This window comes from Arthrobacter sp. 2MCAF14, assembly GCF_052115645.1.
Lineage (GTDB): Bacteria > Actinomycetota > Actinomycetes > Actinomycetales > Micrococcaceae > Arthrobacter.
The window spans coordinates 1-56,559 of the sequence record NZ_JBFRHB010000029.1 but is presented as its reverse complement, the minus strand read 5'-3'; the positions used below and the strand labels follow the sequence as shown (position 1 = coordinate 56,559).

General features: G+C 64.7%; 55 protein-coding genes and 3 pseudogenes (1 of these 58 only partly in view). 37 read left to right on the top strand and 21 right to left on the bottom strand.

What is annotated here, in order from left to right; translation table 11 throughout:
- A protein-coding gene (locus AB4074_RS18220; protein ID WP_441414648.1) for a phosphatidate cytidylyltransferase crosses the window boundary here: on the top strand, window positions 1–114 show its 3' end. The gene continues 810 nt to the left of window position 1, outside the view; only the last 114 of its 924 coding nucleotides appear in the window; its start codon lies beyond the left edge, outside the window; it ends in the stop codon at window positions 112–114.
- 21 nt (window positions 115–135) lie between these two features.
- Window positions 136–720 carry a DivIVA domain-containing protein gene (locus tag AB4074_RS18215; RefSeq protein ID WP_441414647.1) on the top strand — a complete coding sequence of 195 codons (585 nt, stop codon included), beginning with the start codon at window positions 136–138 and terminating at the stop codon, window positions 718–720.
- Between the two features lie 59 nt (window positions 721–779).
- Here AB4074_RS18215 and AB4074_RS18210 read toward each other — a convergent pair whose 3' ends face one another.
- The 4 genes from AB4074_RS18210 to AB4074_RS18195 are packed head-to-tail and all read right to left on the bottom strand — an operon-like array spanning window position 780 to window position 4,509.
- Window positions 780–2,252 carry a sodium/solute symporter gene (locus tag AB4074_RS18210; RefSeq protein WP_441414646.1) on the bottom strand — a complete coding sequence of 491 codons (1,473 nt, stop codon included), beginning with the start codon at window positions 2,250–2,252 and terminating at the stop codon, window positions 780–782.
- Window positions 2,249–2,611, bottom strand: a complete 363-nt coding sequence (locus AB4074_RS18205; protein WP_441414645.1) for a hypothetical protein — start codon at window positions 2,609–2,611, stop codon at window positions 2,249–2,251. Before AB4074_RS18205 ends, AB4074_RS18210 begins: the two co-directional genes overlap by 4 nt.
- Window positions 2,608–3,327 carry a LytR/AlgR family response regulator transcription factor gene (locus AB4074_RS18200; RefSeq protein ID WP_236816590.1) on the bottom strand — a complete coding sequence of 240 codons (720 nt, stop codon included), beginning with the start codon at window positions 3,325–3,327 and terminating at the stop codon, window positions 2,608–2,610. Before AB4074_RS18200 ends, AB4074_RS18205 begins: the two co-directional genes overlap by 4 nt.
- Before the next feature lie 15 nt (window positions 3,328–3,342).
- Window positions 3,343–4,509: a histidine kinase gene (locus tag AB4074_RS18195; protein ID WP_236816591.1), complete on the bottom strand. Its 1,167-nt coding sequence runs from the start codon at window positions 4,507–4,509 to the stop codon at window positions 3,343–3,345.
- Window positions 4,510–4,673: 164 nt separating this feature from the next.
- Between AB4074_RS18195 and AB4074_RS18190 the strand changes: the two genes are divergently transcribed.
- Window positions 4,674–5,051 (top strand): DUF485 domain-containing protein, encoded by a 378-nt coding sequence (locus tag AB4074_RS18190; RefSeq protein WP_059387841.1) that lies wholly within the window; start codon window positions 4,674–4,676, stop codon window positions 5,049–5,051.
- Window positions 5,048–6,664, top strand: coding sequence for a solute symporter family protein (locus AB4074_RS18185; protein WP_441414644.1), 1,617 nt, complete (start codon window positions 5,048–5,050; stop codon window positions 6,662–6,664). The genes AB4074_RS18190 and AB4074_RS18185 overlap by 4 nt, the downstream gene beginning before the upstream one ends.
- A gap of 75 nt (window positions 6,665–6,739) precedes the next feature.
- On the opposite strand, the gene AB4074_RS18180 is transcribed toward AB4074_RS18185, so the two are convergent.
- The 3 genes from AB4074_RS18180 to AB4074_RS18170 form a co-directional block, all read right to left on the bottom strand.
- Window positions 6,740–7,303 (bottom strand): hypothetical protein, encoded by a 564-nt coding sequence (locus tag AB4074_RS18180; protein WP_441414643.1) that lies wholly within the window; start codon window positions 7,301–7,303, stop codon window positions 6,740–6,742.
- A gap of 29 nt (window positions 7,304–7,332) precedes the next feature.
- Complete coding sequence (locus AB4074_RS18175) at window positions 7,333–7,746, bottom strand: DUF4383 domain-containing protein (RefSeq protein WP_441414642.1); 414 nt, start codon at window positions 7,744–7,746, stop codon at window positions 7,333–7,335.
- A gap of 139 nt (window positions 7,747–7,885) precedes the next feature.
- Window positions 7,886–8,371 carry an Lrp/AsnC family transcriptional regulator gene (locus tag AB4074_RS18170; RefSeq protein ID WP_078105724.1) on the bottom strand — a complete coding sequence of 162 codons (486 nt, stop codon included), beginning with the start codon at window positions 8,369–8,371 and terminating at the stop codon, window positions 7,886–7,888.
- A 195-nt stretch (window positions 8,372–8,566) separates the two neighbouring features.
- Here AB4074_RS18170 and pdhA point away from each other — a divergent pair, with 195 nt between their 5' ends.
- The 3 genes from pdhA to AB4074_RS18155 are packed head-to-tail and all read left to right on the top strand — an operon-like array spanning window position 8,567 to window position 12,149.
- Window positions 8,567–9,733, top strand: a complete 1,167-nt coding sequence (pdhA, locus tag AB4074_RS18165) for a pyruvate dehydrogenase (acetyl-transferring) E1 component subunit alpha (protein ID WP_441414641.1) — start codon at window positions 8,567–8,569, stop codon at window positions 9,731–9,733.
- Window positions 9,733–10,743, top strand: coding sequence for an alpha-ketoacid dehydrogenase subunit beta (locus tag AB4074_RS18160; protein WP_441414640.1), 1,011 nt, complete (start codon window positions 9,733–9,735; stop codon window positions 10,741–10,743). The genes pdhA and AB4074_RS18160 overlap by 1 nt, the downstream gene beginning before the upstream one ends.
- Window positions 10,740–12,149, top strand: a complete 1,410-nt coding sequence (locus AB4074_RS18155; RefSeq protein ID WP_441414639.1) for a dihydrolipoamide acetyltransferase family protein — start codon at window positions 10,740–10,742, stop codon at window positions 12,147–12,149. The genes AB4074_RS18160 and AB4074_RS18155 overlap by 4 nt, the downstream gene beginning before the upstream one ends.
- 374 nt (window positions 12,150–12,523) lie before the next feature.
- Here the strand turns inward: AB4074_RS18155 and AB4074_RS18150 are convergent, their stop codons facing one another.
- Entirely contained in the window at window positions 12,524–13,153 is a 630-nt protein-coding gene (locus tag AB4074_RS18150) for an SACE_7040 family transcriptional regulator (protein ID WP_441414638.1), read from the bottom strand.
- Window positions 13,154–13,303: 150 nt separating this feature from the next.
- Between AB4074_RS18150 and AB4074_RS18145 the strand changes: the two genes are divergently transcribed.
- Genes AB4074_RS18145 through AB4074_RS18115 form a run of 7 tightly spaced genes read left to right on the top strand, consistent with a single transcriptional unit; the run spans window position 13,304 to window position 21,140 of the window.
- A complete protein-coding gene (locus AB4074_RS18145; protein WP_441414637.1) occupies window positions 13,304–14,911 on the top strand; it encodes a carboxyl transferase domain-containing protein in 1,608 nt (535 codons plus the stop codon).
- A 4-nt stretch (window positions 14,912–14,915) separates the two neighbouring features.
- On the top strand, window positions 14,916–17,054 hold the full coding sequence (locus AB4074_RS18140) for an acetyl/propionyl/methylcrotonyl-CoA carboxylase subunit alpha (RefSeq protein ID WP_441414636.1): 2,139 nt from the start codon (window positions 14,916–14,918) through the stop codon (window positions 17,052–17,054).
- A gap of 2 nt (window positions 17,055–17,056) precedes the next feature.
- Entirely contained in the window at window positions 17,057–18,220 is a 1,164-nt protein-coding gene (locus AB4074_RS18135) for an acyl-CoA dehydrogenase family protein (protein WP_441414635.1), read from the top strand.
- Window positions 18,221–18,239: 19 nt separating this feature from the next.
- Window positions 18,240–19,007, top strand: coding sequence for a CoA transferase subunit A (locus AB4074_RS18130; protein ID WP_441414634.1), 768 nt, complete (start codon window positions 18,240–18,242; stop codon window positions 19,005–19,007).
- Between the two features lie 2 nt (window positions 19,008–19,009).
- Window positions 19,010–19,762, top strand: a complete 753-nt coding sequence (locus AB4074_RS18125; protein WP_441414633.1) for a CoA transferase subunit B — start codon at window positions 19,010–19,012, stop codon at window positions 19,760–19,762.
- Window positions 19,759–20,307: a MaoC family dehydratase gene (locus AB4074_RS18120; RefSeq protein WP_441414632.1), complete on the top strand. Its 549-nt coding sequence runs from the start codon at window positions 19,759–19,761 to the stop codon at window positions 20,305–20,307. Before AB4074_RS18125 ends, AB4074_RS18120 begins: the two co-directional genes overlap by 4 nt.
- Window positions 20,304–21,140 (top strand): HpcH/HpaI aldolase/citrate lyase family protein, encoded by an 837-nt coding sequence (locus AB4074_RS18115; protein ID WP_441414631.1) that lies wholly within the window; start codon window positions 20,304–20,306, stop codon window positions 21,138–21,140. The genes AB4074_RS18120 and AB4074_RS18115 overlap by 4 nt, the downstream gene beginning before the upstream one ends.
- An 18-nt stretch (window positions 21,141–21,158) precedes the next feature.
- Here AB4074_RS18115 and AB4074_RS18110 read toward each other — a convergent pair whose 3' ends face one another.
- Complete coding sequence (locus tag AB4074_RS18110) at window positions 21,159–22,625, bottom strand: lipase maturation factor family protein (protein WP_441414630.1); 1,467 nt, start codon at window positions 22,623–22,625, stop codon at window positions 21,159–21,161.
- A 38-nt stretch (window positions 22,626–22,663) separates the two neighbouring features.
- On the opposite strand from AB4074_RS18110, the gene dxr reads away from it, so the two are divergent.
- The 5 genes from dxr to AB4074_RS18085 all read left to right on the top strand — a co-directional run bounded on the left by dxr (window position 22,664) and on the right by AB4074_RS18085 (window position 27,606).
- Window positions 22,664–23,848, top strand: coding sequence for a 1-deoxy-D-xylulose-5-phosphate reductoisomerase (gene dxr / locus AB4074_RS18105; protein ID WP_441414629.1), 1,185 nt, complete (start codon window positions 22,664–22,666; stop codon window positions 23,846–23,848).
- A 17-nt stretch (window positions 23,849–23,865) separates the two neighbouring features.
- Window positions 23,866–25,197 carry a M50 family metallopeptidase gene (locus tag AB4074_RS18100; protein ID WP_441414628.1) on the top strand — a complete coding sequence of 444 codons (1,332 nt, stop codon included), beginning with the start codon at window positions 23,866–23,868 and terminating at the stop codon, window positions 25,195–25,197.
- Between the two features lie 32 nt (window positions 25,198–25,229).
- Window positions 25,230–25,523: a YciI family protein gene (locus AB4074_RS18095; RefSeq protein WP_234753085.1), complete on the top strand. Its 294-nt coding sequence runs from the start codon at window positions 25,230–25,232 to the stop codon at window positions 25,521–25,523.
- Between the two features lie 66 nt (window positions 25,524–25,589).
- A complete protein-coding gene (gene ispG / locus AB4074_RS18090) occupies window positions 25,590–26,756 on the top strand; it encodes a flavodoxin-dependent (E)-4-hydroxy-3-methylbut-2-enyl-diphosphate synthase (RefSeq protein WP_236816619.1) in 1,167 nt (388 codons plus the stop codon).
- The gene (locus tag AB4074_RS18085) at window positions 26,719–27,606 is read left to right on the top strand and encodes a GNAT family N-acetyltransferase (RefSeq protein WP_441414657.1); all 888 of its coding nucleotides are present in this window, start codon (window positions 26,719–26,721) and stop codon (window positions 27,604–27,606) included. Before ispG ends, AB4074_RS18085 begins: the two co-directional genes overlap by 38 nt.
- Window positions 27,607–27,645: 39 nt before the next feature.
- Here the strand turns inward: AB4074_RS18085 and AB4074_RS18080 are convergent, their stop codons facing one another.
- The 5 genes and pseudogenes from AB4074_RS18080 to AB4074_RS18060 form a co-directional block, all read right to left on the bottom strand.
- On the bottom strand, window positions 27,646–28,284 hold the full coding sequence (locus AB4074_RS18080; protein WP_441414627.1) for a TetR/AcrR family transcriptional regulator: 639 nt from the start codon (window positions 28,282–28,284) through the stop codon (window positions 27,646–27,648).
- Window positions 28,281–29,024: an ABC transporter permease gene (locus AB4074_RS18075; RefSeq protein WP_441414656.1), complete on the bottom strand. Its 744-nt coding sequence runs from the start codon at window positions 29,022–29,024 to the stop codon at window positions 28,281–28,283. The genes AB4074_RS18080 and AB4074_RS18075 overlap by 4 nt, the downstream gene beginning before the upstream one ends.
- An 8-nt stretch (window positions 29,025–29,032) precedes the next feature.
- A complete protein-coding gene (locus AB4074_RS18070) occupies window positions 29,033–29,824 on the bottom strand; it encodes an ABC transporter ATP-binding protein (protein WP_441414655.1) in 792 nt (263 codons plus the stop codon).
- Window positions 29,825–29,890: 66 nt separating this feature from the next.
- Window positions 29,891–30,364, bottom strand: coding sequence for a DUF222 domain-containing protein (locus tag AB4074_RS18065; protein ID WP_441414654.1), 474 nt, complete (start codon window positions 30,362–30,364; stop codon window positions 29,891–29,893).
- A 79-nt stretch (window positions 30,365–30,443) separates the two neighbouring features.
- Window positions 30,444–31,214: pseudogene (locus AB4074_RS18060) on the bottom strand (DUF222 domain-containing protein); the annotation flags it as partial.
- A gap of 659 nt (window positions 31,215–31,873) precedes the next feature.
- Here AB4074_RS18060 and AB4074_RS18055 point away from each other — a divergent pair.
- Genes AB4074_RS18055 through AB4074_RS18045 form a run of 3 tightly spaced genes read left to right on the top strand, consistent with a single transcriptional unit; the run spans window position 31,874 to window position 35,921 of the window.
- Window positions 31,874–33,685, top strand: coding sequence for a proline--tRNA ligase (locus tag AB4074_RS18055; RefSeq protein ID WP_441414626.1), 1,812 nt, complete (start codon window positions 31,874–31,876; stop codon window positions 33,683–33,685).
- A complete protein-coding gene (locus tag AB4074_RS18050) occupies window positions 33,682–34,479 on the top strand; it encodes a sulfite exporter TauE/SafE family protein (RefSeq protein ID WP_441414625.1) in 798 nt (265 codons plus the stop codon). Before AB4074_RS18055 ends, AB4074_RS18050 begins: the two co-directional genes overlap by 4 nt.
- Window positions 34,480–34,535: 56 nt before the next feature.
- Window positions 34,536–35,921: a pyridoxal phosphate-dependent decarboxylase family protein gene (locus AB4074_RS18045; protein ID WP_441414624.1), complete on the top strand. Its 1,386-nt coding sequence runs from the start codon at window positions 34,536–34,538 to the stop codon at window positions 35,919–35,921.
- A gap of 32 nt (window positions 35,922–35,953) precedes the next feature.
- Here the strand turns inward: AB4074_RS18045 and AB4074_RS18040 are convergent, their stop codons facing one another.
- Genes AB4074_RS18040 through AB4074_RS18030 form a run of 3 tightly spaced genes read right to left on the bottom strand, consistent with a single transcriptional unit; the run spans window position 35,954 to window position 38,793 of the window.
- Window positions 35,954–36,976 carry an aminoglycoside phosphotransferase family protein gene (locus AB4074_RS18040; RefSeq protein WP_441414623.1) on the bottom strand — a complete coding sequence of 341 codons (1,023 nt, stop codon included), beginning with the start codon at window positions 36,974–36,976 and terminating at the stop codon, window positions 35,954–35,956.
- Window positions 36,977–37,011: 35 nt separating this feature from the next.
- A complete protein-coding gene (locus tag AB4074_RS18035) occupies window positions 37,012–37,740 on the bottom strand; it encodes a VIT1/CCC1 transporter family protein (RefSeq protein WP_441414622.1) in 729 nt (242 codons plus the stop codon).
- A gap of 51 nt (window positions 37,741–37,791) precedes the next feature.
- Window positions 37,792–38,793 (bottom strand): DUF4439 domain-containing protein, encoded by a 1,002-nt coding sequence (locus AB4074_RS18030; RefSeq protein WP_441414621.1) that lies wholly within the window; start codon window positions 38,791–38,793, stop codon window positions 37,792–37,794.
- Between the two features lie 166 nt (window positions 38,794–38,959).
- Here AB4074_RS18030 and rimP point away from each other — a divergent pair, with 166 nt between their 5' ends.
- From rimP to AB4074_RS18000, 6 genes are all read left to right on the top strand, one after another.
- Complete coding sequence (gene rimP / locus AB4074_RS18025; RefSeq protein WP_441414620.1) at window positions 38,960–39,583, top strand: ribosome maturation factor RimP; 624 nt, start codon at window positions 38,960–38,962, stop codon at window positions 39,581–39,583.
- Window positions 39,583–40,563, top strand: coding sequence for a transcription termination factor NusA (gene nusA, locus AB4074_RS18020; protein WP_236816636.1), 981 nt, complete (start codon window positions 39,583–39,585; stop codon window positions 40,561–40,563). Before rimP ends, nusA begins: the two co-directional genes overlap by 1 nt.
- Before the next feature lie 222 nt (window positions 40,564–40,785).
- Window positions 40,786–41,154: a YlxR family protein gene (locus AB4074_RS18015; protein WP_441414619.1), complete on the top strand. Its 369-nt coding sequence runs from the start codon at window positions 40,786–40,788 to the stop codon at window positions 41,152–41,154.
- Between the two features lie 124 nt (window positions 41,155–41,278).
- On the top strand, window positions 41,279–44,119 hold the full coding sequence (infB, locus tag AB4074_RS18010) for a translation initiation factor IF-2 (protein ID WP_441414618.1): 2,841 nt from the start codon (window positions 41,279–41,281) through the stop codon (window positions 44,117–44,119).
- 227 nt (window positions 44,120–44,346) lie between these two features.
- Window positions 44,347–44,856 carry a 30S ribosome-binding factor RbfA gene (gene rbfA, locus AB4074_RS18005; protein ID WP_236816645.1) on the top strand — a complete coding sequence of 170 codons (510 nt, stop codon included), beginning with the start codon at window positions 44,347–44,349 and terminating at the stop codon, window positions 44,854–44,856.
- Window positions 44,857–44,971: 115 nt separating this feature from the next.
- On the top strand, window positions 44,972–45,457 hold the full coding sequence (locus tag AB4074_RS18000) for a nucleoside deaminase (protein WP_441414617.1): 486 nt from the start codon (window positions 44,972–44,974) through the stop codon (window positions 45,455–45,457).
- 3 nt (window positions 45,458–45,460) lie between these two features.
- Here the strand turns inward: AB4074_RS18000 and AB4074_RS17995 are convergent.
- Window positions 45,461–46,448, bottom strand: a pseudogene (locus AB4074_RS17995) (pyridoxal phosphate-dependent aminotransferase).
- An 86-nt stretch (window positions 46,449–46,534) separates the two neighbouring features.
- On the opposite strand from AB4074_RS17995, the gene truB reads away from it, so the two are divergent.
- The 9 genes from truB to AB4074_RS17950 all read left to right on the top strand — a co-directional run bounded on the left by truB (window position 46,535) and on the right by AB4074_RS17950 (window position 55,325).
- Window positions 46,535–47,455 carry a tRNA pseudouridine(55) synthase TruB gene (gene truB, locus AB4074_RS17990; protein ID WP_441414616.1) on the top strand — a complete coding sequence of 307 codons (921 nt, stop codon included), beginning with the start codon at window positions 46,535–46,537 and terminating at the stop codon, window positions 47,453–47,455.
- A 2-nt stretch (window positions 47,456–47,457) separates the two neighbouring features.
- On the top strand, window positions 47,458–47,811 hold the full coding sequence (locus tag AB4074_RS17985) for a hypothetical protein (protein WP_234753100.1): 354 nt from the start codon (window positions 47,458–47,460) through the stop codon (window positions 47,809–47,811).
- A gap of 2 nt (window positions 47,812–47,813) precedes the next feature.
- A complete protein-coding gene (locus AB4074_RS17980; RefSeq protein ID WP_441414615.1) occupies window positions 47,814–48,263 on the top strand; it encodes a hypothetical protein in 450 nt (149 codons plus the stop codon).
- A 116-nt stretch (window positions 48,264–48,379) separates the two neighbouring features.
- Window positions 48,380–49,363, top strand: a complete 984-nt coding sequence (locus AB4074_RS17975; RefSeq protein ID WP_441414614.1) for a bifunctional riboflavin kinase/FAD synthetase — start codon at window positions 48,380–48,382, stop codon at window positions 49,361–49,363.
- A gap of 9 nt (window positions 49,364–49,372) precedes the next feature.
- Window positions 49,373–50,227: a tryptophan 2,3-dioxygenase gene (kynA, locus tag AB4074_RS17970; protein WP_441414613.1), complete on the top strand. Its 855-nt coding sequence runs from the start codon at window positions 49,373–49,375 to the stop codon at window positions 50,225–50,227.
- A gap of 188 nt (window positions 50,228–50,415) precedes the next feature.
- On the top strand, window positions 50,416–50,685 hold the full coding sequence (gene rpsO, locus AB4074_RS17965) for a 30S ribosomal protein S15 (RefSeq protein ID WP_028266602.1): 270 nt from the start codon (window positions 50,416–50,418) through the stop codon (window positions 50,683–50,685).
- 254 nt (window positions 50,686–50,939) lie between these two features.
- A complete protein-coding gene (locus AB4074_RS17960) occupies window positions 50,940–53,192 on the top strand; it encodes a polyribonucleotide nucleotidyltransferase (protein ID WP_441414612.1) in 2,253 nt (750 codons plus the stop codon).
- 154 nt (window positions 53,193–53,346) lie between these two features.
- Window positions 53,347–54,690, top strand: a complete 1,344-nt coding sequence (locus AB4074_RS17955; protein ID WP_441414611.1) for a M16 family metallopeptidase — start codon at window positions 53,347–53,349, stop codon at window positions 54,688–54,690.
- Window positions 54,691–54,863: 173 nt separating this feature from the next.
- A complete protein-coding gene (locus AB4074_RS17950) occupies window positions 54,864–55,325 on the top strand; it encodes a DUF1579 family protein (protein ID WP_345449793.1) in 462 nt (153 codons plus the stop codon).
- 25 nt (window positions 55,326–55,350) lie between these two features.
- Here AB4074_RS17950 and AB4074_RS17945 read toward each other — a convergent pair whose 3' ends face one another.
- From AB4074_RS17945 to AB4074_RS17935, 3 genes and pseudogenes are all read right to left on the bottom strand, one after another.
- Window positions 55,351–55,644 carry a hypothetical protein gene (locus tag AB4074_RS17945; RefSeq protein WP_441414610.1) on the bottom strand — a complete coding sequence of 98 codons (294 nt, stop codon included), beginning with the start codon at window positions 55,642–55,644 and terminating at the stop codon, window positions 55,351–55,353.
- An 80-nt stretch (window positions 55,645–55,724) separates the two neighbouring features.
- Window positions 55,725–55,991: a MoaD/ThiS family protein gene (locus AB4074_RS17940; protein WP_345449795.1), complete on the bottom strand. Its 267-nt coding sequence runs from the start codon at window positions 55,989–55,991 to the stop codon at window positions 55,725–55,727.
- Window positions 55,992–55,995: 4 nt separating this feature from the next.
- Window positions 55,996–56,559, bottom strand: a pseudogene (locus AB4074_RS17935) (GTP 3',8-cyclase MoaA); the annotation flags it as partial.

The following is a 56,559-nucleotide window of genomic DNA, read 5'->3' as shown; positions in this document are numbered from 1 at the left end:
AAGGACATGAGCAGCATCCTGCCCGGTCACGGCGGGGTCATGGACCGCCTCGACTCGATCGTCTTCGCGGCACCGGCAGCATATATTCTTTTCGCGCTGTTGAGCGGCGCCTGACAACCACCCAGAAGGAAAGCAGTGGCAGTGGACATTCGTCGCCAGATCCCCGCAGCATTTGAGCGCGTGGCGCACAGCAAGTACGGCTACAACGCAAGGCAAGTGGACCAGTTTTTCCAGCGCGCCCGGTTGTCGTTTGAAAACAGGGCCGAGGTAGCGGAGAAAATCGGCAGCAGCGATGTGCGCGCGGTTTCGTTTGATCCTGTCAAGGGCGGCTACGACGCCACCGCTGTGGACGCCGCATTGGACCGCCTCGAAGATGCCTTCGCCCGGCGTGAACGCGACGAGCTGATAGCGGCCGAAGGCGAGGAAGCCTGGTTGCTGAAGATCGGCAAACTCTCCGGAGTGTTGCGCGGCCGTTTGCACCGGCCTGATGGCGAACGTTTCCGCCGGCCCGACAAGAAGCGTGCGCGCAGCTACAACATCGCCGAGGTCGATGCCTTGTGCGTCTCCCTGATCGGTTACCTGGAGAACGACAAACCGCTGAGCGTCGACAACGTCCGCCGAGCCGCTTTCTCCGAGGCCCGCGGGCGCGACGGTTACGAAGAGTCGCAGGTTGATGCCTTCCTCGACCGGGTTGTCGAACTCATGGCGGCGATCGACTAGCTAAACCCAGGCGGACGCCCGTCACCTTCGGCGCCCGCGCGCCTCAGCTCCGCGCACCCTCAACGGAGCTGGCGCTCCGTGGCCACCGGTCGTTCCGGGACATGAAGCCTGGTCATCAGCCGGGTCACGGTCCCCGGGATGCGGTGTTTCGTGGCCCGCGAGACGAGCACCATCACGGCAAACGCGGCCGGCACCGTCCACGCCGCGGGCTGGGCAATCCATCCGGGCGCGGCGGAACCGATGATCGTGCTCGATACGAGCGCACCCCCGCACAGGACGGCTCCCGTCAGCATGCCGACAATCGCGCCTGCGTCGCTCAGGCCCCGCCACCAAATGCCCAGGACCAGGACCGGACAAATGGTGGACGCCGTGAAAGCGAACACCAGCCCTACACTGCCGGCCAGGGCCATCGAATCCGTGGTGAACGCAAAAGCCAAGGGGACAGCGACCGCCAGGAGGGTGGCCACCCGGAATCCGTGCACGCTCCCGCCAAGAAGGTCCTGGCTGATAACGCCGGCCAGCGAAACCACCAATCCCGACGTCGTCGAGAGGAATGCGGCAAATGCGCCGGCGACCACCAATGCGGACAGCAGATCGCCGGGCACGCCACCCAGCAGCTTTCCAGGCAGCAGCAGGACCATGGCGTCGGGCCGTCCGTTGCGTGCAAGCTCAGGTGCGAAGACCCGCCCGAGCAGGCCGGACGCCGTCGGGAACAAATAGAAGACCGACAACAGGCCCAGCACGATAAGGGTGGTCCGGCGGGCCGATTGGCCGTCCGGGTTGGTGTAGAAGCGCACAAGGACGTGGGGGAGTCCCAGCGTTCCGAAAAGCAGTGCCACCAGGAGCGAGACAGTCTGGTAGAGCCCGGCTGCGGGGAGGCCCGTGGGATTGCTGGATGCCTCCGCAAGGACCGGTGAGCCGCCGCCGGTCTGGTTCAGCAGCAGGAACACGACAGGAACGGCCAACGCCGTTAACTTGAGCCAGTATTGGAAAGCCTGGACGAAGGTGATGGAACGCATGCCACCAGCCACTACCGTCACGCAGACCACGGCGACGACGGCGATGGAGCCCACCCAGGAAGGCAATCCTGTGCTGATCCGGATGGTGAGCCCGGCGCCTTGAAGCTGCGGCACGATATAGAGCCATCCGACAGCCACGACGATAAGGCTCGTCACGCGTCGGACGGCTTTCGACTCGAGCCTGGCCTCCGTGAAATCCGGAATCGTGTAGGCGCCCGATCGGCGCAAGGGGGCGGCCACGAACAGCAGCAGCATCAGGTAGCCGGCCGTGTAGCCCACGGGGAACCACAGAGCATCCGTTCCGGTCAGCAGGATCAGTCCTGCGACGCCCAGGAAACTCGCGGCCGACAGGTATTCGCCGCCGATCGCCGAGGCATTCCACCATGGCCGGACAGTGCGGGATGCCACGTAAAAGTCGCCCGTGGTGCGCGAAATGCGCAGGCCGTAGAAGCCGATCGCCGCCGTCGCGAGCGCCACACCCAGAAAAGCGGCGAGCCCGACGGCGGGATTCACTTCTCCTCCACAAGATCGCGGTAGCGGGCTTCGTTCCTTGCCGCGGAGCGGTTATACGACCAGGCGCTCAGGCCGATCACCGGATAAAATGCCGCTCCAAGAATGATCCAATTGACCGGGATGCCCAGAATCCGCATTTGCGCGAGCTGGGGGATCAGCGCCACCATGGAGCCGTAGGCGGCCAGGACCAGCAGGAATCCGGAAGCCACAACCACAGCCAGGCGCAACTGCGAACGGATGAGTGACCGGACGAAGACCTGCCCGACGTCCGAGTCCTCGGCGGCCTCGCGCGAATGGTATGGACGCTTCGGGGCTATCCGGGCAGCTGACTGCGGGGCCGTGACCCTGACGCGGGTCATCCTTGTGGCCGGATCCGGGTGGCCTCGAGTTTGTCCCGCACGGCCGGAAGATGCCTGCGGCTGATCGGCAGTTCGGCTCCGGCCACGGTGACACTTGGCCGTGCCGCGGCCAGTTTCATATGCCCCACGTGGTTGAGGGACATCAGATAGGAGCGGTGGATGCGGATGAATCCGGCTTCCGCCCACTGCTGTTCAAGGTCGCTCAGGGGTACCCGGATCAGGTAGCTCGCCTCTGCGGTGTGCAGCCGGGCGTAGTCTCCCTGGGCCTGGACGTAGCTGACGTCGTCCCTCCGGATCATGCGGGTGGTTCCGCCTTGGTCAACGGTGATCATCTCGGGCACCTTGCTGCCGTCCTTGATGAGCTCGCTGATGCGGCTGATGGACCTCGCCAGGCGCTCGGCACGCACCGGTTTGAGCAGATAGTCGACGGCGGCCAGTTCGAACGCCTCAAGCGCACAGTCCTCGTCGGCGGTGACGAAGACGACGGCGGGAGGGCGGGGGCTGCGCGAGATGGCGCGGGCGATGTCCAAGCCGGAAAGCGCGGGCATGTGGATGTCCAGGAAGACAGCGTCCACGGATTCCGTTTCGAGGGCGCTGAGGGCTTCGGCGCCTGAGACTGCGCGGTGGATGGCACCGATGCGCTCGTCCCGACCCAGCAGGTAGGCGAGCTCTTCAACGGCGGGGAGCTCGTCGTCGGCGACGAGTACGTTGATCATGGTTATAGATTAGCCTCAGGCATCATGGCTCGGCTGGGACTTTGGCACGCGGATGGTGATCAAGGTGCCCTCGCCCGGTGCGGTTTCGATGACGAGGCCGTGTTCGTCCCCGTAGACCTGCCGAAGTCGGGCATCGACGTTCCGCAGTCCAACGTGGTCGCCGTCGGCGTGCCCCGCCAGGACAGAGCGCAGGTGTTCCGGATCAATGCCCACGCCGTCGTCCTCGATGGTGACCTCCGCGAACGCCCCGGAGTCGTTGGCGCAGATGGTGATGTGCCCCGGTCCTTCCTTCGCTTCCAGCCCATGGCGCACGGCGTTTTCCACGAGCGGTTGCAGGCTCAGGAAGGGAATCACCGTGCTCAGGACTTCGGGCGCGATCCTGAGGCTCACTTGTACCCGGTCTCCAAAGCGTGCCTTCTCCAACAGTAAGTAGCGGTCAATGCTCCGAAGTTCCTCCGCCAGGGTGGTGAAATCGCCGTGGCGGCGGAAGGAATACCGGGTGAAATCGGCGAACTCGACCACCAACTCCCTCGCCCTGGCGGGGTCAGTGTTGATGAACGAGGCAATGGCGTTGAGCGAGTTGTAGATGAAGTGGGGGCTGATTTGTGCGCGCAGGGCCCTGACTTCGGCCTCCATGAGCAAGGTGCGTGAAGCATCGAGCTCGGCCAATTCGACTTGCACGGCCACCCAGTCGGCCAGCTCGCTTGTCGCCCGGACCAACCCCGCACCGGTTTGCGGGGCGAAGGCCGCGACGGCTCCCACCACGCGGTTTCCGGCCCTGATCGGCGCGACGACGGCGTTCAGTGCGTGCGAAGCCGGGACAACCACGGTCCGCCCGTCGGAGAGCACTCCCGAGGCGAGCTCCATCAGTACCGCTTTGAGTTCTTCCGCCGCGCCATCCCACGCCAGGACTGACTCGGTGTCGGTGATCGCCAGGGCGTCGCAGCCAAGCAGGGAACGCAATTGCTTGCTTGCCTTGGCCGCTCCCGCCGCGTGGAGCCCCGTGCGCAGGTGCTGTCCCGCGCGCGACGCCGCGTGCAGGGTCTGGTAGGTGGCCCTCTCGGCGTCGGTTCCCAGCTCGCGGAAGGAACGGATCACCTTGAGGCCGACCCCGACGACGATCGCCACGGCGAGCACGATGACCGCAATGGCGGCGGCGGTGACGAGCGGGGAATCCGGCATGGAGCAAGACTAGCGAACCCGCCGTTCGGCGCAGCAACGTGCCCGCTGGGCGACGCCTGTGCCGGTGAATCTGGAAGTGGCGCCGCCGCCGGGCGGATAGTGATTCCAGTCACATCGGCCAGGAGTGTGTGGTCGATGTAGACGTCCACAACCAGGAGGAAGCCATGGGTAACGAGGCCCAGACACCGGACGCAGCAGCGTCCGTTGATTTCCAGGAAGTCCAGCAAACGGGGCAGTTTCAGGAGCTTCGCAAGCGCCACCGCAGTTTTGTCTTTCCAATGGCCATCGCATTCCTGCTTTGGTACTTCGCTTACGTCCTGCTGGCTGACTACGCGGTGGGCTTCATGTCCACCAAGCTGTGGGGCAACATCAACGTCGGCTTGGTCTTGGGCCTGCTGCAGTTCGTCTCAACTTTCGGAATTACGGGCTGGTACGTTCACTACTCCAACAGGAAACTGGACCCGATAGCCACGGAAATCCGGAATGAGATCGAGGGCCATGAGTTCGACAAGGGCAGCACCGTGAGGGGGGCAGCGAAATGAGTGCCATGGTCCCGATGGTCAACGTTGCCGCTCTGAAGGACACCACGCTGTTGAACATGGGCATCTTCGCCCTGTTCGTCCTGGTCACCATGGTGATCGTCTTCCGGGCCAGCCGGAACAACAAAACGGCTGCCGACTACTATGCCGCCGGGCGCTCGTTCACCGGTTCGCAGAACGGCACCGCCATCGCCGGCGACTACCTCTCCGCGGCCTCCTTCCTCGGAATCACCGGGGCGATCGCGGTCAACGGCTACGACGGCTTCCTGTATTCGATCGGGTTCCTCGTCGCATGGCTTGTCGCGTTGCTGCTTGTCGCCGAACTCATGCGCAACACGGGTAAGTTCACCATGGCCGATGTGCTTTCCTTCCGGCTGCGCCAGCGCCCGGTGCGGATCGCCGCGGCCCTGACCACTTTGGTCGTCTGCTTTTTCTACCTGCTGGCGCAGATGGCCGGCGCCGGAAGCCTCATCTCCTTGCTCCTGGGCATCAGCGACTGGGGCGGACAAGCCCTGGTGATTGTCGTCGTCGGCGCCCTCATGATCATGTACGTGCTGATCGGAGGAATGAAGGGCACCACTTGGGTCCAGATCATCAAAGCCGTGCTGCTCATCTGCGGTGCGGCAGTCATGACGCTCTGGGTGCTGTCCATCTACGGCTTCAACCTGTCGAACCTGTTGGGTGCTGCCGCAGACTCTGCCAAGAACCCCAACGTGTTGAACCCCGGCTTGCAGTACGGCAAGACCGAGACCTCCAAGCTGGACTTCCTGTCCCTCGGCTTGGCACTCGTCCTCGGCACCGCCGCCCTGCCACACGTGCTGATGCGCTTCTACACTGTTCCCACGGCGAAGGAAGCCCGCAAATCGGTGGTCTGGTCCATCTGGCTGATCGGCTTGTTCTATCTGTTTACCCTGGTCCTCGGCTACGGCGCGGCAGCCCTCGTTGGAGCCGACACCATCAAATCGGCCCCGGGCGGGGTGAACTCCGCTGCGCCGCTCCTGGCGTTCCACCTGGGCGGGCCGTTGCTGCTCGGCTTCATCTCGGCCGTTGCGTTCGCCACGATCCTTGCGGTGGTGGCCGGTTTGACCATCACGGCAGCGGCGTCGTTCGCCCACGATATCTATGCGAACGTCATTTCCAAGGGCAAGGCCGGCGCCGGAACCGAGGTCAAAGTGGCCCGGCGGACCGTGGTGGTCATCGGGGTCCTTGCGATCGTTGGCGGTATTTTCGCCAATGGACAGAACGTAGCGTTCCTCGTCGCCCTCGCCTTCGCAGTGGCGGCGTCAGCGAATTTGCCGACCATCCTCTACTCCCTGTTCTGGAAGAAGTTCACCACCCAGGGCGCCACCTGGAGCATGTACGGCGGGCTGTCGGCGGCCATCATCCTGATTGCCTTGTCGCCCGTTGTTTCCGGTGCCAAGACGTCAATGATCCCGGGCGCCAACTTCGCAGTGTTCCCTCTGAGCAACCCGGGGCTCGTGTCCATTCCACTCGCCTTCCTGCTTGGCTGGCTCGGAACCGTCGTGGACAAGCGGCGCGAAGACACGTCGAAGCAGGCCGAGATGGAAGTCCGTTCCCTGACCGGCGTCGGAGCCGAGAAAGCGGTGAACCACTAGGAGTATCCGTCCAGCACAGAAATCCCTCCCGCACTCAGTGTGGGAGGGATTTCTGCTGCGGATTGGCGTGACGCCCTAGTGGTTATGGCCGCCCGGCAGCGAGTGCTCTCCGTGCGGGACGGCGTGCGCTCCGGCCACCGAGGCGGCGAGGCCCGGCGTCGCAATTGCTGCGACGACGACGGCGGCGGCGAAGGCAGCCCCCAAGAGCGCGCCGGCCCTCGGGGGACCCGAGGTGGCTCCGCCGTCGTCCTCACGGAACCTGCGGGCGAGCCAGGCAGAGGATCCCAGGGCCATCAGGACCAGGAAAAGAGCAGCCAGATGCCCGCCGTCGAGCACTCTTTCGGCCATGCCGCCAACCAGGAATCCAACATGGACAATGACGGCCGCGAGGAGGCCCATGGTTGTCGGCTTACGGAACCGGAGCCGCCCCCGCTGGAGGCTTGCAATCGAGCTGGCCAGAAGCGCCAGACCCCAGGCCCCGAAGACGCCGCCCGCCCACACCAGAGGTCCCCGGCTCGAAATGTAACTCGATGCGATGGAAAGTTCCACGAGGCCGGCCCCCATTCCCGCGAAGCAGGAAAACAGGGTGAGGGATGCCCCGGCGGTGGGTCCAACGCTCGTCGCTGCTTGAGCTGACACGGACGGCTCCTTACGGGTTTCGAGGTTTTCTAGACGTGGGCCCTGGTGGTGGTGGCCGGAACCTTGTCCTGTGAGAGACCGATGCCGAGAAGCACCACAGCGCTGGCGAGGTGCAGTACGTTGTCTGCGCCGTTGAGGGCAATGATGTTCAGGGCGGAGCCCACGAGGAACAGTCCGAGGATGCCGACAAGCAAGTAGACCGCGCCGACCGTCGTGTTGATGGTCTTGGACAGCACAGTGCTGTTCATGCCCGCGTAGAGCAGGGCGGCGCCGATGGCGAGGTGGATGATGTTGTGCAGGGGGTTTACCGCAAAGATGATCAGATTGGCACCCTCGGTGGCGAAGAATCCAATTCCCGAGGTGAGAAAGAATCCCACGACACCCACGAGCAGGTAGACGGCTCCAAAGATGGTGGCGATCAGGCGGTTGGGCGAAGTGCGCATGGTCCAAACCTTCCGGTATGGCCGGTTTTGAATCCGGCCTTGTGTTCGAAACCCCGGACGGGGCTCTCAACCAGATATTCGGACCACCCGGGGCTATGGATGGGTGGGATGGGACGAATTTTTTCGACGTTGGCCGGGCTCAGCCGGTACGGAGCGCTTTCTTGGTGTTCCGGTTCAACAACGGCTGCACCCGGAAGGGAATCAATTCGCCCATGGACATCGCAGTGTCCGTCCGTTCCACTCCGTCACACGCGAGGATCTTGCCGTTGATCCGGAACAAATCCTCGGCGTCGAGCGCTACCACCCGCAGCAGCAGGTCAGCCGAACCGGTCAGGCCGTACCCCTCCAGGATTTCCGGGATTTCCGCGAGGTCCAGGGCAAGCTGTCCAAGCTTTTGCTGCTGAACATGCACCGAGATGAACGCCATGAGGGGATAGCCCAGGGCAGCCGGGTTGATTCGCCGCTCGAAGGAGAGAAACGCGTGCTTCTTTTCCAACTGCGCCATCCGCGCCTGAACGGTATTCCGCGATAATCCCAGCTTCTGTGCCAAGGCGACAACCGTGCCGCGGGGATCCTTCGCCATGGCCGAAAGCAGGCGTGTGTCGGTGCCATCCAAAGCTTGCATAATGCGCAACGTTAGCACGGTGCTCACCCTCTAGATAGGGCAAAATGCGCAGAATTTTCAACGGTGGTTGTACCCAATGAGCATTGTGAGTAGGGTCACAATTAATCCAGGCGACGACGCCCGGATGCTGGCCAGCGGGTGGATCACAAGTCCCTCCAAAGGCCTGCGAGCACGAGCTGAAAGGTGCGATCAACTGTGTTGACGGACGAACCCGGCCAGGACGCCTACAAGGCTTCGAATCCCGGAATCAGTGCAGCAAGCCCGCGTCGGACCGGCGGGGATCTGGTCCAACTGATTTCCCCGGAGGGGGAACGCATCAGCCACCCGGAGTTCGATCTCTGGGTCAGCGATGTCACGGATGAGCAACTGTGCTCTCTGTATGAGGACATGATGGTCATCCGCCGGATCGACGCTGAGGCCACCGCCTTGCAGCGTCAGGGCGAGCTGGCCTTGTGGCCGCCGCTGCTCGGCCAGGAAGCATCACAGATCGGCTCGGGCAGAGCCCTCAGGGACGACGACTTTGTCTTCCCCAGCTACCGCGATAACGGAGTCGCCTACTGCCGAGGCGTGGAGCCAACCGACTTGGTCCGTGCGTGGCGCGGCAATGCTTCGGCCGGGTGGGACCCGTACCGCCACAACATTGCCACCCAGCAGATCATCATCGGCTCGCAATCGCTACACGCCACCGGCTACGCGATGGGTATCCAGTACGACGGAGCAGACTCCGTTGCAGTCGCCTACTTCGGCGACGGCGCCACGAGCGAAGGCGATGTCAACGAGGCAATGGTCTTCGCGGCGAGCTTCCAAGTGCCCGTGGTCTTCATCTGCCAGAACAACCACTGGGCCATCTCTGAACCCGTCCGGATACAGTCACACATCCAGATCGCCGACCGTGCCTCGGGCTTCGGAATCCCCAGCATGCGGGTCGATGGGAACGACGTCCTGGCTGTTCTGGCGGTCACCCGGATTGCGCTGGACCGGGCCCGCAAGGGCGGCGGACCGACGTTCATCGAAGCGGTGACCTACCGCATGGGCCCGCACACGACGGCGGATGATCCCACCCGTTACCGCGACGCCAACGAGCTTGAGGACTGGGCGGCCAAGGACCCGATTAGCCGGCTCAAGGCGCTGCTTCGCACCAAGGGCCTCCTGACCGAAGAGCTCGAAGCCAAGACCCAGGCCAAAGCGGACGAGGTCGCAAAGAGCTTGCGGGCAGGAGTCATCAACATGACCGATCCCGAGCCGCTGGACCTCTTCAAGCACGTGTACAGCACCCCCAACTCCTGGATCGAACGCCAGAAGGACCACTACTCCCGCTATCTGGAAAGCTTCAGCGGATCAACCCAGGAAGGTGCACTCTGATGAGCAAGCTGACCTTCGCCCGAGCCATCAACGCCGGCCTGCGCAAGTCCCTTGAGAACGATCCCAAAGTTGTCCTCATGGGCGAGGACATCGGTGCGCTCGGCGGCGTTTTCCGGGTTACCGACGGACTCCAGAAAGACTTCGGCACACACCGGGTGGTTGACACTCCCTTGGCCGAATCCGCGATTATCGGCACCGCCGTCGGATTGGCGTACCGCGGCTACCGGCCGGTCTGCGAAATCCAATTCGACGGCTTCATCTACCCGGCATTCGACCAGATTGTCAGCCAGGTAGCCAAGATGCACTACCGGACCCAGGGCCGCGTCAAGATGCCCATCACCATCCGGGTACCCTTCGGCGGCGGAATCGGTTCACCCGAGCACCACTCCGAGTCCCCGGAAGCCTACTTCACCCACACCTCGGGCCTGCGCGTCATCAGTGTCTCCAATCCGCAGGATGCGTACACCATGATCCAGCAGGCCATCGCCTCGGATGATCCGGTGCTGTACTTCGAGCCCAAGCGCCGCTACCACGACAAAGGCGAAGTGGATGAGACCGCGGATCTTTCCACGGCGCTGTCCATGGAAAAGGCCAGGGTGGTCACACCAGGCAGCGACGTTACCTTGGTGACGTACGGCCCGCTCGTGAAGACCGCGAACGACGCCGCCATGGCCGCCGCCGACGAAGGAGTCTCCGTGGAGGTTATCGACCTGCGCTCGCTGGCTCCGATCGACTTCCCGGCAGTGGAGGCGTCCGTCCGAAAGACCGGCAGGCTCGTCATCACCCACGAGGCCGCACAGTCCGGCGGGCTCGGCGCCGAAATCGCCGCCAGCATCACCGAGCGGTGCTTCAACTACCTTGAATCGGCGCCGGTCCGGATCACGGGATTCGACATCCCGTACCCGTACTCAAAGCTCGAAATGCACCACCTGCCCGATCTGGACAGGATTCTTGACGGCGTGGACCGCGCACTCGGCCGCGGCAACTCCCTGAGCGGGCTGGAAGGATGAGCGCCACCATGATCAAGGAATTCAGGCTGCCCGACCTCGGCGAAGGACTCACTGAGTCGGAAATCCTCAGTTGGAAGGTCGCGGTGGGGGACACGGTGACCCTGAACCAGGTCATTGCCGAGGTCGAGACGGCCAAGGCCGTGGTTGAGTTGCCCTCGCCTTTCGCGGGAACCGTCGCCGCCCTGCACGAACAAGCCGGTTCCGTTGTGGAGGTCGGAAAGCCGATCGTTTCCTTTGAAGTCGACGACGACGGAGCGGCGCCTTCCGGTGTTGCCGCTTCCGACGAGGCCGCCTCCACGGAAAGCAAGGCGGAGGCCGCAGCGAAGCGTGAGCCGAACCTCGTGGGCTATGGCGCCGTCGTCGAAAAGTCCGGCCGCCCGGCGCGACGCCAGCGGATGTTTGACGGGGGCCCCGCCGAACGCGAGCCCGCCCGGAAACCCGTTGCCGCCGTCGAGCCCGTTCCCGTGGTTGAACATCCCGCGGTTCCAAACGAGCCCGTGGTGGAGCACGAGCGTCCGCGGTCCACGCCTCCGGTCCGTATGTTGGCGAGGGATCTTGGAATTGACCTCGAGCTGGTCAGGGGAACCGGGCCGGGCGGCCTGATCACCCGTTCGGATGTCCAGGACTTCGCAGCAGGGTCCGAGCCGCAGCTCGCAGTTCCCGAAGCCGCACCGGTCGCCGCGCCCGCCGTCGGGGTTTCCGCCGAACGCGAGACCCGCACGCCTATCAAGGGAGTCCGCAAGTTCACGGCCGCTGCCATGGTGCAAAGTGCCTTCACTGCGCCGCACGTGACGGAGTTCCTGACCGTTGACGTCACGCCCACGATGGAACTGCTGACGCGGCTCAAGGCTAGTCGCGAGTTTGCCGGGTACAAGCTGACGCCATTGACGATCGCGGCCAAGGCAGTGTTGATTGCCCTGCGCAGGAACCCGACCCTGAACTCCCGTTGGGACGAAGGCGCACAGGAGATCGTGCAGTTCAACTACGTGAACCTGGGTATCGCCGCCGCCACGCCGCGGGGTCTGACTGTTCCCAACATCAAAGACGCGGACAAGATGACGCTGCTGGAACTGTCCACGGCTTTGTCAGCACTCACGGACACCGCACGTTCAGGCAAGACCTCCCCGGCAGATCTGACGGGCGGCACCATTTCCATCACGAACATCGGCGTGTTCGGGATCGACGCCGGAACCCCCATCTTGAACCCGGGCGAGGCTGCCATCGTAGCCCTGGGATCAGTGCGCAAAGCTCCTTGGGTGCACAACGACGAACTCGCGGTGCGCCAGGTGATGTCACTGAGCCTGTCCTTCGACCACCGGCTGGTGGACGGCGAACAGGGCTCGAAATTCCTGGCCGATTTGGGCGCGATCCTCTCCGACCCTGCAACCGTCATGACGATGATCTAGCCGTTCTTTTCGACGACGCTCGCTCATGTATGTCGTGTTTCTGGGGGACGCTCGCTCATGTATGTCGTGTTTCTCGACGACGCTCGCTCATGTATGTCGTGTTTCTCGACGACGCTCCCTCACGGCGCGGCCCCGGCGTTCAGGCGGGTCTAGTGGAGCGCCCGAAAAGTGAGCGGGCGTTGGCCGGGATGGCGCTATAGGTGAGCGGGCGTTGGCCGGGATGGCGCTATAGGTGAGCGGGCGTTGGCCGGGATGGCGCTATAGGTGAGCGGGCGTTGGGCGGGAGGGCGCTATAGGTGAGCGGGCGTTGGGCGGGAGGGCGCAGACATCTGCTGCGCAGGGAACCGTCGAGCTGGGGAGCTGGCTCGCCGCGGTTAGCGCACCGTCAGGGCGGCCACCGCCATGCGTTCGAGGATGGGCCGGGCGCTTTTGACCGCCATGCGTCGTCCGTGGTGCCGGACCGAGTGGGGCGTCGAGTTGATGAGGCCGAAGGCTGCGTGGGCGCGGACGCGTAGTTCGGCAGGATCCGTGTCGGGATGCAGTTCGCCGAGCACACCCACCCACAGTTCCACATAGTTGCGCTGCAGGGTGCGGACTTCGGCTTGGTCGGAGTCGCTGAGGTTGCTGAAGTCGCGGTCCTGGACCCGGATGACATCGGGATTGCTGAGGGCGAAGTCCACGTGGAACTCCACCAATCCGCGCAAGGCAGCTTCGGCGTCGGGGGCCTCGGACGCCACGGCGCGGCCGCCGTCGAGCAGATTCCGGCTCACACTCAACAGCAGCTCGGCCAACACGGCCTGTTTTCCCGGGAAATGCCGGTATACCGCAGGGCCGCTGACTCCTGCCGCGGCCCCCAGGTCCTCAAGGGACACGCGGTTGAATCCGTCGGCGGCGAACAACCCGGCTGCGGCGGTCAGGAGGGCCTTGCGCCGTGTTTCCTTGGCTTGGCTTCGCTGGGTCGGTGCCTGACCGTCCTGCTGGGAGCTCCGCTGGAAGGTGACCACAATTCCTCCTTTTGCACGCGTCCAATTCAGCGCCGATACCGGGCAGGCCCGGTGCCGGGGTGATGGACAACACAGTTAATAGAGACTAACCTAAATTCCAGTTATGCGGTACTAACTGAGATGGCCATGGGCCGGGATGGGACACAGTCGATGGAGAGACTCGCCAGCCAGCTGGATACCAGCAGCGATCAGTTCGCGGCAAACGAGGAAGCGCAACTGTCACTGGTGCACGAGCTGAAGAAGCGCCTTGCCGTGGCCGCCCTCGGTGGCCCGGAGAAGTCGCGTGAGCGGCATATCTCCCGTGGCAAGTTGTTGCCGCGCGAGCGCATCAACTATTTGCTGGACGAGGGAAGCCCGTTCCTGGAGGTCGCCCCGCTGGCGGCCAACGGGATGTACAACGATGATTCGCCGGGCGCCGGTGTGATCGCGGGGATCGGCTTGGTCCATGGCCGCCAGGTGATGGTGGTTTCCAACGACGCGACGGTCAAGGGCGGCACGTACTACCCGATGACGGTGAAGAAGCACCTCCGGGCCCAGGAAATCGCGCTGGAAAACAAACTGCCGTGCGTCTACCTCGTGGATTCCGGGGGAGCGTTCCTGCCCAAGCAGGACGAGGTGTTCCCGGACAAGGAACACTTTGGCCGGATCTTCTTCAACCAAGCGAAGATGTCCGCGGCGAAGATCCCGCAGATCGCCTCGGTCATGGGGTCCTGCACGGCCGGTGGTGCCTACGTTCCCGCCATGAGCGACGAAACCGTCATTGTCCGCAACCAAGGCACCATTTTCCTGGGTGGCCCGCCCCTCGTGAAGGCCGCCATCGGTGAAATCGTCACGGCCGAGGAGCTCGGCGGCGGCGACGTCCACTCGCGTATTTCCGGTGTGACGGACCACCTCGCCGAAAACGACGAGCATGCCCTGCAGATTGTCCGCGACATCGTCGCCACCCTGCCCAAGCCGGCAGCCCCCGCGTGGGACGTGGACACCGCCGTCGAGCCCGTTGTGGACCCGGGCGCAATCTATGGTGCAGTTCCCACGGACGTCAACGCCCAATACGACGTTCACGAAGTCATCGCCCGGCTCGTGGACGGCTCGAGGTTCCACGAGTTCAAGAAGAACTACGGCACCACACTGGTGACGGGGTTCGCGAAGCTCCATGGCCATCCAGTGGGCATCGTGGCGAACAACGGCGTGTTGTTCAGCGAGTCCTCCCTCAAGGGCGCGCACTTCATTGAGCTCTGTGACCAGCGTGGCATTCCCTTGGTTTTCCTCCAGAACCTTTCCGGCTTCATGGTCGGCAAGGACGTCGAGCACGGCGGCATCGCCAAGAACGGCGCCAAGATGGTCACCGCCGTCGCCACTGCCCGCGTGCCCAAGCTCACCGTGGTGATCGGCGGTTCTTTCGGTGCCGGAAACTACTCGATGTGCGGCCGGGCCTACTCACCGCGCTTCCTGTGGATGTGGCCGGCGTCCAGGATTTCCGTCATGGGCGGCAACCAGGCCTCCAGCGTGCTGGCCACCGTCAAACGGGAGCAATACGAGGCCCGCGGCGAGGAATGGTCCGCCGAGGACGAGGAAGCCTTCAAAGCCCCCATCAAGCAGCAGTACGAGGACCAAGGCAGCCCCTACTACTCCACCGCCCGGCTCTGGGACGACGGCATCATCGACCCCGCAGACACCCGGCGCGTCCTCGGAATGGCCCTCGACGTCGTCTCCCGCCAACCCCTGCCGGAAACCTCCTTCGGCCTCTTCCGGATGTGACCCCATGACAATCAACTCCTTCGACACCGTCCTCGTCGCCAACCGCGGCGAGATCGCCTGCCGCGTCATCCGCACCCTCAAGGCCATGGGCATCCGTTCGGTGGCGGTCTATTCAGACGCCGACGCCGGGGCCCGCCACGTGCGCGAAGCAGACGCTGCCGTCCGCATCGGTACAGCGGCTGCGGCGGACAGCTACCTGCGGATAGACGCCATCATCGAGGCTTGCCTGCAAAGCGGTGCCCGGGCGGTCCACCCGGGCTACGGATTCCTGGCCGAAAACGTGGAGTTCGCCAAGGCCCTGGACGCGGCAGGCATCGCGTTCATCGGCCCCGGCATTGACGCCATCGAGATCATGGGCGACAAGATCCGGTCCAAGAACCACGTCATGTCCTACGGCGTCCCATGCGTTCCGGGCATCGCCGAACCAGGCTTGAGCGACGAGGCCCTGATCGAGGCGGCACCCGGCGTCGGCTTCCCCTTGCTTATCAAGCCCTCGGCGGGCGGCGGGGGCAAAGGGATGCACATCGTGGAGCGGCTCGAGGATATGGCGGCCACCTTGCTGACGGCCCGCCGCGTGGCGGCGAGCGCCTTCGGTGACGACACCCTGTTCCTCGAGCGGCTCATCCAGTCGCCCCGGCACATCGAGGTCCAGGTCCTCGCCGACAACCACGGCAACGTCATCCACCTCGGCGAACGCGAATGCTCGCTCCAGCGCCGCCACCAGAAAGTCATCGAGGAAGCACCGTCACCCTTGCTGGAGTCCCTCGCGAACGGGTCAGAAGTCCGGGCAAGGATCGGTGAGGCCGCCTGCCAGGCTGCCCGAAGCGTCAAGTACAGCGGTGCGGGCACGGTCGAGTTCCTCGTCTCGGACCAGGACCCGGAGCACTTCTTCTTCATGGAGATGAACACCCGCCTCCAGGTTGAGCACCCTGTCACGGAAATGGTGACGGGCGTCGATCTTGTCGAATGGCAAGTGCGCATCGCCGCAGGTGAGGTCCTCACAGTGGCGCAGTCCGACGTCGTGCTTGACGGCCACGCGGTGGAGGCGCGCGTCTACGCGGAGGTGCCGGAACGCGGTTTCGTGCCCTCCATCGGCGAGATCGTGACGCTCCGGGAACGGGCCAGCAACGATCCGCACGTCCGCGTCGACTCCGCCATGCTTTCGGGACTGTCCGTCACTGGCGACTACGATCCCATGCTCGCGAAGGCCATTGCGTGGGGCCCTGACCGCAAAGCGGCGCTGGACACCCTTGACCACGCACTGGGGGACTACACCCTGTTGGGGGTGCACACCAACGTTGAGTACCTGCGGCTCCTGATCAACGACGACGACGTCCGCGCCGGCCGCCTCGACACCGGCTTGATCGAGCGCAAACTGGACAGGATGGAATTCCGGCAAGTGACCGACGTCGAGCTGATCGCCGCAGCCCTGCTTAACCGATGGGAACTGCTCAACCGAACAGAACTCCTCAACCGCTCGGAACCGGCTCCGCCCGGGCTGGTGGCACCCTGGAACACCGCCGATGGCTGGCGCGTCGGCGCCCCGGCGCCGTGGAAGACCACCATCGGACGCCCCGACGGCGGCCTGGCCACCGTGGGGCTGACGGTGAACGGACCGGGTTTCACGGCACGCGTGGATGCCGGGGTCGAGCATTCTGCCGCCATGCGGCAGGGATCCGCCGGGGATGCGGTGCTGGTGCTCGACGGCGTTGAGTACCATTTCGCGCACGGCTCACCATCTCCGGGGCGTGAGGCACGCGAGCTTTGGCTCGGCAGCGACGGCTGGTCCTGCCGGCTCGAGATCCTGGACCGCGAAGCCAGGCTCCAACGCATCCTCGCGGGCATCCAGCGCGAAGAAGGCGCCGCGGATCCCGAAGTCCGGTCTCCCATGCCGGGAACCGTCGTCTCCGTGTCGGTGCACAACGGCGATCACGTGGAAGCGGGCGACGTCCTCCTTTCCGTGGAGGCAATGAAGATGGAACACCAGCTGGTGGCCTCGGTGTCCGGCACCGTACACCTCAGCAGCAAAACCGGGGACCTCGTCAAGGCCGACCAAGTCCTCGCCACCATCCACGTGGCGGCAGAACCCACCCCTGAAGTCACAGCAGAACCGACTGAAAACCAGAAAGACGAGGAAGTCTAGCCATGGCAAGTTTTGAACTCACGGAGGAATACCAGGACCTGAGCGACTCCGTCCGGGAATTCGCCGACGAGGTAGTGGCCCCTGTGTCCACCAAGCACGACGAGGAACACAGCTTCCCGTACGAGGTGGTCAAACAGATGGGTGAGATGGGCCTGTTCGGCCTGCCCTTCCCTGAAGAGTTCGGCGGCATGGGCGGGGACTACTTCGCCCTCGCCCTCGCGCTGGAACAGTTGGGCAGGGTTGACCAGTCGGTGGCCATCACCCTCGAAGCAGGCGTCTCGCTCGGCGCCATGCCGGTGTACCGCTTCGGCACCCAAGCGCAAAAGGAACAGTGGCTGCCCCAGCTGACCTCGGCAGAGGCGCTCGCAGGCTTCGGCCTGACCGAGCCGGAAGCCGGCTCGGACGCCGGAGGCACCAAAACGAACGCGCACCTCGAGGACGGCCGCTGGGTCATCAACGGCAACAAGGAGTTCATCACCAACTCCGGGACCGACATCACGCGGCTCGTCACCGTTACCGCCGTCACCGGGCAGCACGAACGCAAGGACGGGAGCATCAAGAAGGAAATCTCCACCATCCTGGTTCCCACCGACACGCCCGGTTTCACAGCGGAAAAGGCCTACAACAAGGTGGGCTGGAACGCTTCCGACACCCATCCGCTGACACTGAACAACGTCCGGGTGCCCGAAGAGAACCTGCTCGGTGTCCAGGGACGGGGCTACGCCAACTTCCTGTCCATCCTGGACGAAGGCCGCATCGCCATCGCCGCGCTCGCCACCGGCGCGGCCCAGGGCTGCGTCGACTTGTCGGTGAAATACGCCAAGGAACGCGTGGCGTTCGGGCAGAACATCGGTAAGTACCAGGCCATCCAGTTCAAGATCGCCCGCATGCAGGCACGGGCCCACACTGCGCGCCTTGCCTACTACGATGCGGCCGCGCGGATGCTGGCCGGCAAGCCGTTCAAGACCGAAGCGGCCATCGCTAAGATGGTCGCAGGCGAGGCAGCCATGGACAACGCAAGGGACGCCACCCAGGTGTTCGGTGGCTATGGCTTCATCAACGAATTCACGGTGGCACGCCACTACCGCGACTCCAAGATCCTTGAAGTCGGGGAAGGCACCACCGAGGTCCAGTTGATGCTCATCGCCCGCGAGCTGGGCCTTTAACCGTCAGGGAAGGTAAACGATGATTGACAAAGTTGTTGCCAGCGCCGCGGAAGCGGTGAAGGACATCCACGACGGCGCCTCTCTCGCCGTCGGCGGGTTCGGCCTGTGCGGTATCCCGGTGGCGCTGATCGACGCGCTCCACGATCAAGGCACCAAGGACCTTGAAACCGTCAGCAACAACTGCGGCGTGGACGACTGGGGCCTGGGGATCCTGCTGAGGGACGGGCGCATCCGCCGGACCATCAGTTCCTATGTCGGTGAGAACAAGGAGTTCGCGCGGCAGTACCTTGCCGGCGAACTCGAGGTGGTCCTCACCCCGCAGGGCACCTTGGCCGAGAAACTGCGCGCCGGCGGTGCCGGCATCCCCGCGTTCTTCACGGCGGCCGGCGTCGGGACACAGGTGTCGGAAGGCGGGCTTCCGCAAAAGTACGACGGCGACGGCAACGTGGCGATCGCGTCCTCACCCAAGGAAGTGCGCACCTTCAACGGCGCGGACTATGTCCTGGAGGAATCCCTGACACCCGATTTCGGACTGGTCCACGCCTGGAAGGGCGACCGTCACGGGAACCTCGTCTTTCACGCGACGGCCATGAACTTCAATCCGCTGTGCGCCATGGCGGCCCGGATCACCATCGCCGAGGTCGAAGAGCTTGTGGAACCCGGCGAGCTCGATCCGCAACATATCCACACTCCGGGCATCTTCGTCCAGCGGGTCGTGGTGGCACCGGATACAGAGAAGCGCATCGAAAAGCGGACCGTCGCGTTGACCGAGCAGGCAGGAGCGTAGCCATGGAATCGAACATCACCCAGGATGTGCCGCCGCGTCCCGAGGCCGTCAGGCACGAGTACCGCCGCGCCGGCGCCGAACACCACGAGGGCAAAGGCTGGACGCGGAACGAACTCGCAGCCCGCGTAGCCCGTGAACTCAGCAACGGGCAATACGTCAACCTCGGGATCGGCATGCCCACCCTGATCCCCAACTACATCCCAGAGGGGGTCGAGGTGATCCTCCATTCTGAGAACGGGATCCTGGGCGTCGGCCCCTACCCCGCTGACGATCAGGTGGACCCCGATCTGATCAACGCCGGCAAGGAAACGGTCACCGTCAACCCCGGAGCCGCATTCTTTGACTCGGCAACGTCGTTCGGCATGATCCGCGGCGGCCATGTGGACGTCGCCGTGCTGGGGGCCATGGAGGTCGCGGCCAATGGGGACCTGGCCAATTGGATGATCCCAGGCAAAATGGTCAAGGGCATGGGCGGCGCCATGGACCTGGTTTTCGGCGCCAAACGGGTGATCGTGATGATGGAGCACGTGGACCGCAACGGCAAGCCCAAGATCGTCAAGGAATGCTCGTTGCCCGTCACAGGGAAAGGCTGCGTGGACCGGATCATCACCGACCTCGCCGTGATCGACGTCGTCTCCGAAGGTGGGGTATCCAGGCTCGTCCTGCGCGAGTTGGCACCGAATGTCTCCGCCGAGGACGTGGCGGCCGCGACCGGCGTCGAACTTTTCGAAGAGGACCAGGAGCTGACTGTATGACCAACGTTCCCGAACCCCGCATCCCGGAACCCGGAGTCCCCGAACCCCGTGTCATTGAGCAACGGGGACTGTACTTCGAGGAACTTGAGGAAGACGTTGTCTACGCCCACCGGCCCGGGCGGACCGTCACCGAAACGGACAACGTCCTGTTCACCACGCTGACCATGAACACCCAAGCATTGCACTTGGACGCGGCCTGGAGCGCCACGCAGCCCTTCGGGCAGAGGCTCATGAACTCGATGTTCACCTTGTCCACCATGGTAGGACAGTCCGTGACGCAACTGACCCAGGGCACCATCATTGCCCAACTGGGACTCACGGACGTCTCTTTCCCGTACCCGCTCTACCACGGCGACACCCTCTACACGGAGACTGTCATCACCGGGAAACGGGAGTCGTCGTCGCGTCCCGGGCAGGGCGTAGTGACCATGCAGCACACCGGCCGCAACCAGGACGGCACGGTTGTGGCTTTGGCCACGCGGGCCTGCCTCATGTGGACCCGGACCGCGCATCTGGGGGCGCAACAGGGGACAATCAATACATGACCTTCACCATGGGCCCCGCTTTGCTTTTCTGCCCCGCCGACCGCCCGGAACGGTTCCAAAAGGCCGCCGAGCGTTCCGACGCCGTCATCCTGGACCTCGAGGACGCCGTCGCGCCCGCAGACAAGAAGCGGGCCCGGGGCGCCATCCTCGCCCAGCTCGGCTCCGGCGGGGAGACCGCCGAGCTCGACCCCAGCCGCACGATCGTCCGCGTCAATCCAGTGGGCACTCCTGACTTCGAAAAGGACCTGCACTGCCTCGCGCACACCCCTTACCGCACCGTCATGCTGGCCAAGGCCGAGACCGGTGAACAGCTGAAGGCACTCGAGGGTTACCACGTCATCGCGCTGTGCGAGACGGCCAAAGGAATCGTACACGCGGCAGAGATCGCACAGGCTCCCAACGTCGTCGGGCTCATGTGGGGCGCCGAGGATCTGATCGCCTCCATGGGCGGCACCTCGAGCCGCAAGGACGACGGCGGCTACCGCGCCGTCGCAACGCACTCCCGCTCTACCGTGCTGCTGGCCGCCAAAGCCGCAGGCAAGGAAGCCATCGACTCGGTCTACGTCGACATTCCCGATCTTGCCGGCCTGGCTGCGGAATCCGCCGACGCCGTGGCCAGCGGATTCGGTGCCAAGGCCTGCATCCACCCGAACCAGGTCGCCGTGGTCCGCGAAGCCTACGCACCGTCGCCGGAAGCCGTTGCAGGAGCCCGTGAACTGCTTGAAGCTGCGGCCGCGGCTGGAACCGGTGTGTTCCAATACAAAGGCAAAATGGTGGATGGTCCCATCCTGAAACACGCCGAATCCACGCTGCTCAGGGCCCGGCAGTCCTGAAGGGTTGCCCAGTTGGGTCTATTGACTGCGCCGTCGTTGCTTCGGCAGCGACAACGGGGCGATGACGTCGTAGAGCTCCATCCGGATCCAGCGCTGACCTGTCTCGCGGAACTCGGCCCGTGTGGCGAATCGGTACAGGAAGCTGCGGGCCCGCACCCAACGCGGCCGAGCGCCGTCGAACGGGTCCTGGCGCAACAAGCGCAAAGTGGGCCGGTCGGCGTCGAGCAGTTTGCCCAAGAACGCGTAGAACCACTCCTCGTGCACCGTGCGCAAGGGCAGGAACCACATCAACCAGTCGAGGCGCAGGTGGTACGGCGCCCACTGACGGGGCAGCCGTCGGACGTCGCCGGGCTTGCCCTTGAAGCCGTATTCGCGCCAATCGGCCTCATCGACGGGGACGTCGGCCTGGGTGCCTTCCACCACGATTTCCACCCGGTGCCGCGTCACCGTGCCGAACGCCCCGTAGGTGTTGACCAACTGCCATCGGTTGAAGCTGGCGTTCATGAGCTGTTCCCGCGAGAGCAGGTTGCGGACGGGCCAATAGCTGAGCACCAGGAGGAGCGCCGTCACTGCGAGCACGACGGCGAGCCACCACACCGGGGTCTGCGGAACCGCCGCGGCCGTGTTCGTCCGTTGCGGAATGAAAGGCATCACAGCGTGGGCGACAGGGTCACTCACCGCAGCGAAGGCAAGCACGATCGCGGACCAATTGAGCCACGCGAAGTTTCCGCTCCCCACAAGCCAGAGCTGCGTGAAGACGACAATTCCGGCGGCGATGGTCGCCAGTGGCTGCGGGGCGAACAGGAAGAACGGCACCACCAGCTGGGCGAAGTGGTTGCCGAGCACCTCCATGCGGTGAAGTGGCTTGGGCAGGAGATGCGCCTGGCGGCTCAGCGGTCCGGGCATGGGCTGCGTCTCGTGGTGGTAGTACAGGGCGGTTAAATCACGCCACTCGCTTCCGCCATGGATCTTGATCATGCCCGCGCCGAATTCCAGCCTGAACAGCAGCCACACAAGTAGGACGAGGATGGTCCTGGGCGGGGGAGTCTGTTCCGAACCGAGGAAGCCGACAGTGAAGCCCATTTCCAGCAGCAGCATCTCCCAGCCGAAGCCGTAGAAGGTCTGGCCGACGTTGACAATGGACATGTAGAGCAGCCACAAAGCCAGGAACGCAGCCAGGGGAAGCCACGGCGGGCCCAGCTGCGGCAGCCCGCCCACGAGCGATAAGGAAACGGCAAGGCCGGCGGCGCACACGGCGCGGAGCAAGGTGTCCGAATACTTCCAGCGGAACAGGCTGGGCCTGCGCAAAGCCCTGTGGCCGTCCACGTACCTCGGGACAGGCAGGAGCCCGTGTTCACCAAGGAGCGCGGGAAACTGGTTGAGGCTGGACAAGAACGCGATGAAATAGAGCGCGGCCGTGCCACGCTGGAGCACCTGCCGGGCGAATTCATAGTCCGGCGCCTCGAACCACGAGACCCAGTCCACAAAACAACGCTACGCCTGGGGTGCGGGATACTTAAGCAATGCAGCCGCGCAAGATCATCCTCCTCGGGTCCACTGGTTCCATCGGCACTCAAGCGATTGACGTCGTCGACGCCGCCCCCCATCTCTTCGAGGTCGTGGCGCTGAGCGCGGGCGGCGGGAACCTGGAACTCATCGCGCAGCAGGCCGTCCACACCAAAGCCCAAGCAGTGGGCATCGCCTACGGCGACGCCCACGAACTCCAGAAACTCATCAGCGAGGCCGCTTCCGCCGCCGGGCTCCAGAACTATGATCCGGCGATCATTACGGGACCGGATGCGTCCACCAAGATTGCCGCGATCGAAGCGGACGTCGTGCTCAACGGCATCACGGGGTCCATCGGGCTGGCGCCGACGCTGGCAGCCCTCAAGTCCGGCGCCATCCTGGCGTTGGCGAACAAGGAATCCCTCATCGTCGGCGGGGCACTCGTGAAGGCCGCGGCAGCCGTCGGCCAGATCGTGCCCGTGGATTCCGAGCATTCCGCCATCGCCCAATGCCTCCGCGCGGGAACCGACAAAGAGGTCGAGAAACTCATCCTGACGGCTTCCGGCGGACCTTTCCGGGGCCTCAGCCGCGAGCAACTCCGCGACGTCACTCCGGCCGAGGCGCTCGCCCACCCCACGTGGGACATGGGCCCCATGGTCACCACCAATTCGGCCAGCCTGGTCAACAAAGGCCTGGAGGTCATCGAAGCGCACCTGCTCTTCGATGTTCCCTTGGACAGGATCGACGTCGTGGTGCACCCGCAATCCGTGGTGCACTCGATGGTGGAGTTCGTGGACGGCTCCATCATTGCCCAGGCCTCTCCGCCTGACATGCGGCTGCCCATTGCCCTTGGACTCGGGTGGCCGGACCGCGTGCCCCGCGCCGCCAAGGCCTGCGACTGGAGCCAGGCCACCAGTTGGACGTTCGAGCCCCTTGACTCGGTGGCCTTCCCGGCCGTGGAACTGGCCAAGGACGCCGCGAAGCAAGGGAGCACCTTTCCGGCCGTCTTCAACGCGGCCAACGAGGAAGCGGTGGAAGCCTTCCACGCCGGGAGGATCCGCTTCACCGAGATCGTGGACACCGTGGAGTCCGTCCTCAGCGAACATTCAGGATCCTTGGAGCTGACGGTTGACTCTGTGTTGAATGCTGAGAGGTGGGCACGCACGCGCACCCACGATCGTTTAGCCAACAGCACCCTTTAGGAAGCAGTACTTAAGGCATGAATCCCGTCATTCTGTTCATTCTCGGAGTCGTCTTCGTCGCTATCGGCGTGGCCGTCTCCATTGCGCTGCACGAGGTGGGGCACTTGCTTCCCGCCAAGCTGTTCAAGGTGCGCGTCACGAAATACATGATCGGGTTCGGCCCCACCCTGTGGTCCACGCGGAAAGGCGAGACCGAGTACGGCGTCAAGGCCATTCCGCTGGGCGGCTACGTCGCCATGATCGGCATGTACCCGCCCAACAAGGAAGATGGCAGCGTCAGGCCGTCGAGCACCGGCATGTTCCAGACCCTCGCCACCGAGGCCCGGTCCGCGGCGCATGAGGAAGTGGGCCCCGGGGACGAGAACAGGGTCTTCTACAGGCTGCCGGTCTGGAAAAAGGTCATCATCATGCTGGGTGGGCCGGCCATGAACCTCCTCATCGGCTTGGTGCTGACCGCGGTGCTCCTCATGGGCTTCGGAGTGTCCACGGCCACCACCACGATCGCCGAGGTGTCCAAGTGCCAGGTCAAGGCAGGCGAGACCGTGGATCCGAACTCGCCGAACTGCCAACTGACCCCGGCCGCGGCGGCCAAGCTCCAGCCCAACGACGTCGTCACCAGCTTTGACGGCAAGCCGGTGACGAGCTGGGCTGAAATGAGCGGCTGGATCCGGGCATCCGCCGGCAAGGCCGTGCAAATCACGGTGGACCGTGGCGGCAAGAGCGTCACCACGCAAGTTACCCCCGTGCTCTCTGGGCGCCCCGTCATTGGCGACAACGGCCAGCAGGCCAAGGGTGCGGACGGCAAGCCGTTGTACGAGGAAGTCGGGTTCCTGGGCATCGGTGCGCAGACCGCCATGGTGCCCCAACCGGCGTCGACCGTTCTTCCGATGGCCGGCGAGAACATCAAGCAGATCGCCGGAGTCATCCTCAACCTGCCTGCGAGGGTGGTCGGCGTGGCGCAAGCGGCCTTCGGCTCCGAACCGCGCGATCCCAATGGCCCCATCAGCGTGGTGGGCGTCGGCCGGGTAGCCGGTGAAGTGGCTGCCATGGATCAGGTTCCGCTGCAATCGCGCGTCAGCGCCCTCGTGGGGCTCCTCGCCGGACTGAACTTCGCCCTCGCCGTGTTCAACCTGGTTCCGCTCTTGCCGCTCGACGGCGGACACGTGGCGGGCGCGCTCTACGAAGGAGCACGGCGTCGAATCGCGAAGCTCTTCGGCAAACCGGATCCAGGCGCCTTCGACATCGCCAAGCTCTTGCCGCTTACTTACGTCGTGGCGAGTGTCCTTATGGCCATGAGCGCTTTGCTGATCTACGCGGACATCGTCAAGCCCGTCAACCTCTTCGGCTGACCCGGATTGGGCTGGGGGGATAGGCTATCCATATGACTGTTTTCGCTGTTGAGTACGTGTACGACGCCGAGTCCGCCGAGGTGCGCGACGCCAACCGCCCTGCCCACCGTGCCTGGCTCGCCAGCCTCGCCGAGCAGGGAACCCTACTGGCGAGCGGCCCTTACACCGACGGCGCGGGTGCGCTGCTGCTGCTCGAGGCCGCCGACGAGTCCGAGCTGAACGCCACGCTGAAGGAGGATCCGTTCGCCGCCGTCCGGGGGATTGCAGGCATCCGGACGTCGGAGTGGAACCCCATTATCGGAATGCTCTCCGCCCACGCTTCCTAGCAGCATGACCGGCCGGGGTCCTGACCCCGGCCCTACGATCCACCCATTTCAACCCAAGGAGTCCACGTGACCTCGGTCAGCCTGGGAATGCCGTCAGCCCCGCCCCCCGTTCTCGCGCCCCGCCGCAAGACCCGCCAGATCAAGGTGGGTTCGGTCGGCGTCGGCTCCGATTCGCCCATCAGCGTGCAATCGATGACCACCACCCCCACTACGGACATCAACGCCACGCTGCAGCAAATCGCGGAGCTGACGGCGTCCGGCTGTGACATCGTGCGTGTCGCTTGCCCTTCCGCGGATGACGCCGAGGCGCTGCCGATCATCGCCCGCAAGTCCCAGATTCCGGTGATCGCGGACATCCACTTCCAGCCGAAGTACGTCTTCGCCGCGATCGAAGCCGGTTGCGCCGCTGTGCGCGTCAATCCGGGCAACATCCGCAAGTTCGACGACCAGGTGAAGGAAATCGCCAAGGCCGCCAAGGACCACGGCACGTCCATCCGGATCGGCATCAACGCCGGCTCCCTGGAGCCCGGCATCCTGAAGAAGTACGGCAAGGCCACCCCGGAAGCCCTCGTCGAGTCGGCCGTGTGGGAAGCCTCGTTGTTCGAGGAACACGGCTTCAACGATTTCAAGATCTCCGTCAAGCACAACGACCCCGTCATCATGGTGGCGGCATACGAGATGCTTGCCGAAAAAGGCGACTGGCCCCTGCACCTTGGCGTGACCGAGGCCGGACCGGCCTTCCAGGGCACCATCAAGTCCGCGACGGCCTTCGGAGCGCTGCTGTCCCGGGGCATCGGCGACACCATCCGCGTGTCCCTTTCCGCGCCGCCTGTTGAGGAAATCAAGGTCGGCAACCAGATCCTGCAGTCCCTCAACCTGCGCCCCCGCAAGCTCGAAATCGTCTCCTGCCCTTCTTGCGGACGCGCGCAGGTGGACGTCTACACACTCGCTGAGCAGGTCACGGCCGGGCTCGAAGGAATGGAGATTCCGCTGCGCGTCGCCGTCATGGGTTGCGTGGTGAACGGCCCGGGTGAGGCACGTGAAGCCGATCTCGGTGTGGCCTCCGGAAACGGCAAAGGCCAGATCTTCGTGAAGGGCGAAGTCATTAAGACTGTCCCCGAGAGCCAGATTGTTGAGACACTGATCGAAGAGGCCATGCGTATCGCCGAAGAGATGGGGGAGGCCGATGGCGAAGATGCTGTCAAGGGTAGCCCCGTGGTTAGCGTCTCGTAACGAGACTGGTGCCGATGGGATTTCGGTCCGGGTGCTCGGCGCTGCCGACACCCGGGCCCTTCGCGTGCTCGCGATGGAAGACCCGGTGGCGAACGTCTTCATTCTGGCGCACCTCGATTCGTCGGGGAGCGCCGCACCCACTTCCGGCGGAGCGAGCGTCTTCGGAGTGTTCGACGGCGACGCCTTGGTGGGTGCCTGCTGGGCCGGCGCCAACTTGGTTCCGGTGCAGCTGGACCCCGAACTGGCTTCCCGCGTTGCGGCCGTTGCACACAGGGCCGGACGCCGCTACGCCTCGATCTTCGGGCCCGCCCAGACCGTGCTGGCGCTCCATTCCCGCTTGGAGCAATTGGGGCATTTCGCCCACGAGGTGCGTGCCGACCAGCCGCTTCTGGCAATATCGGGTCCACCCGCCGTCGACCCCAATCCACAGCTCGGCTTCGGAAACATCGCGGACTTCGACCGGATCCTGCCCGCCTGCGCAGCCATGTTCGAAGAGGAAGTGGGTTATTCGCCCTTTCTCGGGAGCGAGGACTTCTACAACCGCAGGGTGGCCGGACTGATCCGGCAAGGCCATTCCTTGGTGCACATCGACGCCGGCGGGACCGTCAAGTTCAAAGCCGAACTCGGGGCGGTCACGGCGCAGGCCACCCAGGTCCAGGGCGTCTGGATGAACCCCGAGTTCCGCGGCCAAGGACTCAGCGCCGGGTACATGGCGGGAGTGGTTGTCCTCGCCCAACAGTTCGCCCCGATCACGAGCCTCTACGTCAACGAATACAACACCCGGGCGCGCGCCACGTACGAGCGGGTCGGTTTCCAACGCCTCGGAACCTTCGCCACGGTTCTGTACTGACCGACCCAACTGACTCGCAGTAGTTGTCGTTTTGAGGGCTCATAGCGACAACAAATGCGAGTCAGTTGGGGGAGTGAGCTCGCCGGTGAGGTAGTGCTGGACGTTCGGTGCCACGAGCCGGACTACTTCCTCCTGGGATGCTGAAGCCAGGGGTTCCAGCCGGACCACGTAGCGCATCAGCATGAGCCCCACCATTTGCGTGGCAACGAGGTTGCCGCGCATTTTCGCTTCTTCGGGGGAGCCGGGAAGACCCGCCGTGATCCTGGAAAGGATCGTCCTCGCCACCATCTCGCGTAGCAAGGCGGTCTTGGCCTTGGAACCGATCGTGCACCTGACGAACGCGACAAGGCCGTGTTGTGCCGGGCTTTCCCACAGCCGCAACACAGCGCGGACGATTGCCTCCGAGCGTTGCGACGGATCCAACGATTCGACGCCTGCAAGGACCTCGTCGGGATCCGCCGGGAGTTCGATGCTCTGGGCGAAGAGTTCGTCCTTGCCCTTGAAGAAGTGGTGGACCATGGCCGGGTCCATTTCGGCTTCGCGGGCCACTTGCCGCAGGCTCGTGCCGTCGAAACCGTGCTCGGCGAAGAGCTTGCGCGCTGTGGCCAGGATCAGTTCGCGGGAGTCGCTTCCGCCGCTGCGGCGTCCCCGCCGCACGGGAGGCAAGGCGCCGCTCATGAGGTCCGCCGTCGGAGGGTGAATGAGGCCAGGACCAAGACTCCCACAACGATCGCCGCCATGACCCCGGCATCCTGCCACATGGCCTGCGTCGCCTCGGTGTTGTCGGCGATCTGCTGGAGCGCATCGACCGAAAACGTCAGTGGCAGCACGTTGGAGATGCTCTCCAGGAGGCTGTTCATGTGGTCCCGGGCCACGAAGAGTCCGCACAACAGGATCTGCGGTATCACCACTACCGGCATGAACTGCACCGCCTGGAATTCGGTCCGCGCAAAGGCTGAGCACAAGAGGCCAAGCGCGACACCCAGCACTGCGTTGATGACGGCGATCATCACGACGTAGCCAGGACCGCCCCTGATATCCAGATTGAAGATCCAGTAGGCCACGGCCGTTGCCACAAGGGATTGCAGGGCAGCCATGATGGAGAACGCCAACGCGTAGCCGAACAGGAGATCGGCTTTGTGGATGGGGGTCGTGAGGAGCCGTTCCAACGTCCCCGACGTCCTTTCGCGCAACATCGTGATCGACGTGACCAGGAACATCACGACAAACGGGAAAATGGCCAGCATCATGAGTCCCACACGGTCAAAGGTCCGGGGGAATCCGGGAGGCAGGGTTTCGTTCTCGAAGAGATAGTAGACGCCAGTGAGCAGTAGGGCGGGAACCACCATGATGAGCGCGACGCTGCGGTGGTCGTGACGCAGTTGTTCCAAGACCCGCCTGGTGGTGGCAAACATCATCCGTGGATTCATGACGCCACCTGGCTTTCATTGGCACCCCGGCGGTTCGAGGTGGCGCTCGTTTCCTGGATGATGTGCAGGAAGGCCTGTTCCAGATCGTTGCTGTGTCCCCGTTCGCTGAGTTCCGCCGGACTGAGCTGCGCCAGCAGCAAGCCGTCGCGGAGCAGGAGCAACGAGGAACAGTGCGAGGCCTCTTCCATGACGTGGCTGGACACCAGCAAGGTGGTGCCCGATTCGGCCATCGCGGCGAACCGTTCCCACAGCTCGGCGCGCAGTACCGGATCCAAGCCAACCGTCGGTTCGTCGAGGACCAGCAGCTTCGGATGCGAGACGAGCGCGCAGGCCAGCGAAACCCGGCTGAATTCACCACCGGAAAGGTCTGCTGTCTTCCGCCGTGCCAGTGATTCGAGCCCGACGGCGGCAATCGCCTCCGCAGTGTCGGCCGCCGAGACGCCGTGCATGGCTCCGAAATACCTGACGTTCGCCTCGACGCTCAGGTCCGTGTAGACGCTCGGCGCCTGGGTGACGTATCCGACGTCGTGCCGCAATGACGGCGTGCCCGCAGGACGGCCCAATACATCCACGCTGCCGGCTGTAAGTCGCTGGACTCCCACGATGCAGCGCATGAGGGTTGTCTTGCCGCTCCCGGAGGGTCCTAATAGGCCGGTGATGCGCCCGGGCTCTATGGCGAAGTCCAAGCCGCGCAGGATCTTCTTGTGGCCGCGCGTGACATGCAGGGCCTCCGCTGTGACCGCCGGGGGCATGCCCGGGGTGGTACTTCCTGATGCACTGTGGGACATCGTCGCCTCCGGGGATATTTTATTCATCAGATGATGAATAAAAGGTAAGTCCGACACAGGGGCGCGTCAACTACCGACCTCCGCTGATGGTTTGGCCGGATATCCGCGTACGGCGTCATGTTTTGTGGTGGTGGTTTTGCCGGGGTTTTTGCTTGGGATCGATGTGTGGGGCGGGAAGATGCGGGTGGTGCGGCCGATGTCCAGGACGCGGCTGTTGCTGCCGAGCAGGACCGGGATGATGTCGGCGTCGCAGGCGATTTTGCGGATGATGGCGGGGGATATCGGGCCGGTGTGGGTGAAGGTTCCGCTGCCGGGCTGTGTGCCGCGGGGGTCTTGGGCGGTACGCGTTTCGAGGCGGTTCAGGAGGTCCCGGTAGTTGATGGTGACCATGACCTGGGGGCGGAGTCCGCCCGTGGCGGGCAGGGTCGCGGCGGCGAGGGCTGTTTTGCAGGCGCCGACGAGGCCGTCGAGGAGGCGTTGGGCGCGGGTGCGCCGGTCCAAGCCGTCTTGGTGATCCGCCTCGGGGGGCGCTGGGGTCACCGTCGCCGGGCCCGGCGTTGTCCGAGGTGGTGGTGCGGGGGTTGGTGGCGGTGTTCATGACGGTGAGGAGGTGCTCGTATTGCTCGGGTGTGGCGAAGATTTCGACGTGGTGGAGGCCGCGGTGGGGGCAGCGGAGGAAGGCGCCTTGGCGGTGGCGGTTTTCTTCTTCGCTGGGTTCGGTGCCGTCCTGGTCGATGGCGTCGACCCAGCGGCGGGCGATGCGGGTGAGGAAGTCCTGGTCGTTGTCGATGGCGGTGCGGTTGAGGCTGTGCTCCATCCTGGCCAGGGCGTCCGTGTCGGGAATATGCCGGACGCGTTCCAGTGCGGTGGTGATGATGGTTCCGGCGTGGGAAGAGATGGTTCCGGTGGCCAGGGCGGCGGCGGTTTCTTCGTGTTTGGCGGGCATGGTGTGGCCGGGCAGGCCGGTGCGGGGGAGCACGGTTGCGGCCAGGGCGAGCCGGCGGCGGGCTTCGCTGACGCTGATCCGCAGCCGGGTCCTGAGGTACTCGGCGGTGTTCCGGCATCCGTCATCGGCCGGGGAGCCGGTGCCCGTGGCCGCCGCGGCCGGGAAGGAACCCGCCGCAGCCGCGGGCTGGGTATCCGCCGCCGCAGTTGTCGGCGTGGTGCCTGCCGCGGTTGTGCCGGTGTCGGTTCCCCAGCCGGTGGTCCAGCCCGCCGTTCGGCTGGTGGTTCCCGCGGCGATGATTGCCTCGCTCCGGGTTTTGTCCACTGCTGCAGCGGCGAGCAGCTGGAGGTATTCGACCTGGCGGGAGAGATCCTCCACGATCCCGGCGAAATCGGCTGCTTCGGGGAAGGTCGTGGCGGCGAGGTCGTCAGGGGTGGTGGACATGGCCGAGTCCAGCAGGCCCAGGCACCGCCGCACGTCCGCGGCAGCACCGCCGTCGGGCGCGGGCCTTGGAGACCGGAAGCGGGCGCCGGAGGCAGCAAAGGTGCCCGCGGCGGGAACACTGCGAAGCCTGCGGCCCTGAAGGAGGGCGGCAGCACTGAAGCCGGGCGCGCTCGCTCCGGCCGCGGTGTCCGCTGCACGTTCCTCGAGGGCTTCCATGAAATAAACCCTGTCACGGGGGTCTGACATTTTTAGGCCGACGTGCGTCAACAAATATTGATAAGTCCAAGCCCTTGAAAAAAGTGTCCCCCATCACATAGATTCAGAACCAGCCGTGTCGTTGGGGCGCGGGCGGTTTCAGGGAGGAAACACCGACAAATGACTGTAAGCGTTGATCTTTCGAAGGCATTCGGCACGTCCGACTAAGCCACGGAGACAACGCCCGCGGCCGACCAGCCGCTGAGCCACGCCATGGCAGGATGACCAGCCGTCCAGCGGCCAGGGGCTTCCTCGCACCATGGCGTGGCTCATCTTCGTTTGGTGGGGTGCCGCCCTCGGGAGGAACCCGGGGGATGGGCCCCGGCAGGTTCCCCGGCCGCAAGCCGGTAGATTGGTACACAGTAGTTTTTGCCAGCTCTTGCCATAGAAACGGATTCTGACCCGTGGTCCTTCGCCTCTCCCAGCTGTTCCTGCGCACCTTGCGTGAAGATCCCGTCGACGCCGAAGTCGCAAGCCACAGACTCCTGGTCCGCGCGGGCTACATCCGCCGTGCCGCGCCGGGCATCTACACCTGGCTGCCTTTGGGATTGAGCGTCCTGCGCAAGGTCGAGCAGATCATCCGCGAGGAAATGGCCGCCATCGGCGCCCAGGAAGTCCATTTCCCGGCGCTGCTGCCCCGGGAACCCTACGAGGCCACCAACCGCTGGACCGAATACGGCGAGGGGCTGTTCCGCCTCCAGGACCGCAAGGGTGCCGATTACCTTCTCGCCCCCACGCACGAGGAAATGTTCACCCTTCTGGTCAAGGACCTGTACTCCTCGTACAAGGACCTGCCCCTGAGCCTTTACCAGATCCAGAACAAGTACCGCGACGAAGCACGCCCCCGGGCAGGCCTCCTCCGCGGCCGCGAATTCATCATGAAGGACTCCTACTCGTTCGACGTCGACGACGCCGGCCTGGACGCGAGCTACGCGGCCCACCGCGCCGCGTACCTGAAAATCTTCGAGCGCCTTGGCCTTGAGGTCATCCCCGTTGCCGCCACGGCAGGCGCCATGGGCGGATCCAAGAGCGAGGAATTCCTGTACCCCACCGAGATCGGCGAGGACACCTTCGTGCGCTCGGCAGGCGGCTACGCCGCCAACGTCGAAGCCGTGACCACCGTGGCCCCGGCCGAGATCGACTTCACCACCGCGCCTCCCGCGCGCGTCCTGGACACCCCGGACACGCCCACGATCGACACCCTCGTGACCGCTGCCAACCAGCTCGCCCCGCGCAGCGATTCCGACGGCGGCGCCTGGACTGCCGCCGACACCCTCAAGAATGTGGTCCTCGCCGTCACGCTGCCCACTGGCGAGCGTCAGATCGTGGTCATCGGCGTTCCCGGTGACCGCGCGGTGGACCTCAAGCGCGTCGAAGCCAACGTCGGTTCATTCCTGCCCATTGCCGGGGAGATCGGGCTCGAAGCGGCCAACGAGGAAGACCTCAAGAAGATTCCGGAACTCGTCAAGGGCTACATCGGCCCCGGACTGGTCCTCGGCGAGGCCGTTCTCGGGCTCGAAGGCACGTCCAAGTTGCTCTTCCTTGTTGACCCCCGGGTTGTCTCGGGCACCAGCTGGGTCACCGGAGCGAACGAAGACGGCAAGCACGTCTTCGGTCTCGTAGCCGGGCGCGATTTCACCTGGGACGGCGTCATTGAATGCACCGAGGTCCGCGCGGGAGACGAAGCCCCGGATGGCTCCGGTCCCTTGGAGACTGCCCGCGGCATCGAAATGGGCCACATCTTCCAGCTCGGCCGCAAGTATGCCGAGGCCCTCGACCTGAAGGTCCTTGACCAGAACGGCAAGCAGGTCGTGGTCACCATGGGCTCGTACGGCGTCGGCGTGACACGTGCCGTGGCCGCCTTGGCCGAGGCCAACAACGACGACCGTGGCTTGATCTGGCCGCGCTCCGTGACCCCCGCGGATGTCCACGTGGTCGCCGTCGGACGCGGCGAGGAAATCTTCGCGGCAGCCGAGAAGCTTTCCGCCGAACTCGAGGCCGCCGGCCTCGACGTGATTTACGACGACCGCCCCAAAGTTTCCCCGGGCGTGAAGTTCGGTGACGCCGAGCTCGTGGGCGTCCCCACCATCGTGGCGGTCGGCCGTGGCTTGGTAGACGGTGTTGTCGAGATCAAGGACCGTCGCACCGGTGAGGCCGAAAACGTGGCAGTCGAGAAGGCTGCCGACTACGTGGTCAACGCCGTACGCCAGAAGTGATCTCCGGCTTCGAGTCGGTCCAGCTCACCACGCTCATCATGATCGTGGTGGCTGGATTCGCGGCCGGCTGGATTGATGCCGTGGTGGGTGGCGGGGGACTGATCCAGCTCCCTGCCTTGCTCCTGGTTCCGGGGATCACCCCGGTCCAGGCGCTGGCCACCAACAAAATGGGCTCCATCTTCGGGACGACAACCAGCGCTGTCACTTACTACCGCCGGGTTGGTCCTGATCTCAAGACGGCCATACCGATGGCGGTGATTGCCCTCGCGGGCAGTTTCGGCGGAGCCGTCCTGGCCGCCAACCTTCCCGCGAGCGTGTTCAAACCCATCATCGTGGTGGCGCTGATCGCCGTCGCGCTCTTCACCGCGCTGAGGCCCAATGCGGGCGAGCTGACCGCCCTGCGTCACGACGGCCACACGCACTACGTGGTGGCCTGCGCCATAGGTGCCGTGATCGGGTTCTACGACGGCCTGATTGGTCCCGGAACAGGTTCGTTCCTGGTGATCGCCCTCGTCTCCGCCATGGGCTATGCCTTCCTGGAGGCCAGCGCCAAGGCGAAAATCGTCAACATGGCCACGAACGCCGGTGCCCTGTTCTTCTTCCTGCCGCACGGATCGCTGCTCTGGGGCGTTGGCGCCGTGCTGGGCCTGTCCAACATGGCAGGCGGCTACCTGGGCGCGCGGACCGCAGTGAAACAAGGCAGTGGCTTTGTACGGATCGTGTTCCTGATCGTCGTCGGCGCGTTGATCATCAAACTCGGCATAGACGTCTGGAACGACTACTTCGCCAAGTAGTGTTCCGGTTGCCGCCAGCGATGGCCGGAGCGATCCGGCGGGCGTAGCATGCACTCATGTGGGTCGATTCCGGCGACTATGAACGGGCACTCGAACGTGCGTGGGAACACACCCGGGAGTGGTTGAGGGCCTTGCCTGGGCGGCCGATACGGCCAAATACCGCGGCGGATGACATCACGGCGGTCTTCGGCGGACCGTTGCCGGCCAGCGGACTGGACCCGGTCTTGGTCATAGATTTCCTCGCCGAACACGCCGAGCCCGGGCTGATGGCGATGCAATCGGGGCGCTTCTTCGGTTGGGTCATCGGCGGTACGGTGCCGGCCGGGATGGCCGCGGACTGGATGGTTTCCGCATGGGACCAGAACTCCGGGCTGCGTTTCGCCACACCCGCCACTGCCGGGATCGAAGAGGCCGCCGGGCGATGGCTCCTTGAGTTGCTCGGCCTGCCTGTTGGCTCCGACGTCGGATTCGCGACGGGCGCCAGCATGGCCAACTTCACGGCACTCGCGGCGGCCCGATGGCGCCAACTGTCCAAAGTCGGGTGGGATGTCAACGCCGGGGGACTCCAAGGCGCCCCGAAACTGCGTGTCCTGGTCGGAGCCGAGCGGCACGAGAGCCTGGACATGGCACTGCGCTTCCTGGGCTTCGGCGCACCCGAAGTTGTCGCAGCGGACCATCAAGGCAGGATCGATCCAGCCGCGCTGCGGGCCGCGTTGGAATCCGGTTCCGGTCCGGCAATCGTGTGTCTCCAGGCCGGGAACCTGCATTCCGGAGCCTTCGATCCTTTCCTCGAGGCGATTCCGGCTGCGAAGGATCACGGCGCGTGGGTCCACGTTGACGGGGCTTTCGGCTTATGGGCGGCGGCGGTGCCGGGACTGCGTCATCTGGTCGAGGGCGTCGAGTTGGCCGATTCGTGGGGAACCGATGCCCACAAGACCCTCAACGTGCCGTACGACGCCGGAATCGTGGTGGTACGTGACGTCGTTGCCCTGCGGTCCGCCGTCGGCATGCACGCCGAATACCTCATGCAGGACGACCACGGCCCCGGCGACCCCATGGAGAAAGTGCCCGAGTTGTCCCGCCGCGCCAGGGGAGTGCCGGTGTGGGCGGCCTTGCGTTCCCTGGGCGCCGATGGCGTGCGGGAGCTTGTCGCGGGACGTGCGGAGTGTGCCGCGGAACTGGCCCGGCGGCTCGCCGAAGTGCCTGGCGTGGAAGTCCTCAACGATGTGGTGTTCACGCAGTTGTCCCTCGCCTTCGGTTCAGACGAGAGGACCCGGGCCGTGACGGACTTCATTATGGCCGACGGGAGGGTCTGGATGTCCGGTTCGCGCTGGCAGGGCAGGGATATCCTGCGTGTTTCGGTGACCAACTGGTCAACGGATTCGGCCGACCTGGATATCGCGGTGCAGGCGATCAAAGATGCGCTGGAGGCCACCGGCTAGGCCGGGCGTCCGGACGGCTCGGCGCCCCAAAGCTAGTTCGATGCTGCCAGTCCCGGTTCGGGCAGATCGTGCGCGGCGGGCAGCCCGTCCAGGGGCCGTCCTGCGAGGGTGCTGGCCACCCACAACGAGCGTGCCAGATCGCCCTCATGCCGCGGTTTCCCGGCATACCACAGGGCGTTTTCGACCTCGCGGACCAGGCTCCATTCCCGGGCCGCTTCGCCGTCCAAGCCGGCCGCGCTGCTGAAATCCGCGCAGCGCTCCAGAAGGGCAACTTCCGGAGCCGTCGTGGAGAGGTCGCGGATACGGTTCCACAAGATCGGTGCGACGGCGAATTCCGCCTCTCCGATCTTCGGTTGCGGATCGATCGCCACGTATGCGCGTTCTCCGATGGACGCAGCGCCATTGAGATGCGGGAGGATGTTCATGAAGTGCAGGTCGCAATGCACCAGGACGTCCCTGCCCGCCCGGCGCCCAACAGCGCCCCGGGTCTGGCACACCTCCAACGCGGCTTCGAGGAGCCACCGGGGGAAGGGCTGGCCAAGTTGCTCCCAGTCGGCCGGTAACTCATCGCTCCAGCGCTCGGCACGGGCCGCGATGTGCTCGAACTCTTTCCATTCGGGCCGCTCGTCCGGTTCGATGCTGAGTTCCTTCACGAGCGATCCCCAGACGTCGCGGGCTTCTTCCATCGGGGCGCCCTGCAGCCAGCTGACGGAGTCGAGCCGCTCCAGGAGCATCGCGCAGGAGGCGGCATCGGCGTCGAGCAGCTTTACGGCCCCGGTACCGCCCCAGAGGGCCAGCGCATGCCGTTCAACGAGGGCTTCCTCGTGCGGGAACGCTATCTTGAGCACCGAACGGCCGCCGTTGTAGAGGACCGGAATGACGATGCCGCCGTGGCCGTTCCATGGTTCCGCGCCGGGCTCCAGGTCAACCGAAAGCTTCCAGCGTTCCAGGCTGGCATCGATCAGCCCGGGCAGCCCTGAGAGCCACGCCCGCCCCTCCGCTGTGCGGGAGTAGCGTGCCTGGAGGTCGCCAGGGATGGAAACGAAGGTAGTCATCACTGTCAGCCTACCCAAGCCGGTCCGGGAGCGGTTCAGACCACTCCGGAGGAGCCCAAGAGGCTTCCGATGAAGTACGTCGCGGCAAGCGCAAGGGCTCCGCCGATGACGACGCGCACGGCGGCGCGGGTCTTCGAGCTGCCGCCGATCCATGCTCCTATGGCTCCGGTGATTGCGAGCGCGAGCAGCACGGAAATGAAGGTCAGCGGTACACGCAGCCCCGGGGGCGGGAGCAGAATCGCGAGCATGGGCAGCACCGCGCCGAGGGTGAAGGCAATGGCGGACGCGAAGGCCGCATGCCACGGGCTGACGATGTCGTCCTGGTCGATGTTCAATTCGGCCGAAAGGTGAGCGGCCAGGGCGTCGTACTCCGTCAACTCCGCAGCGACTTTCCGCGCGGTTTCAGGCCGCAGGCCCTTGGCCTCGTAGATTGCAGTTAATTCGGCCAGCTCTTCTTCGGGTTCCTCGGCGAGTTCCCGGCGTTCCTTCTCGATGAGCGCCTTTTGGCTGTCGCTCTGGCTGCTGACGGATACGTACTCGCCGAGTGCCATGGACACCGCGCCACCCACGAGTCCGGCCGCTCCAGCAGTGAGGATGGCGCCGGTGTTCGTCGTGGCGCCGGCGACGCCCACCACGATGGCGGCGACGGAGACGATTCCGTCGTTGGCGCCAAGGACACCTGCCCGAAGCCAGTTGAGCCGGTGGGCGAGGTCGTTGGCGTGTGGTTCGTTCTCATGCAGGGCTGCAGTTTCGATGGAAGCCATGGTACAAGCCAAGCACCTGAAGACTGCTGCCGCCAGCAAAGAAAGGCTTTCCTATGGAGCCGGAGTGCCGCTCGGCAGCGGGGGGAGTGCCGAGTTGTCGATCGACAGTCCGGCGAACGGGCCAACCGGAGTTCCCCAGGCCTGGCTGCGTTTGGCGGCGTCGACAAGCCCGTCGATAGCCCATTGGCGTGTCTCGCCCTCTGACAATGCCACGAGGTCGGCATAGGCAGTCAACGAGCTGGCTTCCATGCTTCCCAGCGCGAGTGCGGGTTTGGCGGCGAAAGTGGCAGGGAGGCGATAGCCGGCCTCCCGCGGCGGTGTCGCGATGCAGTGCAGCCGGCCCTGGGCCTCCGCTCCCCGGAGCAGCTCCTGATGGCGCGCCAACCAGGTGGCTGCCGTCGCCGATGCCTTCGCGTCCAGCTTGGTCAGGGCCACTTGGTAGGCATAGATCGCCTCCTGTTCGGAGCTGACGACGGCGGCAAGGGCTGCGGGCAGATCGGCCTTGGTGGGCGCCGCTCCGAGTGTCGGTGCCGTTGACGTGGCCGGCGAGGCAGTGCAGCTGGGCGGCGGTGTCGGGGCGGTACTCGCCCCGGCCGGGGACGCCGGTAGCGGCAAGCCCCAGGTTGCGGCCAGCCGCGATGACTCAAGCAGCTGGGCGGTCCCGACCACGGCTAGCAACCGTGCCATGCCGCCGTCGGCGTTCGCGGCGTCCGCCAAGCGACGGGAAGCGCTCGAGGCGAGCGAGGAGACAAAGCCGGCCCGCGTTGGGCGCTCCTGGGTGGCACCGGGGCTTGGGGAAGCCGTGGAGGTATTCGATGCCGAAGAGCCGGAAGGTTGCAGCAGCGCTTGCGCTTGGCTTGTCAGCAACATCACAGTGTCCGTGCTCTCCAGGAGCGATACGCTCCCCAGAAGCGTCTCGGTCGAAGAGAGCGCTTCGGAACGGGCAGTTTCGGAAAACGGCACCGCTGGGGGCCTTGGGGCGTCCCGCGGGACAAGCACGGCGCCGACTCCTAGAACGAGGACTGCGAGGAAAGCCAGCAGGAGGGTCCTCATCCAGCCATGGCTCCGTGGTTTCTCAACAGTCTCGTGGTTCACAACAGACTATGGTGTCACGCCCGCGGACAACTTGCCTCCCCGCAAGGAGTCCCCGTGCACCACGCCGCCGTAAATGTCGTTAAGCTAGTAGTCACAACATCATCTATCGGGAGGCGGCTGGCCAGTGAGTCATTCGGAAGCCACGACTTCAACAGACCAGGCTGGAACGGATCCGACGAGTCCAGCGCAACACGAGGTCCGCAACCCCGAGGAGAGCAGGCTGAAGGCGCTTCTGGCGCCTGCCGTCCTGGCGAGCCGGCTCTATCTTGAGGATGTTGCCATCCAGGTTGCCGGTTCGCACCGGGTAGTCCACGTGGTCATCGACCTGCCCCAGGAGGAAACCGGCGGCGTCAGCCTTGACGTCATCGCGGAAATCTCCAGGGCCCTTTCGGACATCCTGGACAACGATCCCCGCACCGACGGCCGCCCCTACGACCTCGAGGTCTCCTCGCCCGGCGTCGGCCGGCCCCTGACGGAGCCCCGCCACTGGCATCGGGCCCGCGGACGCATGGTCAAGGTCAACGTGATCCATGGAGAGAACCTGACCGGGCGTATCCAGTCCGTCGACGACGACGGCGTCACCCTGGTTCCCGAGCAAGAGGTCAAGAAGGGCATGAAGCCCAAGCAGGGCGAACCCGTGAAAATTCCTTTCGACAGGATCCGCCAAGGAAAAGTCGAGATAGAGTTCAGCCACCTCAACGAGGCCGTGCTGGAAGACGAGTACAACGGACCTTCCGAGGAGGCCTAATGGATATTGACATGAGTGCGCTGAGACTCCTGGAGCGTGAGCGTGAAATCCCGCTGGACCTCCTGATTCCCACCATCGAGCAGGCGCTCCTGGTGGCTTACCACAAGACGCCGGGCGCTTTCGAAAAGGCCCGTGCAGAGCTGGACCGCAAGAGCGGGCACGTGACCATTTGGGCCACGGAAATCGACGACGACGGCGAAGCCATCGGCGAGTTCGAGGACACCCCTGCGGGATTCGGCCGCATTGCGGCGAGCACCGCACGGCAGATCATCCTGCAGCGCCTGCGCGACGTCGAGGACGACAACGTCCTCGGCGAATTCAAGGGCCGTGAAGGCGAACTCGTCGCCGGCCTGATCCAGCAGGGCAACAACCCGCACATGATCCAGGTGAACCTCGGTTCCGTGGAAGCGCTGCTGCCGCCGCCCGAGCAGGTTCCGGGGGAGAAGTACACCCACGGCAACCGCCTGCGTGCGTTCGTGGTGGACGTCCACCGCGGCGCCAAGGGACCCTCCATCACGCTGTCGCGCTCACACCCGGGCCTCGTCCGGAAGCTTTTCGAGCTGGAGGTCCCGGAGATCGCGGACCGTTCGGTCGAGATCGTGGCACTGGCTCGCGAAGCCGGACACCGGACCAAGATGGCCGTCAAAGCCAACACCCCCGGCATCAACGCCAAGGGTGCTTGCATTGGTGAAATGGGCTCCCGCGTCCGCGCAGTCATGACCGAACTCAACGACGAAAAGATCGACATCGTCGACTTCAGCGAAGACCCGGCGACCTTCATCGCCAACTCCCTGTCGCCGTCGCGCGTGAATTCCGTCACTATCACCGACGAAGCCACGCGCTCCGCCCGGGTGGTTGTTCCCGACTACCAGCTGTCCCTCGCCATCGGCAAGGAAGGCCAGAACGCCCGGCTCGCAGCCAAGCTGACCGGCTGGCGGATCGACATCGTCTCTGACGCCGCTCCGGCCAAGGGCAACTAAACAGACCACCTGGCGCGCAGCCCCGGATCCGCGCACCTGTGGATTCGGTGGCCGGGCCCTCGGGGGCTTAGAATAGATGGAACCGGGCCTATGCCCGGTATCCGTGCGCTTTGGCGTGCTCGCGACTTACGGGGCAATAATCCCGGCAAGGCAAGGGCGGGCGCCGAGCAAAGCAGAACCGCAGAAGACAGGTAAAGACACTGAGGCAGGTTGATACACCCAGTGACTGAACTGCTTCACACCAGGCACCAGCCTGTGCGCACCTGCATCGGATGCCGGAAACAAGGCAAGCGGAGCGAGTTGATCCGGCTTGTCGCCGAAGGCGGCGGGTCACCCGTCGTCCTGGTGGATGAACGACGCCGGATGGCTGGCCGGGGTGCGTGGCTGCACCCCAGCACCACATGCCTGACGCTGGCAAGCAAACGGCGTGCTTTCGCAAGGGCCCTCGCGGGCGCAAGTGAAGTCACCGCCGTCGAAAGCTACCTGGCGGCAGTCATACCCCCTGCGGACACTGACGTGAAAGCAGGAAACCGTCCAAACCTGAAAGCGGGTCAGAAAACTGATGGAAACCCGATGAGTTCCCAGCGATGAGTGCGCAACGATGACAACTTTGTTGCGCTCTGCACAGGGCCTATCCGCCGCGTTCGCGGCAGGGGCCCGCAGTAAGAATTAGACGGTTCGTGCCTGGCTCGGTGCGGACCGAGACAGGAGAAATGTGGCCAAGGTCCGCGTACATGAGCTCGCCAAAGAGCTCGGTATTACTTCCAAAGATGCAGTGACGAAACTGCAGGAATTGGGCGAATTCGTTCGCTCCGCCTCTTCAACAATTGAGGCACCGGTCGTGAAGAAGCTTCGCGACGCCTACCCGGGTGCCGGCGCTGCAAAGGCCGCTGCCCCGGCAGCACCTCGCGTTGCAGCCCCCGCGGCACCTGCCGCACCCGCAGCATCCCGCCCGGCTCCGGGCCCCGCTGCGCCCAAGGCTCCGGTTCCCGCCCCCAAGGCTGAGTCCCCCGCCCCGGCGGCACCTGCGGCTCCCGCAGCTGCAGCAAGTCCTATTTCCGCAAAGCCGGGTGCCCGTCCGGCACCCAAGGCCGAAGCCCCTGCCCCGGCACGTCCGGGCAGCCAGGCACCGCGGCCCGGCGGCCCCCGTCCGGGCAACAACCCGTTCGCGACCTCGCAGGGCATGCCCCGCGGCCGTGGCGACGGCGAGCGTCCTCCCCGTCCGGGCAACAACCCCTTCGCAACATCGCAGGGGATGCCCCGTTCCGGTGGCCGCACTGACGGCGAACGTCCCGGCGGTCCGCGTCCCGCGGCCGGCGCAGGCGGTCCCCGCCCCGCAGCCGGTTCCGGTGGTCCGCGTCCGGGTGCTCCGCGCCCCGGTGCTCCCCGTCCGGGCGCTCCGCGTCCCGCAGGTGGCCCCGCAGGAAACCGTCCTACCCCGGGCATGATGCCCAACCGCACCGAGCGTCCCGCTCCCGGTGGCGCAGGCCGTCCGGGTGGCGCTGGCCGTCCCGGTGGCGGCGGCCCCGGCCGTCCGGGTGGCGCTCCTGGCGCAGGCACCGGTGGCGGAGCTCCCGCCGGCGGTGGCTTCGGCAAGGGTGGCCGCGGACGCGGCGGTACCCAAGGTGCCTTCGGTAAGGGTGGCGCAGGACGCGGCAAGCAGCGCAAGTCGAAGCGTGCAAAGCGTCAGGAACTGGAGCAGATGAGTGCTCCGTCGCTGGGCGGCGTATCCGTACCCCGCGGCGACGGCAACACCGTAGTCCGGCTCCGTCGTGGCTCGTCCATTACGGACTTCGCCGACAAGATCGAGGCGAACCCCGCCGCACTGGTGACCGTACTGTTCCACCTCGGTGAAATGGCAACGGCCACGCAGTCCCTGGACGAAGACACCTTCGGCCTGCTGGGTGTTGAACTTGGCTACAAGATCCAGGTAGTTTCGCCGGAAGACGAAGAGCGCGAGCTCCTCGACTCCTTCGACATCGACCTCGACGCCGAACTGGAAGCCGAAGGCGACGACGTCCTCGAACCTCGTCCCCCGGTTGTCACCGTCATGGGTCACGTTGACCACGGTAAGACCCGACTGCTCGACGCCATCCGGAAGACCAACGTGGTTGCCGGCGAACACGGCGGCATCACGCAGCACATCGGTGCCTACCAGATCAGCCATATCCACGAGGGCACTCCGCGCGACATCACCTTCATTGACACCCCCGGTCACGAGGCGTTCACCGCCATGCGTGCACGTGGTGCCAAGGTCACCGACATCGCCATCCTGGTTGTCGCAGCCGACGACGGCGTCATGCCGCAGACGGTGGAAGCACTCAACCACGCACAAGCGGCCAACGTACCGATCGTCGTCGCGGTCAACAAGATCGACAAGGAAGGTGCGAACCCGGACAAGGTCAAGGGCCAGCTCACTGAGTACGGTCTGGTTCCCGAAGAATACGGTGGCGACACCATGTTCGTTGAGGTTTCTGCCCGCCAGAACATCAACATCGACGAACTGATCGACGCCGTCCTGCTGACCGCAGACGCCGCTTTGGACCTGCGCGCCAACCCGGACAAGGACGCTCGAGGCATTGCCATCGAAGCGAACCTGGACAAGGGCCGCGGTTCCGTGGCCACCGTCCTGGTCCAGTCCGGTACCTTGGCCGTTGGCGACACGATCGTGGCCGGCACGGCCCACGGCCGCGTCCGTGCCATGTTCGACGAAGACGGCAACGCCCTCGACGTCGCGCTTCCGTCCCGTCCGGTCCAGGTCCTGGGTCTGTCCAACGTTCCGCGTGCAGGTGACACCTTCCTGGTGACCTCTGACGAGCGTACGGCCCGCCAGATCGCTGAAAAGCGTGAAGCAGCCGACCGCAACGCGGCACTGGCCAAGCGTCGCAAGCGCATCAGCCTGGAAGACTTCGACCAGGCAGTTGCGGCGGGCAAGATCGACACCCTCAACCTCATCCTCAAGGGTGACGTTTCCGGTGCCGTTGAAGCCCTCGAAGACGCACTGCTCAAGATCGATGTCGGCGACGAAGACGTTCAACTGCGCGTCATCCACCGCGGTGTGGGTGCCATCACGCAGAACGACGTCAACCTCGCCACGGTGGACAACGCCATCATCATCGGCTTCAACGTCAAGCCCGCCGAGCGCGTGGCCGACCTTGCCGATCGCGAAGGCGTGGACATGCGCTTCTACTCCGTCATCTACTCGGCAATCGATGACATCGAGCTGGCCCTCAAGGGCATGCTCAAGCCGGAGTACGAGGAAGTCCAGCTCGGTACCGCCGAGGTCCGCGAAGTCTTCCGTTCTTCCAAGTTCGGAAACATCGCCGGTTCCATCGTGCGCTCAGGCATCATCCGCCGTAACACGAAGGCACGCGTCAGCCGCGATGGCAAGGTCATCGGCGACAACCTCACCGTTGAGACGCTCAAGCGCTTCAAGGACGACGCCACCGAGGTCCGCACGGACTTCGAGTGTGGTATCGGCCTTGGCTCGTACAACGACATCAACGAAGGTGACATCATCGAGACCTTCGAGATGCGCGAAAAGCCGCGCGTCTAAGGTGTTCTAGCGGGGAGCCTCCGAGTTGTGGGGGCGCCCCGCCCCTACGCTGGGCGGCCCGGGATCTACGATCCTGAGCCGCCCAGCTCCGGTAGGCCCGATGCCACTCCCGGGCGCCCCCACAACTCTCCGGCATCGTCATAGACTCACCTCAGGTGCGTGGCAGCAGACTCAACACAAAAGCCAGCTGCCAACGCGCCGTCGTACGCAAATTTTAGGAGTTTGAAATGGCTGATCCGGCACGCGCTGCCAAGTTGGCGCAGCGGATTAAGGTTGTTGTTGCTGAGGCACTGGGCCGGCGGATCAAGGATCCTCGGGTTGAGGGCATCACTATTACCGATGCCCGCGTCACCAACGATCTTCAGCACGCCACCGTGTACTACACCGTCTTCGGTGACGAAGCCGCTCATTCTGATGCTGTTCGGGCGTTGGAGAAGGCCAAGGGGGTTTTGCGCCAGGAAGTGGGCCGTAACATCACCGTGCGGCTGACTCCTACCTTGGAATTCGTTGCCGACCTCATTCCGGTCAACGCCTCGAACCTTGAGGAGCTGTTGCGCACCGCCAAGCAGCGCGACGCCGAGGTGGCCGCGCTGGCCGCCGGCGCCAAGCACGCGGGCGACGCAGACCCGTACAAGAGCGATGCCCCGCAGGATGCGGACATCGACGAAGACGACTTTGATGAAGAAGACATCGACCTCCGTGCCGATGAAGACATCGACGAAGACGGCGGCAAGTAGTCCAGCGCTTCCCGGGTGGGACCGGATCCGCAGTTCTTAGAACTGCCGGATCCGGTCCTTCTTGTTTAAGCGGAAAAGCCGGGCCAAATTGATGGGCCGTCGCTAAGATCGGAGCATGTCGGCGTACGATGCAGCTCAGAGTCCCGAAGACTACCTCGAACACGCCCTGCGGCTCGCGGTGCAAAACGTGGCCGACGGCGGCGGCCCTTTCGGCGCCGTCGTGGTCACCCCGGACGGACGGCTCCATGACGGCGTCAACCGGGTCACCCGCGACAACGACCCCACAGCGCACGCAGAAGTGGTGGCCATCCGGCGGGCGGCGTCGGAACTGGGAAGCTTCGACCTCAGCGGCTCGGTGCTCTATTCAAGCTGCGAACCGTGCCCTTTGTGCCTCTCGGCTGCCCTATGGGGCAGGGTAAGCCGCGTCTACTTTGCCGCTGATCGGCACGGGGCCGCGGCCGCTGGCTTCGACGATGCAGTGTTCTACGAATACTTCGACGGCAACAGGCCTGAACTTTTGCCCGTCCAACATACGGAGGTCGCCGCATCGGAGGCTCCCTTCGATGCCTGGCGCGGGCACAAGAACCGGACCAAATACTGAGGTTCACGGCCTTGCCGGGAGCCGCCCGACGCCGTCGAGCAGCTGCTGGTGATCACCGCATAACGCGATCCTGATCCACCCTTCGCCGATGGAACCAAAAGCGGTCCCCGGCGCCACGGCCACTCCAGAGTCCGCCAGGAAGGTGCGCACCCAAGTACGCACGTCCCCGCCGCTTACATGCGAGACGTCCGCCCAGAGATAGAAAGCCCCCTGCGCGCCGAGGAAGGGAATGCGCTTTTCCGCGAGCACTGCCGAGGCGGCGTCGCGGTTGGAACGGTAATGCTCCCGCGCGGTGTCCACATAGTCCTGCGGGCCGGTCAGCGCCGCGACTGCCGCGTACTGGGAAGGCGAAGCCACGCAGGAAACGATCGCTTCCATGACGTTGTTCATCTTCGGTTCCAGCCCCGGCGGGCAAATGAGCGCCCCGATCCGCAGCCCTGTCAGCCCGTACGTTTTGGACAAAGTCAGGGACGTGAAGACGCGCGCCTCCCCGGGAACAGTGCTGTCGAAGCGGGCGGGACTCGTGTGCGGAACATCGAAGGTGAAGGCTTCGTAGCATTCATCCGAAATGATCCACAGATCGTGTTTGACGGCCAATTCCACGAGCTGGCGCGTTGTTTCTTCGCAGATTACCGCGCCCAGGGGATTCGACGGCGAATTCAGGACCAACACCTTGGTACGGGGAGTGATCAGTGCCTCGATGTCCTCCGTCGACGACATACACGCGCTCCGCCCCGAGGTCCACTTTGTTGCGGGCACGGAAGCGTTCGGCGAAGGCCTCACGCAGCGCCGGGATCCCGGCATTGGGGGTGTAGTTGGTCTCGTCCCTGTCCAGGCAGGCTATCCCTGCGTCCAGGATGTGCCGGGGGAGCGCGAAGCCGGGCTCGCCGATGCTAAGGACAATCGCCCCGGGGGTGTTCCAGGCGGCCTCGGTGATCTCGCGGATCTGGTTCACGGGCACTTCGCGGACGTGTGCGGCAAGCTCAGGCATGGGAGCCATCTTAGCCGCGCTCCCGGACCGTTCAGGGAAGCAGCGGGCCGCAGGATGCATGCCCCGGCGCGGATATACTGGGAGGCGTGCTTTCTGGACTGGTAATCGTTGACAAGCCGCAAGGATGGACCAGCCACGATGTGGTTGGACGGATGCGGCGACTCGCCGGTACCCGGAAAGTGGGCCATGCAGGGACCCTGGACCCCATGGCCACCGGGGTCCTTGTGCTTGGCATCAACAAGGCCACGCGGCTGTTGACATATATCGTCGGCACCTCCAAGACCTACTCCGCCACCATCCGGCTCGGTGAATCAACCATCACGGACGATGCCGAAGGCGACATCACCGCAAGCCGCAGCGCCGCCGAAGTCGCCGAGGACGCCATCCGTGCCGGCGTCGCGCAGCTCAGCGGCGAGATCCAGCAGGTTCCCAGCAGCGTCAGCGCCATCAAGGTCAACGGCGAACGGTCCTACGCGCGTGTCCGTTCGGGCCAAGAGGTCAAGCTTGCCGCCCGGCCGGTGACCATCCACCGTTTCGAGATCCACGCCATCCGGAGGGTCGACGACGGCAGGGTCGTAGACATCGATGTGACTGTCGAGTGCTCCTCGGGCACCTACATCCGCGCGCTGGCGCGCGACCTTGGCGAGGCTCTCGGCGTCGGCGGCCATCTCACGGTGCTGCGCCGCACCCAAGTGGGGCCGTACTCCCTGGAGCAGGCCCGCACCCTCGAACAGCTTGCCGAGGAACTGGAAGTCCTCGACATGTCCGCCGCCGCCCGCGCGCTCATGCCCAACCGGGAGTTGAGCGACGCCGAAACCACCGAGATCTCCTTTGGCCGCAGGATCGCCGCGGGACCCGCTGCCGGCACGGCCGACGCAGCCACCGCCGAGAACCCGGCTGCTGCGTTCTCTCCATCAGGGGAGCTCGTGGCGTTGTTGGCCGATGCGGGGAATTTCGCCAAGCCCGTCCTCGTGTTCGCGCCTGACAACGAAAAGCAGGCACACTAGCCGTGGACGGATACTTTTACGCTGTCCTTGTAGTGGGCCTGCTGTCCACCATCATTTGCGTCGTGGCGGGCATCATGAAGAAGGCCCCCAACGACGTCACCATACTGTCCGTTGCCGCCGTCGAACTCGTCCTGCTGGTCTACCTGGTGGGATCGATCATCCGCGTCGCGATGGGTGAAAAGATCGCGGGGGAGCCCTGGGAATTCTGGGGCTACATCATCACGGCGCTCATCCTCCCCGTCGTCGCGGTGTACTGGTCCATCCTGGAACGGACCCGTTGGAGCAATTTCGTCATGGGCGCCGTGGGCGTCACCGCATTGGTCATGGCGGCCCGCATGAACCAGATCTGGTACTGACATTGGAAGAAGCACACGAAGTGACTGTTGAAACCACCGGGAAGAAGAACCGGGACACCCGCAATACCGGGCCCGGGAGGCTGTTGATTGCGGTCTACGCAGTCTTCGCCATCTCGGCGACGGCCCGTGCCGGCTACCAGATCCTGACCAAGTTCTCGGACGCTCCCTTGGCCCACATACTCTCGGCCTTCGCCGCCGTGGTGTACATCGTGGCCACGGTCTCCCTCGCGAAGCCGGGCCGCACGTGGTTCAAGGTATCGCTCGCGGCAGTCCTCGTGGAGATGGTCGGAGTGGTGGTGGTTGGCGCGATCAGCCTTTTCGATCCCGTGGCGTTCCCGCACGACACCGTGTGGTCCTTGTTCGGACGCGGATACGGCTTCGTGCCGTTGATCCTGCCGGTCCTGGGCCTGTTGTGGCTCTACCGCCGGCGGCCAGCCCGGCTCCCGCACTAGAAATCGGGGCTCCGCCACCCGGGCAAGGGTGTCTGGGATAGCGGGTAACCTTAGAGAATTCCGGCGCCGGACCAGGCACCGGGCATAGCGAATACCAGCAGTAAAAGGCGAGGTTGATGGTCCACATCTGGAACGATCCCACCGAGGTCCCCGAGGATTTCGGTCCCAGCGTCGTTACCATCGGCAACTTTGACGGCGTCCATCGCGGACACCAGCAGGTGCTGACACAGCTTCTGCGCACCGCGGAGCAGCACGGTGCGCAGTCCGTCGTCGTGACTTTCGATCCCCACCCGGCTCTGGTCCACCGTCCCGACTCCGCACCGGAGCTCCTCATGGGGCTGCAGGACAAACTCGATGCCCTGGCCGACACGGGCGTGGACGCTGTCCTTGTCATGAAGTACAACCTCACGCTTGCGGCCATGACGCCGGAGGAATTCGTCGTCAAGGTCCTGCTGGACGGGCTTCACGCGGCACACGTTGTTGTGGGCCACGATCTCCGTTTCGGTGTGGGAAATTCAGGAGACGTCGGCACAATGCAAGAACTGGGCAGGGAACTCGGGTTCGGCGTCAACGTGGTCAATGAGTTCGGCGCGGAAGGCTTTCCGGTACACGACGACGGCGGCACGGACCGCCGCTGTTCCTCCACCTGGGTGCGCGAGGCCCTCGCCGAGGGCGACGTCGAGACCGCGGCTGCCGTTCTCGGCCGCCCGCACAGGATGCGCGGCGAAGTGGTCCACGGCGCCGCGCGGGGACGCGCCCTGGGCTTTCCCACGGCGAACCTGGACCACGGCGCCACGGGCTACGTCCCCGCGGATGGAATCTACGCCGGCTGGCTCGTGGACGAATCCGGAACCCGCTGGCCCGCCGCGATTTCGGTCGGTTCCAACCCCACGTTCGACGGCGTGAGCCGGCAGGTCGAAGCCCACGTGATCGACCGCCCGGAGGAGGAAGTGGAGGATTTCAACCTCTACGGCCAGACCGTCGTGGTGGAATTCACTTCGAGGCTGCGGGGCATGGTGGCCTACCGCGGACCCGAGGCCCTCGTAGAGCAGATGCGCCTGGACGTCGCCCAGGCCCACGAACTCCTGCTGGACAAGTAGCCCCGCGCCGTGAGCGTTGAGAAGAACACCCGGCCACTCGACGAAGGCATCGTCAAGGACTTCAGCTCACGCATGAGTTACGGCTCCTACCTGCAGCTGCCCGTGCTGCTCAGCGCCCAGCAACCTGTCAGCCAGCCGGAGCACCATGATGAACTCCTGTTCATCATCCAGCACCAAACCACCGAGCTCTGGCTGAAGCTGGTCCTGCACGAGCTCCGGAGTGCGGCCACCTGGCTGCGCCAGGACGACCTTGGCTCCGCGCTCAAGGCCATCGCACGGGTCAAGCACATCCAGAAGACGCTCACCGAGCAATGGTCGGTGCTCGCCACGCTTACCCCTACCGAGTACTCCCAGTTCCGCGGCTTCCTGGGTAATGCTTCCGGGTTCCAGTCGAGCCAGTACCGCGCCGTCGAGTTCATCCTCGGCAACAAGAACGCGAAGATGTTGCCGGTGTTCGAATCGGATCCGGAGTCCAGAACCATGCTGGAGGAGCTCTTGAACGCTCCGAGCATCTACGACGAATTCCTGGCATACCTGGACCGGCACGGCTACGACGTTCCACGCTCCGTCCTGGACCGGGACGTGACGCAGGCCCACGAGTTCACCCCTGGGCTCTTGCCCCTTTTCAAGCACGTCTACGAAAACGCCGCAGACAACTGGCCGGCCTACGAGGCCTGCGAGGAACTGGTGGACCTGGAAGACAACTTCCAATTGTGGCGCTTCCGGCACCTCCGTACGGTGCAGCGGACCATCGGCATGAAGACGGGAACCGGAGGTTCAAGCGGCGTTTCCTTCCTGAAGAAGGCGCTCGATTTGACGTTCTTCCCGGAGCTTTTCGCCGTCCGGACCGAGATCGGGCAGTGAGTGGCGCTCCTGTTTGAGGAGGGTCACACGGCAGCTTTCGACAAGATTGCCGGGCTGCCGGTAAACTGAGGGATGGATCCGGCTGCAGTCCGTGGCGGCTGGACCTGTTTTGTGTGCGGTCATTGGCACATCACAACCCGGCAGCGAGGCGCTGAATCGGGACGCACGGCACAACTCTAGGAGTTCACGTGGCACTTGAAGCCGCTGTTAAGCAGTCCATCATCGAGGCATACGCAACGTCCAAGGGCGATACCGGTTCGCCGGAGGTCCAGATTGCAGTCCTGACTCAGCGGATCAAGGATCTGACTGAGCACATGAAGGAGCACAAGCACGACTTCCACACCCAGCGCGGTCTGCTGGCCATGGTTGGTCGTCGCAAGCGCATGCTGGGCTACCTCAAGAAGACTGACATTGCCCGCTACCGTGCGCTCATCGAGCGCCTCGGCCTGCGCCGCTAGTTTGACTTCGGGCGGCCCGATCCTCCGCGGAACGGGCCGCCTTTTCTCCATAACTAAATCCAACACTTAACAGGAGTTCAACCGCATCGCGCATTCGCGGTCCTCGGTAGTGATCCCCGGGAGCAGCCTTCTGTGATGAAGGCACAGCCCGTGGGTCTCGATCGATGACCGGGTGTCGTACAGGCCAGGAACAGACGCTGGCCTGGGTCGATGCGGGAGGACTTCCGCTAAACAAGAAACGGAGGTGACTCTCAATGGAGGGTCCCGAAATCCAGTTCTCAGAAGCCATCATCGACAACGGCCGCTTCGGCAAGCGTGTTATCCGCTTCGAAACCGGCCGCCTCGCCAAGCAGGCAGCCGGCGCCGCGATGGTCTACATCGACGAAGACACCGCGCTGCTGTCCGCAACCACCGCAGGCAAGTCCCCGCGTGAAGGCTTCGACTTCTTCCCGCTGACCGTCGACGTCGAAGAGCGCATGTACGCCGCGGGCCGCATCCCGGGTTCGTTCTTCCGCCGTGAAGGCCGCCCGTCCACCGAGGCCATCCTGGCTTGCCGCCTCATGGACCGTCCCCTGCGCCCCGCATTCGTCAAGGGCCTGCGCAACGAGGTCCAGATCGTCGTCACTGTACTGGCGATCAACCCGGACGAGCTCTACGACGTCGTGGCCATCAACGCCTCGTCGATGTCCACCCAGCTCTCCGGCCTCCCGTTCTCCGGCCCGATCGGCGGCGTCCGCGTCGCCCTCGTCGCCGACGAACAGGGTTCGCAGTGGGTTGCTTTCCCGAAGCACTCCCAGCTCGAAAACGCCGTCTTCAACATGGTTGTTGCCGGACGCATTGCCGGGGACGACGTCGCCATCATGATGGTTGAAGCCGAAGCCACGGACAACTCCTGGAACCTCATCAAGGAACAGGGCGCTACCGCTCCCACCGAAGAAGTTGTTTCCGAGGGCCTCGAAGCTGCCAAGCCTTTCATCAAGGCGCTGTGCGAGGCCCAGGCCGACCTGGCTGCACGAGCCGCCAAGCCCACGGTTGAGTTCCCGATCTTCCTGGACTACCAGGACGACGTTTACGCCGCTGTTGAAGCTGCCGCCGCCGAAAAGCTTGCCGCTGTCTTCCAGATCGCCGACAAGCAGGACCGCGACAACGCCTCCGACGAGCTCAAGGACGAAGTCCTTGGTGCCCTCGCCGGGCAGTTCGAGGGCCGTGAGAAGGAACTCTCCGCAGCCTTCCGCTCGCTGACCAAGCAGGTTGTCCGCCAGCGCATCCTCAAGGACCAGATCCGCATCGACGGCCGTGGCCTGACGGACATCCGCCAGCTGACTGCCGAGGTAGAGGTCCTGCCGCGCGTTCACGGTTCCGCCATCTTCGAGCGCGGCGAAACCCAGATCATGGGTGTCACCACGCTGAACATGCTCAAGATGGAACAGCAGATCGACTCGCTGTCTCCCGTCACGCGCAAGCGCTACATGCACAACTACAACTTCCCGCCGTACTCCACGGGCGAGACCGGCCGCGTCGGTTCCCCGAAGCGCCGCGAAATCGGCCACGGCGCCCTTGCAGAGCGCGCCATCATGCCGGTGCTGCCGTCGCGCGAGGAATTCCCGTACGCCATCCGCCAGGTGTCCGAGGCCCTCAGCTCCAACGGTTCGACGTCGATGGGTTCCGTCTGTGCCTCCACGCTGTCCCTGCTCAACGCGGGTGTGCCGCTGAAGGCCGCTGTTGCCGGTATCGCCATGGGCCTGGTTTCCGATCAGGTTGACGGCCAGACCCGCTACGCCGCCCTGACCGACATCCTCGGCGCCGAAGACGCTTTCGGCGACATGGACTTCAAGGTTGCCGGTACTTCCGAGTTCGTCACCGCCATCCAGCTCGACACCAAGCTCGACGGCATCCCGGCATCGGTCCTTGCCGCAGCCCTGAAGCAGGCCCGCGAAGCCCGCCTGCACATCCTGGACGTCATCAACGCCGCCATCGACACTCCGGACGAACTCTCCGAGTTCGCACCGCGCGTGATCGCCGTCAACATCCCCGTTGACAAGATCGGTGAGGTCATTGGCCCCAAGGGCAAGATGATCAACCAGATCCAGGAAGACACCGGCGCCGACATCTCCATCGAGGACGACGGCACCGTCTACATCGGCGCTACCAACGGTCCGTCTGCAGAAGCAGCCCGCGCCGCGATCAACGCCATCGCCAACCCGCAGATCCCGGAAATCGGTGAGCGTTACCTGGGCACGGTCGTCAAGACCACCACCTTCGGTGCGTTCGTTTCCCTGACCCCGGGCAAGGACGGCCTGCTGCACATCTCCGAGCTGCGCAAGCTGGCCAGTGGCAAGCGCGTGGACAACGTCGACGACGTCGTCTCCGTGGGCCAGAAGATCCAGGTCGAGATCACCAAGATCGACGACCGCGGCAAGCTCTCCCTCTCCCCGGTTGTGGCTGAGGAAGAAGGCGCCGCCTCTGAAGAAGCTCCCGCCGAAGAGGCTGAAGTTTCCGCCGAGTAGCCTGAACCGGCAAACACGCGGCAGGACCGGTGGACATGTCCACCGGTCCTGCCCGGTTTAACAATGAATTCCCGTCCCCGGGGGCGATGCGCCCGCTGGTACGATTGCAGCCAGATTTGGCACCCGTGATTTCCCGCAGAACTGAAAGGTCTTGATGACTGTCGTACCCCTCCCATTGGCGCAGACCGTGCCCGGCGGCGAATTGATCCATGGCGCCGAAGGCGGCTCCGTTGTCCGGCGCTCAGTGCTTCCGGGAGGCGTCCGGGTGCTCACCGAGGCCATGCCCGGGCAGCGTTCGGCAACCATCGGATTCTGGGTGGGAGTCGGCTCCCGGGACGAGGCAGACGGCCAGCACGGCTCCACCCACTTCCTGGAGCATCTCCTGTTCAAAGGCACCAAGAAGCGCACCGCCCTTGAGATCGCGTCCGCTTTCGACGAGGTCGGCGGTGAATCGAATGCGGCCACGGCAAAGGAAAGCACATGCTACTTTGCCCGGGTACTGGACACGGACCTCCCCATGGCCATCGACGTCATTGCCGACATGATCACCGGCGCCGTGCTCGATTCTGCGGAACTTGAACAGGAACGCGACGTGATCCTCGAGGAAATCGCCATGGACAGCGATGACCCCACCGACGTCGCACATGAAAACTTCGTGGCTGCGGTACTCGGCGTGCATCCGCTGGGACGCCCGATCGGTGGCACCCCTGCCGCCATCAAGGCCGTGTCCCGCGATTCCGTGTGGGCACATTACCAGCGCTACTACCGGCCGGACGAAATCGTCATCACCGCAGCCGGCGGCCTGGACCATGACGTTGTTTGCCGCCTCGTGGTCGATGCCTTGCGGACGGCCGGGTGGGAGCTGAAGGACACCGCTGCCCCCGTCGAGCGCCGTTCCACCGAGCGGGCGGATATCACCGGTACCGCTGGGTTGCATGTGATCAAGCGTCCAGTGGAGCAGGCCAACATCATCATGGGCTGCCCCTCGATCGTCGCCACCGACGACCGGCGCTTCGTGATGAGCGTCCTGAACGCTGTCCTTGGCGGTGGCATGTCTTCGCGTCTCTTCCAGGAGATCCGCGAAAAGCGGGGCCTCGTCTATTCGACTTATTCCTTTGCCTCCGCCTACGCGGACGCAGGCTACTTCGGCATGTATGCCGGCTGCACGCCGTCGAAGGTCAAGCAGGTCCTCGAACTCCTGGGTGCCGAACTGGACAAGCTCGCAGCCGACGGAATCACCGACGAGGAACTGCGCAAGGCCGTGGGCCAATTGTGCGGCGGAATCGTCTTGGCCCTTGAAGACACCGGATCCCGGATGTCCCGCCTTGGCCGCGCCGAACTCGTCTCCGGCGAATTCCAGGACATCGACGAAACGCTGGCCCGCATCAAGGCCGTCACCGCAGAGGAAGTCCAGGAACTCGCCCGGGTGCTCGCCGAAGCCCCCCGCACCGTGACCGTCGTCGGGCCCTTCGAGGAAACCGAGACGTTCGGCCTCTGAACCCCGCACTCTCGCAGGGACATGCCCCGCGTTGGAGCCTGGGAGTGGACATAACCCTGATATGTCCATTCCTGGTCTGGAAGGGGGGCATGTCCGGTGTGGGGGAGGCTGGACGCGCCTGCTCGATCGGGAACATGATGGTGACGTATCCACCGTCTTGCGCAGGAGTCGCCATGAACGAGCCATTGAAGAGTCATGCACATACTGCGCTGGAGGCATTCCTGGGGCATTGGCGGGGGAGTACCGAGCTCTCGGCGTCGCCCTGGGGACCTGCCCGGACCGCCGACGCCGAGGTGACCTTCTCGCGCGCGGCAGGAGGTTACGCCTTGGTGCAGAGCTACCGGCACATTGAACCCGACGGCACCCATTTCGAGGGGCATGGTGTCTTCACCGTTGACCCGGACCACGGTGACACCTTGTGGTACTACGTGGACAGCATGGGCAGGCCCCCGGAAGCTCCGGCCCGGGGGCATTGGGAAGACGGCACACTGAGGCTTGAGCGGCGCAGCCCCCGCGGGACGGCGCGACACACTTTCAAGGTGGACGGCGGCGTGCTGACCCATATGGCGGAGCTCAGGCTCGGAGATGCCCCGACGTTCAGCCCGTTCATGGTCTCTGTCTGCAGGCGCGTCTAACGCTCACGTCCAGTAGGCACATCACTCAGAGGACTCTGGCCTCCATCGACTCGACTATCCGCGCGTCTGGCATGCCGTCGAGCGAGGCCGGCCTTCCTGGTCCACTCCACACCTTTATCCGCAAGGTGTTCAGCATTGACTCAGCTTGCTCCCGTTCGGCGAAATCAAGCTCAATCAGGACCCGCTGCGAATCGTCCACAAGCCTGGAGACCCGGTAGGAGACAACGCCGGTGCCGGCGCGATTTGCCGGATCCGAGTCGAACGACCGCTTCCATGCGCCGAAGTCGTTCACAGCGTGTTCGATCAGGAGGGTGTACATGGCTGTTCCTTTGCTGTTACGCGGATAGGCACAGCGTAGGCTCCTTGGACCCGGGGAACCACCCCTCGGCCGTGGCCGGCTCAGCCGCCGGCAAACGGCGGGAGGACGTCGACGACGTCGTCCGCACCGAGAGGCGCCGATCGGTCGCGGACCGCTACCTCATTGCGCAGGAAGCTGCTGCGCGAAATGATCCGGGCCAGGGGCGGTGTTCCAGCCGGTGGTTCCGGACGTTCGACGGCGAGCACGGCCGCGATCAACCCGTCCAGGCCGGTCCCTTCAGGAAGATCGTGGTGTTCCTCTTCGACGCCCGCCGCGGCGCGCGCGGCAGCGAAGTATCGTACGAGCAAAGCCTCAGCCTCCGATCGCGCTCATGCTGCGGTCCGGCTGGACGAAGTCGGGTGCGCCGAGGCCGGTGTGGTCCATACCGTGCGCCTTGGGTTTGATCCACATGGCGTCCTGCCAGCGTTGGGCGAGTTCCTCGTCGTCCGCTCCGGAGCGAAGTAGTCCCAACAGGTCGAATTCCTCGCGGGAGAACAAGCAGCTCATGATCTTGCCTTCGGCGGTGATCCGTGTGCGCCGGCAATCGGAACAGAACGGCTCGGTGACGGAGGCGATGATGCCGACGGTCCCCAGAAGCGGACCCGTGGCGTCCGCAGATGCCGGGTCCCGCCGTCGTACTTCGAATCGTTCAGCCGGGGCCCCGTCGCGTTCGCGCGGGTCCGGGGTCAGGACGAAGTCGCGGGAGAGCAGTTCGCGGATCTCTGCCGCGGTGATCATGTCCCGCCGGGTCCAGCCGTGATCGGCGTCCAGCGGCATTTGTTCGATGAAGCGCAGCTCATAGCCGCGGTCCACGGCCCAGGCCAGGAGGTCGGGGGACTCGGCGTCGTTGATTCCGCGCATGAGGACGGCATTGAT

Coding starts and splice junctions, on each gene's coding strand:
- AB4074_RS17945 (WP_441414610.1), bottom strand. CDS start 55,644: ATGTACACCCTCCTGATCGAACACGCTGTGAACGACTTCGGCGCATGG.
- AB4074_RS18045 (WP_441414624.1), top strand. CDS start 34,536: ATGTGGGTCGATTCCGGCGACTATGAACGGGCACTCGAACGTGCGTGG.
- AB4074_RS18155 (WP_441414639.1), top strand. CDS start 10,740: ATGAGCGCCACCATGATCAAGGAATTCAGGCTGCCCGACCTCGGCGAA.
- AB4074_RS18100 (WP_441414628.1), top strand. CDS start 23,866: ATGAATCCCGTCATTCTGTTCATTCTCGGAGTCGTCTTCGTCGCTATC.
- AB4074_RS18000 (WP_441414617.1), top strand. CDS start 44,972: ATGTCGGCGTACGATGCAGCTCAGAGTCCCGAAGACTACCTCGAACAC.
- AB4074_RS17950 (WP_345449793.1), top strand. CDS start 54,864: ATGAACGAGCCATTGAAGAGTCATGCACATACTGCGCTGGAGGCATTC.
- AB4074_RS17955 (WP_441414611.1), top strand. CDS start 53,347: ATGACTGTCGTACCCCTCCCATTGGCGCAGACCGTGCCCGGCGGCGAA.
- AB4074_RS18035 (WP_441414622.1), bottom strand. CDS start 37,740: ATGGCTTCCATCGAAACTGCAGCCCTGCATGAGAACGAACCACACGCC.
- AB4074_RS18170 (WP_078105724.1), bottom strand. CDS start 8,371: ATGCAAGCTTTGGATGGCACCGACACACGCCTGCTTTCGGCCATGGCG.
- AB4074_RS18125 (WP_441414633.1), top strand. CDS start 19,010: ATGGAATCGAACATCACCCAGGATGTGCCGCCGCGTCCCGAGGCCGTC.
- nusA (WP_236816636.1), top strand. CDS start 39,583: ATGGATATTGACATGAGTGCGCTGAGACTCCTGGAGCGTGAGCGTGAA.
- AB4074_RS17960 (WP_441414612.1), top strand. CDS start 50,940: ATGGAGGGTCCCGAAATCCAGTTCTCAGAAGCCATCATCGACAACGGC.
- AB4074_RS18080 (WP_441414627.1), bottom strand. CDS start 28,284: ATGAGCGGCGCCTTGCCTCCCGTGCGGCGGGGACGCCGCAGCGGCGGA.
- AB4074_RS18040 (WP_441414623.1), bottom strand. CDS start 36,976: ATGACTACCTTCGTTTCCATCCCTGGCGACCTCCAGGCACGCTACTCC.
- AB4074_RS18195 (WP_236816591.1), bottom strand. CDS start 4,509: ATGCCGGATTCCCCGCTCGTCACCGCCGCCGCCATTGCGGTCATCGTG.
- AB4074_RS18205 (WP_441414645.1), bottom strand. CDS start 2,611: ATGACCCGCGTCAGGGTCACGGCCCCGCAGTCAGCTGCCCGGATAGCC.
- AB4074_RS18145 (WP_441414637.1), top strand. CDS start 13,304: ATGGAGAGACTCGCCAGCCAGCTGGATACCAGCAGCGATCAGTTCGCG.
- AB4074_RS18120 (WP_441414632.1), top strand. CDS start 19,759: ATGACCAACGTTCCCGAACCCCGCATCCCGGAACCCGGAGTCCCCGAA.
- rbfA (WP_236816645.1), top strand. CDS start 44,347: ATGGCTGATCCGGCACGCGCTGCCAAGTTGGCGCAGCGGATTAAGGTT.
- AB4074_RS18190 (WP_059387841.1), top strand. CDS start 4,674: ATGGGTAACGAGGCCCAGACACCGGACGCAGCAGCGTCCGTTGATTTC.
- AB4074_RS18070 (WP_441414655.1), bottom strand. CDS start 29,824: ATGTCCCACAGTGCATCAGGAAGTACCACCCCGGGCATGCCCCCGGCG.
- AB4074_RS18140 (WP_441414636.1), top strand. CDS start 14,916: ATGACAATCAACTCCTTCGACACCGTCCTCGTCGCCAACCGCGGCGAG.
- AB4074_RS18115 (WP_441414631.1), top strand. CDS start 20,304: ATGACCTTCACCATGGGCCCCGCTTTGCTTTTCTGCCCCGCCGACCGC.
- AB4074_RS18130 (WP_441414634.1), top strand. CDS start 18,240: ATGATTGACAAAGTTGTTGCCAGCGCCGCGGAAGCGGTGAAGGACATC.
- AB4074_RS18200 (WP_236816590.1), bottom strand. CDS start 3,327: ATGATCAACGTACTCGTCGCCGACGACGAGCTCCCCGCCGTTGAAGAG.
- AB4074_RS18135 (WP_441414635.1), top strand. CDS start 17,057: ATGGCAAGTTTTGAACTCACGGAGGAATACCAGGACCTGAGCGACTCC.
- AB4074_RS18085 (WP_441414657.1), top strand. CDS start 26,719: ATGCTGTCAAGGGTAGCCCCGTGGTTAGCGTCTCGTAACGAGACTGGT.
- AB4074_RS18075 (WP_441414656.1), bottom strand. CDS start 29,024: ATGATGTTTGCCACCACCAGGCGGGTCTTGGAACAACTGCGTCACGAC.
- AB4074_RS18175 (WP_441414642.1), bottom strand. CDS start 7,746: ATGCGCACTTCGCCCAACCGCCTGATCGCCACCATCTTTGGAGCCGTC.
- AB4074_RS18095 (WP_234753085.1), top strand. CDS start 25,230: ATGACTGTTTTCGCTGTTGAGTACGTGTACGACGCCGAGTCCGCCGAG.
- AB4074_RS18160 (WP_441414640.1), top strand. CDS start 9,733: ATGAGCAAGCTGACCTTCGCCCGAGCCATCAACGCCGGCCTGCGCAAG.
- AB4074_RS18185 (WP_441414644.1), top strand. CDS start 5,048: ATGAGTGCCATGGTCCCGATGGTCAACGTTGCCGCTCTGAAGGACACC.
- AB4074_RS17975 (WP_441414614.1), top strand. CDS start 48,380: ATGGTCCACATCTGGAACGATCCCACCGAGGTCCCCGAGGATTTCGGT.
- AB4074_RS18030 (WP_441414621.1), bottom strand. CDS start 38,793: ATGAGGACCCTCCTGCTGGCTTTCCTCGCAGTCCTCGTTCTAGGAGTC.
- dxr (WP_441414629.1), top strand. CDS start 22,664: ATGCAGCCGCGCAAGATCATCCTCCTCGGGTCCACTGGTTCCATCGGC.